This window comes from Kerstersia similis, assembly GCF_965139615.1.
Classification (GTDB): Bacteria; Pseudomonadota; Gammaproteobacteria; order Burkholderiales; family Burkholderiaceae_B; genus Kerstersia; species Kerstersia similis.
In genome coordinates this window covers 1-56891 of sequence record NZ_CBCSIQ010000006.1, presented here as the reverse complement: position 1 = coordinate 56891, position 56891 = coordinate 1, and the positions used below count along the sequence as shown (strand labels likewise).

The following is a 56891-nucleotide window of genomic DNA, read 5'->3' as shown; positions in this document are numbered from 1 at the left end:
CAGGTCGGTCACGCCACCGGAGGCGATGACAGGGATGCGCACGCTGTTGGCCAGACGTACCGTTGCTTCGATGTTCACGCCAGACAGCATGCCATCGCGGCCGATATCGGTGTAAATAATGGCTTCGCAGCCATAATCCTCGAACTTGCGTGCAAGATCGACGACGTTCTGGCCGGTTAGCTTGCTCCAGCCATCAGTGGCAACCTTGCCGTCCTTGGCGTCCAGGCCGACGATCACGCTGCCGGGGAAGGCGCTGCAGGCATCTTGCAGGAAGCCGGGATTCTTGACGGCAGCGGTACCGATGATGACGTAGCGGATACCGAAATCCAGGTAGCGTTCGATGGTATCCAGGTCGCGGATGCCGCCACCGATCTGGACAGGGATGTCGTTGCCGACGGCTTCCACGATGGCGCGGATGGATGCTTCATTGCGCGGCTTGCCGGCAACGGCGCCATTCAGATCGACCAGATGCAGGCGGCGTGCGCCGAGATCCAGCCAATGCTGTGCCTGGGCGGCGGGTTCCGTGGAGAAGACGGTGGCGTCATCGAGATCGCCTTGGCGCAAGCGCACGCATTGCCCGTCTTTGAGGTCGATGGCGGGGATCAGCAGCATGATGTCAGAGGTAATGTAGGGAAGTGTGAAGGGGGCGAGCCACGCACCCGTCTTGGTTCAAGGTTTCCAGTCTACAAAATTGCGGTAAAGACGCAAGCCTGGCGCCGCGCTTTTTTCTGGATGGAACTGTACTGCAAACAGATTTTCACGAGCCACGGCGCAGGTAAAGCGCAGACCGTAGGCGCTGCTGCCCGCAATCAGTGCGGGATCGGCAGGGACGGCGTAGTAGCTGTGCACAAAATAGAAAGCGGTCTCGTCGGCAATGCCGTTCCACAGCGGATGGGGGCGTTCCTGGCGTACCGGGTTCCAGCCCATGTGCGGCACTTTCAGTGCATCCCGGGCCTGCGGCGTTGCCGTCTGCTCGTCCAGGGGGGCGGCGAAGCCCGGACCCTGGAAGCGTTTGACCTCGCCGGGCAGCAGGCCCAGGCACGGCGTATTGCCTTCTGCGCTGTGCTCGAACAGCATTTGCTCGCCCACGCAGACACCCAGCAGCGGCTTGTTGCGCGCTGCGCGCAGGACGGCTTCGAGCAGGCCCGAATGTTCCAGCGTGCGCATGCAATCCGGCATGGCGCCCTGGCCTGGGAAAACGATACGGTCAGCCGCGTCGATGGCGGCGGCCTGGTTGCAGATACGGATATCCGCATCGGGTGCGGCGTGGCGCAAGGCGCGGGCAACGGAATGGAAGTTGCCCATGCCGTAATCAACGATGGCGATCGTATTCACGAGTCAGTTGGCCGGTTGAAGGTGGATATGTCCGGCGCCGTCAGGGGCGGCGCCGTGTCTTACAGAACACCCTTGGTCGAGGGAATGACGCCAGCGCTGCGTTCGTCGGCCTCGAGGGCCATACGCAGCGCGCGTCCACAGGCTTTGAAGACGGTTTCACACTGGTGGTGAGCGTTTTCGCCGCGCAGGTTGTCGATGTGCAGCGTAATGCCGGCATGGTTGACCAGCCCCTGGAAGAACTCACGCGCCAGATCAACATCGAAATTGCCGATGCGGGCGCGGGTATAGGGGACATGATAGAAAAGCCCGGGACGCCCGGAGAAATCGACAACGACGCGCGACAGTGCTTCATCCAGCGGAACATAGGCGTGGCCGTAGCGGCGTATGCCTTTCTTGTCGCCCACGGCTTGCGCGAAGGCCTGGCCCAGCGTGATGCCGACATCTTCCACCGTATGGTGGTCGTCGATGTGCAGGTCGCCGTCGGCCTTGATATCGAGGTCGATCAGGCCGTGGCGGACGATCTGGTCCAGCATGTGGTCGAAGAAGGGAACACCGGTATCGAGCTTGCCCTTGCCGGTGCCGTCGAGGTTGACGGCCACACGGATGCGGGTTTCATTGGTGTTGCGGGTAATTTCGGCGGTACGCATGGCACTCGTGCTGGACAGAAGCGGGAAATCAGGAAGAACTGGAGCCAGGCTCCAGGCGATAGCGGGCACTGCCGGCGTGGGCGGGCAGGCCTTCGCCGTCCGCCAGGCTGGCGGCCAGCGGCCCCAGGGTCTGGGCGCCGGCATGGGAAACCTGGATGATGCTGGAGCGCTTCTGGAAGTCATAGACTCCCAGCGGCGACGAGAAACGGGCCGTGCGCGAGGTGGGCAGCACGTGGTTGGGGCCGGCACAGTAGTCGCCCAGCGACTCGGAGCTGTAGCGTCCCAGGAACATGGCGCCCGCGTGACGGATGCGGTCTGCCCAGAACTCGGGGTTCTCGGTCGAGATTTCCAGGTGTTCGGCGGCGATATCGTTGGCGATCTCACAGGCCTGTTCCATATCCTGCACCAGCACCAGCGCGCCACGGCCGGACAGGCTCTTGCGGATGATGTCGGCGCGCGGCATGGTCGGCAGCAGGCGCTCGATAGCGGCAGCGACTTCGTCCAGGTAGGCGGCGTGTGGGCACAACAGGATGGCTTGCGCCAGTTCGTCGTGCTCGGCTTGCGAAAACAGATCCATGGCGATCCAGTCTGCAGGCGTGGTGCCGTCACAGATGATCAGGATTTCGCTGGGGCCCGCGATCATGTCGATGCCGACCGTGCCAAAGACACGGCGCTTGGCTGCGGCGACATAGGCGTTGCCCGGCCCGGTGATCTTGTCCACCGGGGAGATGCTGTCGGTGCCGTAGGCCAGGGCTGCGACGGCTTGCGCACCGCCGATGGCCCAGACGCGATCGACATCGGCGATAGCCGCTGCCGCCAGCACCAGCGGGTTGCGCAGGCCGTCAGGTGTCGGGGTGACGATGACGAGATCCGGCACGCCGGCAACCTTGGCCGGGATGGCATTCATCAGCACCGAGGAAGGATAGGCGGCCTTGCCACCGGGCACATACAGGCCGACGCGATCCAGCGGCGTGATTTTCTGGCCCAGGCGGGTGCCATCGGCTTCGGTATAGGACCAGCTTTCGCCGCGCTGCCGTTCATGATAGACGCGGATACGCTCCGCCGCGGCTTCCAGCGAGTTGCGCTGTTCGCGTGGCAGGCCGTCGCGCGCGGCCAGCAGGTCGGCGCGGGGGATTTCCAGGGCTGCGACGCTGTCGGCCTGGACGCGGTCGAAGCGGCGGGTGTATTCCAGCAGTGCGGCATCACCGCGCAGACGCACATCTTCCAGGATATCCCGGGTCGTGTTTTCGATGGCGGCATCCTGGGATGCCTCGAAAGCGAGCAGCGTACGCAGGCGGCTCCGGAAATCCGGAGAGCGGTAGTCTAGGCGATTGATCACGGTATCGGACACAGCGGTAGGCGAACATCAACCGCTAGAGTATAAGCCGCAGCGGCTGGCGCTGCGGCGCTTGAAGGCAAGTTGTGCGTTTATTTTGCTTCAAAGACAGGCTGGGGCGTGCCTTTGAAGTCCAGCCAGCGTTTGTTGGCGTAGTCGTACAGCTTGCAATGGCGGGCGCACTTGAAGTACCAGCGCCAGGAGAAGTACTGGATCACGATGCGGCCGGGCAGCATCTCTTCCAGGCGCTTCTGTGCTTCGGGCAGCCGGTACAGCGGAATGCTCATGTCCACGTGGTGCGCGGTGTGCACCATGATGTTATGCAGCAGACGGCGGCCGAAATACTTGAAGGTCAGGTGGACGGTGGTGGAAACGAAGGGCTGCGAGGCGGCCCATTCTTCCTTGTTTTCGTACCACTCGATTTCCGGGTGGGTGTGCTGGATGTAGATCACCATGCCGATCATGCCGTTCCAGAAGATGAACGGGACGACAAAGCCGGCGAACAGCGTCAGCCAGACGGATTGCTGCGTGGCGATGGCAGCCCAGACCAGCGCGCCGATCCAGAGGAAGCCGGCCACCGTTACCAGGATGCCATCCAGGATGAACACGCGGCGACGCGTCGGCATTTCCTTTTTGCTGGGGAAATACATGCGGCGCCACCAGGTTTCCACCAGGTAATAGAGCCAGGGGCACCAGCCGCTGCGGTAGAGGCGCTCCAGGATGCGCTGGCCGCGGCTCATGGCCTGGTATTCCTCTATCGTTTTGGGGCACCAGACGAAGTCGAAGCCCTTGAGGTTTGAATAGCCATGGTGCACGACGTTATGGCCGACATCCCACAGGCTGTAGGGTGTCAGCGACGGCAGGAACAGCAGGCGGCCCAACCAGCGGTTCAGGCGGCGGTGGTCGGTGAAGGATTGGTGGCAGGCGTCATGCCCCAGGATGAACAGGCGGCCGATGATGAAGCCGGTCACCATGCCCATCACGATCTTCAGGATGGGGTTTTCGAACCAGACCGTGGCGGCGATTGCCAGGCCATAGATGATGAATTCGAAGAGGGTAAGAAACAGTGCAAAGGCGGTAGAGCGCTTGGCGAAGGGCGTAGTCCAGCTACGAATGATCTTGCGGTGCGGGAGCGGTTCGTCGGGCGCCAGGGGCGTCGTGTTTGTTGCGGTCACAGGCTGCTTGCAGAAAAAAAAGAAACAGGCAGAAGACCTGGAATGCGCGATGGCGCCGCGCCGATACTGGGCGCGCCTGTCTCCTGGACGGATGCCGGCCATGTGGCACATGACTTGCGTAGCCATATGACAGGATAAGATAACAGTCGTAAATGACCGTTACATGTCACCCTTGGGGTGGCCGGCAACGGGCCCCATTGTACGCTGTCCGCCTATTTCCTGTCGAAAAGCTGAAAGCTGGTATGGTATTCCACGGTACCGCTGCGTTCCCAGCAACGGTGCCGTGGTGTGTCATTCAGGCCGGCAGGCTGGCTTGCGCGAAGGCATCCAGCAAGGGTTGCAGGCGGGCGCCACGGGTTTTGAGCGAGGCGCGGTTGACGATCAGGCGCGAGGAAATCGGCATGACATCTTCCACGGCGACCAGATTATTGGCGCGCAAGGTGCCACCGGTGGACACCAGATCGACGATGGCATCAGCCAGCCCGACCAGCGGCGCCAGTTCCATCGAACCGTAGAGTTTGATGATATCGACGTGCATGCCTTTGGCGGCGAAGTGTTCGCGCGCTGCTTGCACGTATTTGGTGGCCACGCGCAGGCGGGCGCCGGGGTGGATGGCGGCGCCGTAGTCAAAGCCCTGGCGGACGGCCACGCTGAGTTTGCAGCGGGCAATGTTCAGGTCGATGGGCTGGTACAGGCCACCGCCTTCGTCGTGGGCATTGTGCTCGTAAAGCACATCTTTGCCGGCAATGCCGAAATCGGCGGCGCCGTACTGAACGTAGGTGGGGACATCGGAGGCGCGCACGATCAGCAGGCGCAGGCCGGGGTCGCTGGTCGGCAGGATGAGCTTGCGGGACTTTTCAGGGTCTTCCGTGACTTCCACGCCCGCAGCTGCCAGCAGAGGCAGCGTTTCCTCGAAGATGCGTCCTTTGGACAACGCCAGTGTCAGGGTGTCGCTGGACGGGGTGGCTGCTGCCTGGGTCATGCTGCTTCCTTGCTGCTGATGCGTTTGATATTGGCGCCCAGCATACTCAGTTTTCGTTCCATTTTCTCGTAGCCGCGATCCAGATGGTAGATGCGATCGACGACGGTGTCGCCTTCTGCCGCCAGGCCGGCAATGACCAGGCCGGCCGAGGCGCGCAGATCCGTGGCCATGACATTGGCGCCCGACAGGCGCTCGACACCCTGCACCACGGCCGTGTGGCCGTCGATGTCGATGTTCGCGCCCAGGCGGCACAGTTCCTGCACGTGCATGTAGCGGTTTTCGAAAATGGTTTCGACGATGACAGCCGTGCCATTGGCGACGGTGTTGAGCGCCATGATCTGTGCCTGCATGTCGGTGGCGAAGCCTGGATATTCCAGGGTGCGCACGCTGACGGCGTTGGGGCGCTGGTTCATGCGGGCGCGGATCCAGTCGGGGCCGGTCTCCAGCGCCAGGCCGGCTTCGGTCAGCTTGTCCAGGGTGGCTCCCATGGCGTCGGCGGCGGTACCGCGCAGCAGGACGTCACCGCCGGTCGCGGCGACGGCGCACAGGAAACTGCCCGCCTCGATGCGATCCGGGGAGATGCTGTGAGTGGCGCCGTGCAGCTTTTCCACGCCTTCAATGACGATGCGATCCGTGCCGTGGCCACTGATGCGGGCCCCCATCTTGATCAGCAATTCCGCCAGATCGACGATTTCCGGTTCGCGGGCGGCATTTTCCAGGACGGTGCGGCCTTCAGCCAGCACGGCGGCCATCAGCAGGTTTTCCGTGCCGGTGACCGTGACCATGTCGGTACGGACCGTCGTGCCTTTCAGGCGCGCGGCGCGGGCCACCACGAAACCTTTTTCGATGCTGATGTCCGCGCCCAGCGCGGCCAGCCCTTTGATATGCTGATCCACCGGCCGCTGGCCGATGGCGCAGCCGCCAGGCAGGCTCACGCGCGCTTCGCCGAAACGCGTCAGCAGCGGTCCGAGCACCAGGATGGAGGCGCGCATGGTCTTGACCAGCTCATACGGGGCTTCCAGGCTGGTGATTTCGCCGGCGTTCAGCGTGACGGTGCTGGCGGCCGGGTCGTGCGTGGTGCGCACGCCCAACTGGTTGAGCAGTTTCAGCGTGGTGCTGATGTCATTGAGCGCGGGTACATTGTGCAGCGTGAGCGTATCGGCGGTCAGCAGGCTGGCGCAGAGGATGGGCAGCGCGGCGTTTTTGGCGCCGGAAATGGTGATTTCGCCCTGCAGCCTGGCGCCGCCGGTGATTCGGAGTTTGTCCATGTCAGTTCGCCTGGCGGGATGCGTATTCCTGGGGGGTAAGCGTACTCATCGACAGCGCGTGGATTTCGGCGTGCATGCGCGTCCCCAGCGCCGCATAGACGAGCTGGTGGCGGGCGATCAGGCGCTTGCCTGCGAAGGCTTCGCTGACGATGACGGCATCGAAGTGCGAACCATCGCCGCTGACTTCGATGTGAGTACAGGACAGTCCGTCGGCAATGTATTGCCGGACCTGTTCCGGGGTAGGCAGGGACATGATCATGACCTCAATTTGTAGCCGCGTGCCAGCAGCCACTGCGCGTAGAGCGCCAAAACGATGAAAACGCCGCCGACGACGGCCAGGCTGTGCCAGGGCGAGGCATCAGACAGCGAGAAAAATCCGTAGCGGAAGCCGTCGATCGCATAGAACACCGGGTTCCAGTGCGATACCTGCTGCCAGAACGCCGGCAGGGAGTGTATGGAGTAAAACACGCCGGACAGAAAGGTGGCCGGCAGGATCAGGAAGTTCTGGAAGGCGGCCAGCTGGTCGAATTTTTCCGACCAGAGACCGGCGATGATGCCGAGCACCCCCATGATGCCGCAGGCCAGGATGGCAAAGACCAGCACCCAGAGCGGCTGCTGAACCTGCAGGCCGGCGATGGCCGCAGCGACCAGGCCGACACACAGGCCGACCAGCAGGCCACGGGCAATGGCGGCCAGGAGATAGGCCCAGAAAATTTCCCGATGCGAAATCGGCGGCAGCAGCATGAACACCAGGTTGCCGGTGATGCGGCTCTGGATCAGCGACGAGGACGGGTTGGCAAAGGCATTCTGCAGCATGCTCATCATCATCAGCCCCGGCACCAGGAAGGTGGTGTACGGGACTTCGCCATAGACATGCACGCGGTTTTGCAATACCTGGGCAAAGACGACCAGATACAGCAGCGCGGTCAGCACCGGCGCGGCGATGGTCTGGAACCCGACTTTGACGAAGCGCATGACTTCCTTGCGCAGCAAGGTCGGAAACCCGGAGCCGGCAGGTTGCGGAAGAACGATTTTCTGGGTGGTCATATGGCAATGCGGGGAGCCAGGGGCTCTTCAAGCTGCATGATGCGCACGAAGGCGTCTTCAAGATCGGTGCCGCCGGCGCGGGCCAGCAGGGCTTCGGTCGTGTCCAGGGCCATCAGCCGGCCACGCCGCATCATGGCGATGCGGCCGCAGAGCTCCTGGGCTTCTTCCAGGTAGTGCGTGGTCAGCAGGATCGTATGGCCTTCGCGGTTCAGCCGTGAAATGAATTCCCACAGCGTACGGCGCAGATCCACATCGACGCCGGCAGTCGGTTCGTCCAGGATGATGACAGGCGGCCGGTGTACCAGGGCTTGAGCGACCAGGACGCGGCGCTTCATGCCGCCCGAGAGGGCGCGCATATTGCTGTCGGCCTTGTCGGTCAGACCCAGATTGAACAGGATTTCGTCGATCCAGTCGTCATTGTTGCGCAGTCCGAAATAGCCGGACTGGATGCGCAGGGTCTGGCGTACCGTGAAAAACGGGTCATAAACCAGCTCCTGCGGCACGACGCCCAGTGCGCGGCGTGCCTGCTGATACTGGGTGCGGACATCGTAGCCACAGATCGACGCACTGCCGCTGCTTGCATAGCTCAAGCCGGCGAGTATGGAGATCAACGTGGTTTTGCCGGCGCCGTTTGGTCCAAGCAGGCCGAAGAATTCCCCATGCTCGATGCGCAGGCTGATGTCGTTCAGCGCGGGGAAGCCGGGACGGGCCTCGCGTTTGCGGAACCAATCACGCCAGGTGCTTTCGCGTGGCGGGTAAATCTTGGAAACGTGGTCGATCAGAACGGCGGACATGGATAGGATCAGGACTCCGGCGAGGTGTTGCGTTGTTGCAGGGCCTGGATCAGGCCGTCCATGCCGCTCTTGGAAATTTCCTGGGCGAACTGGTTGCGGTAGTTTTCGATCAGCCAGATGCCTTCGACATTGAGGTCATAAATGATCCAGCCTTCGGGCGTGCGGTTCAGGCGGTAATCGACCTGCACCGGCTCGGCGCCACGATGCGGGATGATGCGCGAACGGACCACCACATCATTTTTGCTGGCGTCGCCGCGGAACGGCATCATGGTGATTTGGGTGGAGTTATCAACCTGGCTGAGCGCGCCGCTGTAGGTACGCGTCAGGGTGCCGCGGAACGCATCGGCCAGTGCATTGCGCTGCTCGGGCGTGGCGTCGCGCCAGTATTTGCCGGCCGCCAGGCGCGTGGTGCGCTGGAAGTCCACATAGGGCAGGACATAGAGATCGACGATACGGTTGACGGCGCCGATATTGCCGCGCAGCGCGTCCTGATCCTGCTTGAGGACGTCCAGCGCCTGAACGGCAACCTGTTCGACGAACTCATTGGGTGCGGCCTGGCGATTGATCTCTGCAGAGGCGGTGGCGGCAACGCCCAACAGCAGCGTGCAGGCCAGCGCGAGGCGCTGGACCAGGGCCGCTGCGCGTCGGCCCAGCATGGCGGCGGGTGCCGTATGGCGGATGGCAGTCAGTGTCATGGCGGTTACCTATTGAAGCAGGGTCAGGGGGTGGTATCGACGAGGGCTTCTTCGCCCGGGTCGTCATAATCCGGCAGTTCGTCGTCGTAGTTCGGCAGGTCGTCGTCTTCGCTGGCGCCGAAGGGGCGTTGCTTTTGACGCAGCAGCGCGTTGCGGTTCTGGAAGTAGGCGTCGCGTACAAAGGAGTACGGATCCAGCGCAGTGGCCTGCACGGTACGCGTGGCATCCAGCAGCGAAGCGCGGGTATCCAGTCCTTCCAGGCCCCAGGCGATATTGCGCATGCGGACATTATCGACTGCCGTGGCGATATCGAGCTTGGCAACGGCGCGCACGGCCATGCCGGTGCCGTCGCGCAGCGAGCTCGGCCCGAAGATGGGCAGCACGATGTACGGGCCATGGCCCAGGCCCCAGACGCCCAGCGTGGTGCCGAAGTCGTTACGGATACGATAGGCGCCGTTGGCGGTGGCCACATCGAAACAGCCGCCCACGCCGACGGTGGTATTGAACATCACACGGCCCAGCGTGTTGATGAAATCGTGGCCGCGGCCCTGGGCCAGGCTGTTTATCGCGGACCAGACATCGCCGATGTTATTGAAAATATTGCCGATACAGCTGCGTACCGGGCTGGGCGTGATGGTGGTATAGAGTGTGGCCAGCGGTTCCAGGATCACGGTATCGACCGCATCATTGAACTGATAGACGCCACGATTGAAGCCTTCAAAGGGGTCGCGCGGGTCGGGGTTGGTGACTGTTGCGCAACCGGCCAGCGCCAGGCTGGAGGCAAGCAGGGTCGGACGCAGCCAGTGGCGGCCAGTGCGTTGAGACGTGTTCATTGTTCGCTGCCTTGCTTGTCTGCAGTGTTGTACAGGAATTTGCTGATCAGGTTTTCCAGCACGACGGCGCTCTGGGTGAACATGATTTCGCCGCCATCGGGGATATCTTCCGTATCGCCGCCGGCTTCCAGGCCGATGTACTGCTCACCCAGCAGGCCGGAAGTCAGGATCTTCGCAGAGGAGTCCAGCGGAAAGCGGAACGCTTCCTGCATGTCCATGGTGACCACGGCTTCGTAGGTTTTCGGGTTCAGGTGGATGTTGTTCACGCGGCCCACGACCACGCCGGCGCTTTTGATGGGGGCGCGCGGTTTGAGGCCACCGATATTATCGAAATTGGCCGTGATTTCGTAGGTGGGCTTGAACGAGAAAGTGCTCAGGTTGCCGGCACGCAGGGCGAGAAAGGCCAGGGCAAGAATGCCCAGCAGCACAAACAGGCCGACCCAGAAATCATTTTTTTCTTGCGACATGACGGAATCCGTATCGTATCAATTGCCAAACATGAGTGCGGTCAGCAGGAAATCCAGACCCAGCACAACCAGGGAGCTGACCACGACGGTACGTGTCGTGGCCTGCGCGACGCCTTCGGGTGTGGCCTTGGCCTGCCAGCCCTGGTAGAGCGCGATCAGCGTGGTGGCAATGCCGAATACCACGCTTTTGACAAAGCCATTGCCGATATCCTGCCAGATATCGACCCCACTTTGCATCTGTGACCAGTAGGTGCCGTTATCGACGCCGATCATGGGCACGCCAACGAGCCAGCCGCCGAGAATGCCCACGGCCGAGAAGATCGTGGCCAGTACCGGCATGGAAATGAAGCCGCCCCAGAAACGCGGCACCAGGACGCGGCGTATCGGGTTGACCGCCATGACTTCCATGGCAGCCAGCTGCTCGCCTGCTTTCATCAGGCCGATTTCTGCCGTCAGTGCCGTCCCGGCACGGCCAGCGTATAACAGGGCAGTGACGACCGGGCCGAGCTCGCGGGTCAAGGACAGCGCCACCAGCAGGCCCAGCGCGTCTTCGGCGCCATAGATGCTCAGGGTATAGAAGCCTTGCAAGCCCAGCACAAAGCCGACGAACAGGCCGGAGACGGCGATGATCAGCAGCGAATAGTTACCGATGAAGTGGACCTGCTGGCCGACCAGGCGCGGGCGTTGCACGGCGATGCCGCTTTGTCCCAGCAACTGTCCGAAAAACCGGGTGAACAGCCCCAGACCGGTGATTTTCGCGCGTACCCAGGCACCGAGGCGGGCGATGGTGTGGAAGGGATTCATGCGCGTTTTCCTTGCTGCGCCAGCCAGGCCTCGAAAGCGGGCGTACTGGGGTACTGGAAGGCCACCGGGCCATCCGGCGCGCCGGTCAGGAACTGGCACACATACGGGTCTTTCGAGGCGGCGAGGGTCTCGGGGGAGCCAGATGCCTTCAGTTCCCCCTGGCCGACGAGATAGACCTGGTCGGCAATAGCGAAGGATTCCTGCACATCGTGGGTAATCAGCACCGAGGCGCAGTGCAGGCGATCCGCCAGGTCGCGGATCAGGCGTGCGGTGACGCCCAGCGAAATCGGATCCAGGCCGGCGAAAGGCTCATCGTAGAGAATCAGTTCGGGTTCCAGGACGATGGCCCGGGCCAGCGCCACCCGCCTGGCCATGCCACCGGAGATGGCGTTGACGCGCAGGTGCGCGGCTGTGCGCAGGCCGACGGCATCAAGTTTGTCGAGGACTTTCTCGGTAATGTCAGCTTCTTTCAGGCGGGTGTGTTCACGCAGCGGAAAGGCGACGTTTTCAAAGACATTCAGGTCAGTGAACAGCGCACCCTGCTGAAACAGGACGCCCATGCGCTTGCGCAGGGTTTCGCGTTCGCGCTCGTTGACTGCGCCCATATCGTGGCCAAAGACGGTAACGGTGCCGTGCTGGGCACGCAGCTGGCCGGTGGCGGCGCGCAGTAGCGTCGTTTTTCCCGAGCCGGACCCCCCCATGATGGCGACGACCTGTCCGGGCTGCACTTGCATGGAAATGCCACGCAGTACGGTGAAATCGCCATAGCCCAGCGCTGCATCATGGAAATGCAGAACAGGCGCGGCAGTCTTGGGCAAGGCGTCGGCGTGCGGCATGGGCAAAGGGAAGAAGGGCAAAGATGGCATTGTATCCCGGCTGTTGCCTGCGCGGCGGGCGTGGCGGAGGAAGGAGTTGCAAGCGTGTTGCATGGCCGGGCACGCCGGCGGGCCAGGGATGGCGCTGCATTCGCGGCAGTTCGGCCGGGCGGGCGCAATGCTTGTGACGGCTTGAAACAAATGCCGGTCGGTGGACGCGGGGCAGGCGCATCCCGTCGGCAAGCGCTTCTTGGGTATGAAAATGCCGCCGGCCCGCACATGAAACGTACGGGCCGGCGGCTGATGCTGGGCGCTGGCAGTCAGGCCCTCAGGCGCGGCGCGACCACTGCTCGGGCGTCACGGCTCAGGCATCGCTGCGCGGGTCGAATGCCATTTCCTTGGCCATCTGCTCGTACAACGCCTTGGCGGCAGGGGTATCGGCAGGCGGCAGCACGACCTGGATATCCAGGGTCAGGTCGCCTGGGGGCTTGCCCGGGATACCATGTGCCTTGACTGACAGCTGGCGGCCACTTTGCGCGCCGGCCGGAATGCGGACCTTGATGGTGCGATCCGGCATGCGCACGGGGACGATGGCGCCCAGGGCCGCTTCCCAGGGCGTGACGGGCAGCGTCATGGCAATGTCCTTGCCATCCACGCGGTAGCGTGGATGCGGCTGGAACGAGACTTCCAGCAGCAGATCTCCCGGCCCGGCCGGCCCGGGCTCGCCTTGTCCCGCCAGGCGAATGACTTGTCCGGCCTGGACGCCTTTCGGAATCTTGACCTCGAAGGTGCGTTCGCCCTGGCTGGATCGCAGCGACAGCTGGCGGGTGGCGCCCGTGAAGGTGTCCTCTATGCCGAGCACCACGCGTGCCCGCATATCCTCACCCCGGCCGGAGCGTCGGGTCTGGCGAAACCCCGAGGCACCCGCGCCGCCGCCCATGCGGCCGAAGAGCTCCGAAAAGAAGTCGGAGAACCCGGCACCATCGAAATCGCCCTGCTGATTGAAATTGAAATGACTGCCCTGGCCCCAGCCGGGAGGCGGACGGAACGTGCCGTCGCCCTGCGGGTTCTGGCCGAGCTGATCGTAGGCACTGCGTTTTTCGGGATCGGAGAGCACCGTATAGGCTTCATTGACCTCGCTCATGCGCTGCGCTGCGTCCGCTTCCTTGGAAACGTCCGGATGGTATTTGCGCGCCAGTTTGCGAAAGGCTTTCTTGATGTCTTCTGCGCTTGCGTCCCGGGATACGCCGAGTGTGGCGTAGTAGTCCCTGTATTCCATATTTCTTCCTCATGGAAAGGATGCATGATGTTATCCCTGTTATGGGGGCAAAGTCTTTGATATCAAGCCCTTGAAAGTACGAAATGCCCACCCTATATAACTGTCATGAGGCGCCGTGGTACGGGTTGTCCGGAACCATGGTTTGCTGATCGGTGCCATACCGGCCTGTTTCGCTGGTATGGCGTGAATGCAGTCTGCCAGCTGGCCCGACGGACGCTGGCACGCGGAGTCATCCCGGCCGGACAGGCCATGGCCCGCAGCTCTGACAGGAGATTGATCATGTCTTACCGTGCATTGTTTCCCCGTGATGTGTTCGCGGAACTGGATCGTCTGCAGCGCAGCATGCAGCAGGCCTTCGAGGTGTCGCCCAGTATCCGTGGCGGTGCCAAGGGCTATCCGGGCTTGAATATTGCCACCAGCCCGAAGGCGGTGGATATCCATGTGTTTGTGCCGGGTGTGGCAGCCAAGGATCTGGATGTCCAGATCGAAAAAGGGGTGTTGACGATTTCGGGCGAACGCGCGCCGCGCGAAGTGGCGGAAAAGGCCACGCTGCATGTTGACGAGCGGTTCTCGGGCCGCTTCCGTCGGGTTGTCAGTCTGCCTGACGATGTCGAAACACAGGGTGTTCAGGCCAGCTATCGCGACGGTGTGCTCAATTTGCACATTCCGCGCAAGGAAGCCGCCCAGCCCCGCCGTATTGCCATCCAGTGAGCCGGACAGAAAATAGGAGAATGCCATGAGTGAAACTAAAGTGACCCAGTCTGCCGAGACCGAATCTGCCGTGCGCAATGAAAGGCACTATCTTGTACCGCCGGTTGATGTGGTCGAGGATGCCAGCGGCATTACGCTGTATGCGGACTTGCCCGGGGTGAACAAGGATGGCCTGAACCTGCAGGTGGATGGCGATACCCTGACGATAGAAGGCAGCATTGCGCTGGCGCTGGCCGAAGGCGCGGTTGCCACGCATGTCGAGGTGAACGCGCAGCACTACCGCCGTGCTTTCACGCTATCGCGTGAATTGGATGCAGACAAGGTGCAGGCGTCGTTTGATGCCGGTGTCCTGCGTTTGCGTATTCCCAAGGCGGAGCATGCGCAGCCGCGCAAGGTGGAAATCCAGGTCGCTTGACCCGGCAGGGATGGCCCGGCCGGGTCGGGCAGAAAGAGGAAAAGCCAGGGCGGCTGTTGGCGCCCTGGCTTTTTTGTGCTTGAACCTGCCCAGGCAGGGAGCAGGTTCGGCAGCGTGCTGCGTTACTGACGAATGGCTCAGTGCTTGGTGGGGATGCCCAGGAAGGTGAAGGCGGGGGCGCTGACGAAGCTGTCGTTGACTTCGCCATGGAAGATATTGCGCTGGTTCATGCCCAGTTCCAGTTTGCGCACGCCTGCGCCCGTCGCGGAGAAATCCAGTTTGCTGACATCGACCCAGAAGACATTCGGCGTGGTGGTGGATTCGAAGTAGTAGCGCAGCCGCTTGTGGTCAACCACCGTACGCCAGCGCGTGGAGGAAATATTGGGCTGGTCCGGCGTGCTCAGGCCGAAGGGCACGGAGGCATTGCGGATCACGCTCAGGACACTGGCCAGCGCCATATCGGGGTCGTCCTGTTTTTCCACGGCATTGATATAGAACTGGGCGCGGGCGAAACGGTCGGCAGCGCGGTTGGTGCCCGGCAGCATGATGGTGCCGCCGATGGCTTCCCAGTACTTGTTCAGGGCCAGCTGTTCGTCGTAGGTCGGCGAATTGGTCATGACCTGGTAGTCACGGTTGTGATGGATGACTTGCTTGCCGTCGATATATTCGACCACGGCGCTGTCGCCGCTGCTGTCGGACAGGGACATATGCAGCGTGGTGAGGCGCGCTTCGCCGGGGATATTGGACGTGACCAGCGAAAAGGGCTGTTGCGCCAGCGCGGCGACGGCATCGGCCACGTTGGGGAAAAGATCCAGAATGTATTGAGCCCAGGCGGCGATGGTCAGCAGGGGATGGGCGGGATCGGGGCTGGGGTATTGCGATTCGGCCAACCACAGCAGGTTCACCGAGAGGCCGGCTTCATTGACGCCATCCGTCGTGGAGATATCGTAGCCGGTCGCCACGACGCTGCCGTACTTGGCAGTCCAGCTCAGGCTATCCGGGCCGCAATTGCCGCTGCGTTCAATGCCGCGAGGCAGTATCCACAGGTTGGTATGCATGTCGGACTTCCAGTCCATGGAACGGGCGGTGAAGACTTGGCCCTGATTACCGTGATAGACGATTCGTGTGCACATGGGAGGGTAAGCTCGAGAGAGGGACCTGCTGGTTGGAAGGGGCGCTGGCAGGCATCTGTGAACGCCGAACCGCGCTGCGGTGTTGTAACAGAAATAAGAGTCAATCGTGCAGGCACCGGGGGTATCGGCCGGACTTTTGGAAACGAGTGGCAGCCCTTCAGTGTAGCGGTGTGCCAGGTACGGCGGCGCAGGGGGAGCGTGAAGGAATGACAAGGCGAAAACGACGAAGGCGCCAGCGCCCTGAGGGGGCCTGGCGCCTTCGGGAAGATGGGCGCCGCCAGGGGTTTGGCGGCACGCATCCCACTACGCTTAGAAGCGGTAGCCGATGGCCACGGTGCCGACCCACGGGTCGATCTTGGCCTTGCCGATCTTCTCGCCGTTGAGCTTCACGTTCGAGCTGATGTCGATGTAGCGCACATCGGCGTTGATGAACCAGTTCTTGTCGAGTGCGACGTCCACGCCAACTTGTGCGGCCACACCCCAGGAATCGCTCAGGCGCAGCTTGTTGCCGGCGATATCGCCGCGAGCCTTGGTGTCGAAGAACGTGGTGTAGTTCAAGCCGACGCCGACATACGGCTGCACGGTGGAGTCGGGCAGGAAGTGCCATTGCAGGCTCAGCGTGGGCGGCAAGTGCTTGGTCTTGCCGATGTAGCCGTTGACCGCGCCGTCAGCATTGATATCGTGGCTGAACGGGATGGCGCCCAACAATTCGATACCGATGTTGCGGGTGGCCATGTAGGTCAGCGAGATGCTGGGGCGGGTGCTGTTGCCAACGTCCAGCTTGGCAGCGCCACCCAGGATGTCGCCGTTATTCGATTTGGGGTGCACATGGCTGACGCCGACTTTCAACAGCCAATCGCCTTCTTCATAGGCATGGGCCAGGGGCGATGCCAGCAGGCCGGCGCCCAGCAACAGGGCGGCCATAGGCTTGAGGGTGCGGATGCTCATCTGACTTCTCCAGAATTTGATCATTGCGATATAAACCACACTGCGAGCATGCCTTTTCCACCGGACAGTGGATTTGATGTGCCGCAATAAATTCGGGTTTTGTCAGAGAAGTCTGAGGTTCAGGCGTACTTGACGCGGAGAATGTTGCTTTCCTGCCTCACTCGGCGCGTCGCGGGCAGCCAGGCTGTGCTTGCCGCTGCCCGCCCATCGCCGTTAAGGTTTGGCGCAGGCGGCTTCCGGCGCAGGGGCCCCCTGCTGAAAGCATTGGCGTACCGGTGGGGTGGCTTGATTTGTCTCGTCGAAGAATTCCAGCCAGCCATGCATCTGTTGTTGTGAGTTCAGGTGCGTACGGGACTGGAGCCGGTTGTTCGAGTATTGCTCTATGACTTCCCCGTCCGGGAGATAGCGGATGATGGCGACGGCACTGCGCAATGGCGGAATCGAGGGCACCAGCGAAGGGGGCGTGTCGATCAGGGTGAAGGTCACCTGCAGGTCATCGGCCTGCCCCATATAGCCTCGGCCGTAAGTGATGCTGTAAGTGGCCTGGCCCGCAGTCTGGCCTGGCTGAGCCGTGGCACGCAATTCACCGGACGGCTGGCGTTGAAAGAGTTTCGTATGTGAGGCTTCGATGACGCTCAGGGTACGAGCGGGGTTGCCCTGGGCATCATATTGGGCGATTCCGCGCTGGCGCGATTTCACGGTCGAGACCAGGTCGGCAAAGTCCAGGCGGGTTTCACTGTCCCAGATATATTCCGTCATCCCCGTCAGTTTGCCGGTTGTGGGGCAGGGCCCGCTGAGTATGTCCAGCTGGCCGGACACGGTTTCCGTTGCCATGCCGCCTTTGCGTGCTTCCTCTTCCAGGGCTGTGATGATTGTTGGGCCCAGTACGGCAAGCCTGGCATCGGCTGGTGAAAGCTTGCATGCCGTGGCGTTCCGCGCATCGAAAATGCTCGCCGGGCGCGAGAGCAGGATCGAAAAGGTTTCGATGGCCAAAGGCAGGTTGGCCAAGGCATCGCTGACTGGCATGCCCTGGAAGGCCTCGGCAGGCGGGCTGAATTCGGCATGGGCCGGAAGCTGGATCAGCCCCAAAGGCAGCAGCAGGCCGGCAAACAGGCGCGCATAGGGCAAGGCAGCAGAGGGTGGGGCAGAATGATAGGCAGTCATGGACGCTCCTGGCGGGCCATCGAGGCAGCAGAGGCGCTATGTTACTGCGCCTCTGCTGCCTCGATGGTGGCCAGGGCCGGGGGAGGCTAACCGGGGATGGGTCAGGTGCTTAGTATGAGAATGTCCATTCCGGTTTTTCCTGGATGCGGAAGAACCAGGTGAAGGGGTTTGTGTCGATGAGAGCGCCGTCAGCCTGACTGTTTTGGCAGAATGTGGAGTCCTCGTTGAGCCTCAATGTGACGGAGAAGGTAGCGGTTTCTCCCTTCTTGATGGTTTTGCCGTTGGTGATTCCATCGAAAGCAAGCGTGGCGTTGCCGGAAGCATCCCGGGCGGTCAGGTCTGCAATCGTATAGTCTTGCTGGCCAGCACTTAACTGGTAGGTGCCAAGGACAAAGGGCTCCTGATTATGATTTTCCCTGGCGCTGCAAAGGTAGGGATACCAATGTGCGGAGAACTTGAACATGGCGAAGTGTTCTTGGGTCGGGAAGAACATTTGGCTCGATGACAGGGAGGACAAGGTCCAGTCTTTGACTAGCTCAAGTTTGCCGGCCGTACTGTTCCAGCGATGGACGAGGTGCAGGTCTTCCAGCAACAGGCTCGGATAGTCCTCGCGTGTGGCGGCGTTCACGCTGAAGTTGAAGGGCCCGGCGTTTTCCGCGCCATCCGTTACCCAGAGCGCCAGATCATAGGTGCCGGTCATGGCAGGAGCGAAACCGAGGTTTGCGCAAGAGGTCCATTCCCGTGCTGCGTTTTGCCGGGCGATGTATTCGGCTGCGGTTTCCGTTCCCCGCCAGGAGCTCATGGACCAGTTGTCACCGATATAGCACGTCTGGAACGATGTGATTGACGCGTTGTGCTTGTCGTAGCCGGCCGGCAGGCCTGTCAGGCTCCACAGATAGCCCAGCTTGTCGCCGTCGGGATCATAGGCATTGGCCACAAAGGCGAATTCGTTCCAGAAGTCCTGTGTAGTGTTGTAGAGGTTGAATTGCTCCCGGTTCTTGTGGATCAGCAAAGGTTGCTCGCGGTCGTAGGCGCGGGCCTGGTAAGGACGAACTTCGGGGGCGAAGTTCTGGGTCTTGGCGTAGATTGAAAACACTTTGGGCAGGATGCTGACGGCTCCATGGCTGTCAGTGACAGCAAGCTGAAACATGTAGCGGCCGGGCTGATCCAGGAGAATGTTGGTGCGTTCCGTGTTCAGGCTGCTCAGCGAAGCCTGACTGTGATCAGGGCGATCCAGCAATTGCCACTCATATTTCGTGATGCGATTGTTGTCAGTATCGGAGCCGTGGCCTAGTAATTCGAGCTGGGTGCCGGTCATGAAGCTGGTGCTATCGCTGCGTGCCGGCCCGGCTTCGGCTGTCGGGGCATGGTTGGCGCCGTTGAGTACGCTGAAGGTTGCGATAGCCGGTTCGGACCAGGCGCCTGCCGAGTCTTTGATACGCAGCTGGAATTTGTACTTTTCCACGCCTTCGCCATCGAATTTCCGGGGGGTGAAATAGGAGTAGCGCCCGGCCAGTTCGAGTTTTGCGGCGCCAGGTGCCGGTTCTTCGAGCAGAGTCCATTCGTACTCGAATTGCGTGTTGCCGGTTTCGTCTATATCGTAAGACGACCTGCCGTAGAGCCCTGTACGCGCGCCTTTTTCAATTTCAAAAGTATTTTCGCTGTAGTTGTGCAGGAAGACGGCGACAGGTGGCGTATTGGGCGCGTTGTCGGGCAATACGGCTGTCAGTCGGTATTCGTCGTAGTGATATTGCACGCCGTCGAACAGACTGAGGCCGACGGTATAGGTATCGACGGCGTTGGGCGTGAAACTCATGCGGCTGGTGTTGGCGCCTTCCATGGCGGGCAGCGGCGCCAGGCCCTGTTTGGTAAGGCTCCAACGATACTGCAGCGCGCCACCCCCCGTGCCGGCTGTGCTCTTGCTGGCGTCGAAAGAGATTTTTTGCCCTCTGATATACGGTGCGCTGCTCAGCGGTTCGATGACGGCAGAGGGCAGGGCCAGGGGTTCCTGCACGCTGACGACCAGCGTGGCGGGTTTCAGGCTGCTTTTGCCTTCGTAGGAGACGTTCAGCTCGAACTCGTATTTGCCCGGCACATCGGCATCGAAGCGTGGCTGAGCGAGCATGGCTTCCTCCGTGTCCAGACCCGCTATTTTGCTGGCCGGGGGAGCAGCGACCAGCCGCCAGAAATATTTCAGCTTGGCGGGGTCGCCACCTGATGGCGGCAGACTGGCGCGGCCATCGAGTTGGACCAGGCCGAGCCGCATATTGCGTTCACGTCTTTCAACCCTCGCCACGGGGTAGTCGCTGGTCACGGACAAGGACAATTGCTGGGAGGCCAGGGCATCGCCGTTGTCAACGGTGAGCCGGATCTGGTAATCGCCCGGCAAGGTAGGCGTGAGCTGGGTACGTGCCGCCTGTGGATTGTCGATGGCATCGTCTCCAGGCTGTTGCGCCAGCCGCCAGGAGTAGGCCAAAGTGCCGCTTGGTGTACTGCTGCCGCTTGCATCCAGCGTGATCTTGGTGCCGGCGGCAAGCGTGTCGCCATCCGCAAGCGGGGTGTTGCCCACGGCGGCGCGCAAGACGGCATTGGGACGGCTGGCAGTGTTGTTGCCATTGCTGCTGCCGTTGTCGGAGTCGCTACCTCCGCCGCCGCAGGCAGCCAGAAGCGAGGCAGCGCCCAGGCTGGCCAGCCATTTTTGCCATTGATGTTTCATAGTGGGTCCTCATTGCAGTGCCCTCTCGCTGCATGGCGACGAGGTCAGGGAAAATTGAGAGTGGGTTCAGAACTGCAGCGTCATGCCGAGCCTTGCCGTACGTCCCGGGGCAGGGACTGCGCCCAGGCCGATGGCATCCAGGTAGTAGCGGTCGGTCAGGTTGTCGATGTTGAAATCGACGCTGATGGCATCGTTGATACGGTACGAGGCGAACAGGTCGAAGATTTTGTATTTGTGCCACTCCACCGGCTTGGCAAAAATGGAGTTCACGTGCTGATCGTCATATTCAGGAACACGATTGCGTTCGCCCATGAACGTGCCACGCATGCCCAGTACCAGGCGGCGATCCAGCAGGCGTAGCCCGAGCCGGGCGCTGCCGTGCCAGTTCGGTGGAATCATGTTGTTGACGTAGCTCACGGCCAGTCCGAAGTCGGTGCAGCGTTGACGGCGGTAGCTGCCGCTGTGGCAGATCTCGATCAGGTTGTAGCGGGTGGCGCCGAATTCGGCGAAGAACATGCCGGCGTCATAGGAACCCGAAACTTCGAAACCATTGAAGCGAGCGCTGTCGATATTGCGCATGCGCCATTCACCGCTTTCGTCGGCATTGCTGACCGTGCGGGTCAGATAGTCGGACATGTGGTTGCGGAAGTAGGAAAACTTCAGGCGCAGCGCATCGCTGTTGGTGAATACACCGTCCTGCAGCAGGCTGATGCCGACCTCCCGGTTGCGAGCGTGTTCCGGCTTCAAATAGCTGCCGACGACCGTATTGACGGAAAAGCCGCTGCTGGATTCGAACAGGCTGGGCATGCGCAGCGCTTCGGCATAGCGTCCGTACACTTGCCAGCCGGGCGCGAATTCCCAGGACAGGCTGGCCACGGGGGCAGAACCACTGTGGCGTACCTTGCCTATCATGACTGTTTCGCAGGTGGTGGTGCTGCTGACACTGGCAGGGCCGCCATTGCCAGCGTCGGATTCGACGGTCTCGGTTTCGCAGATACTGCTGGTTTTGTGGTCCAGTGCGTGATAGCGGGTGTAGCGCAAGCCTGCATCCAAGGTCACGCTGGGCAAGGGTTGATACTTGAGCGCGATGAATGTGCTGTACTCTTTTCGCTCTGCATCCCGTGCATTGTTGAATGCGTCCGGGTCGCCGCCAGTGGGTTTGACGTCTTCGCGCTGTACAGCGACGCCATAGCGCAGTTCTGCTTCGCCCCAGAAGTCGAACAGCATGGTGTTGCTCAGGTCCGCCCCTGTGCGGCGGTAGTTTTCCGCTGCTGCCGATGAGAATGCCGAAATCATGCCGGCGTCGGGTTTGATGGCGCCGTAATTGCGGTTCAGCGTATCGGTGTCGGTATGCCAGAGATTGGCGCTGACGTTCAGCAGTGAATTGTCTGCAGGGGACCACTTGTAGCGGCTGGTGTAGGTGTTGGCCGTGACCTCACTGTTGTTGGTCTGTGCGATATGGCCCAGCCATATCAGTTGTGAGGGCATCAGCTCGCCATATTCGCTTTTGTAGCGCAGCCAGCCCAGTTCCAGTTCTTGATCCGGCGCCAGGTGGGCCTTGGCCTTGAGCAGGGATGATTGGCTTTTGTAGTTGCTGTTGACGACCAGTTCGCCGGCACGAAAACGTGAGGCACCGGTCATGACGGGATAGACCGAGGTCCATAGATCGAACAGGCCCGGCGCGGTATTCGACATGTCCACGACTGGGGCCGGACCGTGTTTGCCAGCGTAATAATTGCCCTGGCGGCGGGTTGCATAGGCGGCGACGAGTTCGACTTTGCCCAATTGCAATCCCATGGCCAGACTGCTCGCCCAGCTTTTGGGCTCCAGCGTGGCTGGCCGTTCCAGGGTGGTGTCGCCGGAGGGGCCGACCATGCTGGCAGGATCGTAGCCTGCCGAGCACTGTGCTTCACTGCCTGGCTTGCAATTGATGCGGTATTCCCGTCCCGGGTAGTAACCTGATGTGGTGCCGGGTGCGACGGGAGAGCCGCTGTTGTTGCCGATGACGCTGCCGCGCATACGCACGCCGAAGGTCTGGCCGTCTTTCACGATGTCGCTGGTGCTGAGTGTCCGTGCAATGACCAGGCCGCCAACGGCGCCCGTGCCCTGGGCGGTCATGCTGGGGCCTTTTTCGATGGTGATGCCGCCGATCAGGTCGGGGTCGATATAACTGCGCGACGCCACGCCGGAGTAGCCCCGATATACGGTGGTCTCCTGCCTGGCACCATCAACGAGCACCGGCACCCGGCCTTGTCCCTGCATGCCGCGGATATTGACGTCCAACCCGCCAGAGTTACGGTTTTCACCGATCAGTACGCCAGGAATCCCCTGGAAAATGTCGCCGACCGAGGTGCCCCGGAATTGTTCGATTTCGTCTCGGGTCAGAACATTGACAGATTGCGGCGCGAGGTAGGCGAGGTCTTTGGCGCTTTCCTGACCATAGACCTGCACGGCATCCAAGGCAGTGACCGACGCGCTGGTGTCCAGACGGGGGCGCAATTGCAGGTGATAGACATCCTTGCCCTGGCGCACTGCTTCCAGCGGCGTATCTCGTAGCAGGAACGACAGGCCTTGTTCCACGGTATAGCTGCCTCGCATGGCAGCTCCCTGCAGACCCGCCGTCTGTTCAGGATGGAAAGAAATATTGATGCCGGACTGGCCTGCAAAGGTGCTCAGGACTTCTCCCAGACTGCCTGCGGGAATGTCGTAGATCCTGCCTGGCACATGGGCGCCGGGGCGCATGCTGTCTTGCGCTTGCACGGGCCGGGCCAGCATGCCGTCGCCCAGACTCAGAAGCAGAGCAAGGCAGCACACCGAAACGGGGATGGACCGGGAGGATCCGCGCGCGGACGGCTGGCTGCCAGCCTTGAACGGCCGACGTGAGAAAGGATGCGCCATTGTTTCTGTCTCGGAAATGAAAGTGCGAATAGGTATCGCTATTCAGGCCGAAACAGCTGGTGCAGAAGTGCCAGTTGGCTAACGGGTTATTTGTATCTTTTTGTAAATTTCATCAGCGCAGATCGACCTGCACCCAGTATTGCGAGCGATATCTGATCTGGATAGGTAGGGTGCCTGCGATGATGTCGAGGATGTGGCGGGTGTCCGGTAACTGGAATGCGCCGGAGATGCGTAGCGCCCCGGCTTCGGGAGAATAGCGTACGACGCCTGGACGGTAGCGCGCCAAGTCTTCGAGAAATTCACCCAGCGGCGTATCGTTGGCATAGAGCACGCCCTCGGTCCAGCCACTGTCCTGCGGGGTGACGGTTTGTACCGGTGATATCTGGTCGCGGTCGAAGCGAACCTTCTGCCCGGCTTCAATGATGCGGGCCGGCGTATCGAGGAGATCAGCCGGCTTGACCGCGACACTGTGCTCCAGGACAGTCAGTAGGGTGGTGTCCTGCGCTCGAACCATGAAACGTGTGCCCAGCGCCTGCATGGTGCCCTGATGTGTTTCTACGATGAATGGCCTGCCGTCTGAAGGGCGGGAGTTCGTCGTGACCATGATTTCGCCTGCCAGCAGGCGCACGCGCCGCTCGGTCCGGTCGAACAGCACGTTCAGGCTGGTGCCGGTATTGAGCAGTACCGTACTGCCGTCATCCAGGTGCACAATGCGTTGCTGGCCTGTTCCGGTTGAGTAGTCGGCTTGCCAGCGTTGCCACAGGAAGGATTCCCGTGTCAGCCAGACGGCAGGCGTAGCGAGCGCAGCCAGGCCGAGTATCTTGATGGTCGTACGGCGCTTGGTGGCATGGTCGCGGGTCAGTACCGGGACGCTCAGCTCCGGCGATAACATCCCCAGCTTGTCGAACAGGAATTCTGCCTTGCGCCAGGCGTACTCATGGCTGGGATCCGCCCGGCGCCAGAGTGCGCAGGCTTCGATGTCGGCAGGGGAGGCTGGTTGTGCCTTGAGTCTAGCCATCCATTGGGCGGCTTCACGAATCACCCGGGCATCAGGCCGGGTGGCGCCGTCGGTGTTGATTGGGCGGGTTGCCATGCTGGTGTCAGCCTTCCGCCAGGAGTTGGGCCAGACAGATTTCAAAGGCGCGAACCATATGGCGCTTGACGGTACGAGTGCTGATGCCCAGTCGCGTGGCGATTTCGTCATAACCCAGGCCTTCGAGCTGAGACAGCACGAAGGTCTGTCTTACGGCCGGGGATAGGTCGTAAAGCAAGCGGTCTATTTCTTGCAGGGTTTCGATGGCTGCCAGGCGTTCCTGCTCTGAGGGCAGATATTCCGTTGGCAGGCTGGCGAGCGCCTCAAGGACGGCCTGTTCCAACGATTGGCGACGCCAGTGGTCGATGACCAGGCCGCGTGCAATGGATGCCAGGTAGGCGCGTGGCTGGCGCAGGCATGCCAGCACCGGGGGCCGCAAGAGAATGCGGATAAACGTATCCTGCGCCAGATCGGCGGCATCTTCCTGCGACGCCAAGCGTCGTCGCAGCCAGGACCGCAGCCAGCCATGGTGTTCGATATACAGGGTATTCAGGTCGTTGGGTGGCGTCGGGGAGGCGGGCATGGCAGTTCCGGCGTGGGCGCCACGGGCCTGGGTGGCGCGGATACGACGATGGTCAGACTGGGAGTGCCCAGCGCTTCTGCTGTCCTGGCGGGGCGCCAGACAACAGTAGGCTGCTATTCTAGCGCCAACAAATGATAGGGAGAATAATAGTTATTCCTGTGTTGAAAAAAACAGCCGTTGCGGCCGACGCCGGCCGCAACGGCTGCTGATCAGCGCGGCAACTGGCTGTTGCCCATCAGCCAGGCGTCCACGGAGCGGGCGCACTGGCGGCCTTCGCGGATGGCCCAGACGATCAGGGATTGCCCGCGGCGGATGTCGCCGGCGGCGAATACGCCTTCCACATTGGTGTGGTAGTCCTCGGTGTTGGCGCGTACATTGCCGCGGTTGTCGCTATCGACGCCAAAGGCATCCAGCACGGACGCTACCGGCGAGACGAAGCCCATCGCCAGCAGCACCAGGTCAGCCGGCAGTTCCATACGGGAGTCGGGCACTTCACGCATGCGCAGCTGGCCGGTGATGGGGTCGGGCGTCCATTCCGTACGCACGGCGATCAGCTTGCGCACATGGCCGTTTTCGTCGCCTTCGAACGATTGGCTCAGGATGGCCCAATCGCGCTCGCAGCCTTCCTGGTGCGAGCTGGAGGTGCGCAGCTTGGCCGGCCAGTAGGGCCAGGTCAGGGCCTTGTTTTCGTGTTCGGGCGGTTGCGGCAGCAGTTCGATCTGGGTCACGCTGGCCGCGCCCTGGCGAATGCTGGTGCCGACACAATCGGAGCCGGTGTCGCCGCCGCCGATGACGATGACATGCTTGTTGCTGGCGAGCACCTGATCCAGCTGACGGTCGCCTGCCACGGCTTTGTTCTGCTGGCGCAGGAAATCCATCGCGAACATGACGCCCTCGAGTTCGCGTCCGGGAATGGGCAGGTCACGCGGATTTTCCGCGCCGCCTGCCATGATGACGGCATCATAGTCTTCACGCAGCGAGGCAGGCGTGCGTACCGTCAGGCCTTGGGCCGCCGCCGCATCGGGCGAGCCGATGTAGGTGGACGGGCGGAAGGACACGCCTTCGGCTTCCATTTGCGCAATGCGGCGGTCGATCAGGTGCTTTTCCAGTTTGAAGTCCGGAATGCCATAGCGCATCAGCCCGCCGATGCGGTCGCTTTTCTCGAAGACAGTGACGGCATGGCCGGCGCGTGCCAGCTGTTGCGCGCAGGCCAGGCCGGCAGGGCCGGAGCCGACGACGGCGATGTGCTTGCCGGTGCGCCGTTGCGGCGTTTGCGGCGTGATCCAGCCTTCTTCCCAGCCGCGGTCGATGATGGCATGTTCGATGGACTTGATGCCGACGGCGTCATTGTTGATGTTCAGCGTACAGGCGGCTTCGCAGGGAGCGGGACAGATGCGGCCGGTCACTTCCGGGAAGTTGTTGGTTGAATGCAGCACGCTGAGCGCCTGGCGCCACTTGCCGTGATAGACCAGGTCATTCCAGTCGGGAATGATGTTGTTGACCGGGCAGCCGTTGTTGCAGAAGGGGACGCCGCAGTCCATGCAGCGTGCCGCCTGCTGGCGGGACTGTTCTTCATTGAGGAACAGGACGAATTCCTTCCAGTGACGGATGCGCTTGGTTGCCGGCTGCATCGTCTCCTGGAGGCGGGGGTATTCAAGAAAACCAGTGGTCTTTCCCATGATGATTCCTTTGTCGCCGGGGCTCAGGCCAGTTGCGGCACGGCGGGTTCGGCCTGATACATCGCCTGCAAGGCGCGGCGGTATTCGATCGGCATGACTTTGACGAATTTGCTCAAGGCGTTGTCCCAATCAGCCAGGATGTCGCGGCCGCGTTGGCTGCCGGTATGCTGGACATGGGCGCTGATGAGCTGGCGCAGCAGCTTGTCATCGGTCATGCGTTCGCCATCGCGGGTCATGCAAACCCAGGTCTCGGGGCCGCCTTGCACTTCCTGTTCAAAGCTGGGCAGCACGGGTTCGAGTTCAACCATGGCGGTATTGCAGTGTTGCCGCAATTGGTTGTCCGGATCCCAGACATAGGCCACGCCGCCAGACATACCGGCAGCGAAGTTGCGGCCGGTATGGCCCAGCACCAGGACGGTGCCACCCGTCATGTATTCGCAGCCATGGTTGCCCACGCCTTCGACCACGGTGACGGCACCCGAATTGCGTACGGCGAAGCGCTCGCCCGCGACGCCGTTGAAATAGGCTTCGCCAGCCAGGGCGCCGTACAGCACGGTATTGCCGGCGATGATGTGTTCGGTGCCTTTGCCGTTGAAGTCGTTGGGGCTGCGCACGATGATGCGGCCGCCCGACAGACCCTTGCCAACGTAGTCATTGGCTTCGCCGACCAGATCCAGGGTAATGCCATGGGCCAGGAAGGCGGCGAAGCTCTGGCCGGCAGTGCCGTTGCACTGGATGCGGATGGTGTCGTCCGGCAGGCCGTCGTGGCCATAGCGGCGGGCCACTTCGCCCGACAGCATGGCGCCGATGGTGCGGTTGCGGTTGCGTACCGGCGTCATGAAGGACACGGGCGTGCCGTGTTCCAGCGCGGCGCGGCTGCGTTCGATAAGCTGCAGGTCGAGCGCGCCTTCCAGGCCGTGATCCTGCTCTTCTTCGTGGCGGCGGGCGCCGGCCAGCGCAGGCTGGTGGAAGATGCGGGTGAAGTCCAGGCCGTGCGCTTTCCAGTGGTCCAGCGCCGAACGCATATCGAGCAGGTCGGTGCGGCCTATCATTTCCTCGAAGCGGCGTACCCCAAGCTGGGCCATGAGTTCACGCACTTCTTCTGCGATGAAAAAGAAGTAGTTCACGACATGCTCGGGGCGGCCCTGGAACTTGGCGCGCAGTACCGGATCCTGCGTGGCAACGCCGACGGGGCAGGTGTTCAGGTGGCATTTGCGCATCATGATGCAGCCTTCGACCACCAGCGGCGCCGTGGCGAAGCCGAATTCATCCGCGCCCAACAAGGCGCCTATCACCACATCCCGGCCGGTTTTCATCTGGCCGTCGGCCTGCACGCGGACACGGCCGCGCAGCTGGTTCAGCACCAGCGTTTGCTGCGCTTCCGAAAGACCGAGTTCCCACGGCGAGCCGGCGTGCTTGATGGACGACAGAGGCGAGGCGCCAGTGCCGCCGTCATGGCCGGCGATGACGATATGATCGGCCTTGGCCTTGGCGACCCCGGCGGCAATGGTGCCGACACCGCTTTCTGCCACCAGCTTGACGGAGATGGACGCGCGCGGGTTGACGTTCTTCAGGTCATGGATGAGCTGCGCCAGATCCTCGATGGAGTAGATATCATGGTGCGGCGGGGGCGAAATCAGGCCCACGCCCGGCACCGAGAAACGCAGCTGTGCGATGTATTCGGAGACCTTGTCGCCAGGCAGCTGGCCGCCTTCGCCGGGCTTGGCGCCCTGCGCCATCTTGATCTGGATCTGGTCAGCGCTGATCAGGTATTCCGCCGACACGCCGAAACGGCCCGATGCCACCTGTTTGATGCGCGAGCGCAGCGAATCGCCCGCCTGCAGCGGGACATCCGCCGCAATGCGTTCCGCGCCCAGTACCGATGCCAGCGTATCGCCTTCGCGGATGCCGCTCTCGCCGGTGCGCAGCTCGTTGCGGTAGCGCAGCGCATCCTCGCCACCTTCACCGGTATTGGATTTGCCGCCGATGCGGTTCATGGCGGCGGCCAGCACGGCATGGGCTTCGGTGGAAATCGAACCCAGCGACATGGCACCGGTTGCAAAGCGTTTGACGATTTCACTGGCCGGCTCGACTTCCGCCAGCGGGATGGCATGCGTCGGATCCACCTTGAACGAGAACAGGCCGCGCAATGTCATCTGGCGCCTGGTCTGGTCGTTGATGATCTGCGCGTATTCCTTGTAGGTACGGTAGTTGTTGGCGCGGGTGGAGTGCTGCAGGCGCGCGATGGCGTCCGGCGTCCACATATGTTCTTCGCCACGGATGCGGAAGGCATATTCGCCGCCGGCGTCCAGATTGTCGGCCAGGACGGGGTCGGCGCTGAAGGCGGCCTGGTGCTGGCGCAGGGCTTCCTCGGCGATTTCAAAGATGCCCATGCCTTCGACGGCGCTGAAGGTGCCGGTGAAGTATTTGTTGGTGACGGTGCTGCTCAGGCCAATGCATTCGAAGATCTGCGCGCCGCAATATGACATGTAGGTCGAGATGCCCATCTTGGACATGGTCTTGCTCAGGCCTTTGCCCACCGCCTTGATGTAGTTGGCGATGGCCTTTTCAGGCTGTTCCGTCGTAGCTGCCAGCGTTTGCAGCGTCAGGAACGGGTGCACGGCTTCGGCGCCATAGCCGCCCAGCAGTGCGAAGTGATGGATTTCACGTGCGCTGCCGGTTTCCACGACCAGCCCGGTGCGCGTGCGCAGGCCGGTGCGGATCAGGTGCTGATGGATGGCGGAGGTGGCCAGCAGCGCCGGGATGGCGACATGCTGGGCATCGACCTTGCGATCGCTCAGGATAAGAATGTTGTAGCCGCTTTGCACCGCATCGACGGCGCGTGCGCACAGCGCGGCCACACGCGCTTCGATGCCCTCGCGGCCCCAGGCGACCGGATAGGTGATGTCGATCTCGAAGCTGCGGAATTTATCGCGCGTCAGGTTGCCGATGTCGCGGATCACACGCATGGCATTGGGATCCAGCACCGGTTGCGAGATTTCCAGGCGCTGCGGCGGGTTGACGTTGTTGATGTCCAGCAGATTGGGCTTGGGGCCGATGAAGGACACCAGCGACATGACCATCTGTTCGCGGATGGGGTCGATGGGCGGGTTGGTGACCTGGGCGAACAGCTGGCGGAAGTAGTTGTAGAACGATTTCGGTCGTTGCGACAGCACGGCCAGCGGCGAATCATTGCCCATGGAACCGATGGCTTCTTCGCCCTTGGCCGCCATGGGGCCGACGATGAACTTGAGGTCTTCCTGGGTCCAGCCGAAGGCCTGCTGGCGATCCAGCAGCGAGGTTTCATCGCTACCGGGCAGCACCTGCGCCGCCTGCGGGCGTGGCAGGGATTCCAGCTTGACGCGCAGGCGTTCGATCCACTGGCGGTAGGGGTGGGAATTGGCGATCTGGGTCTTGATGTCGGCATCATCAATGATGCGGCCGCGTTCCAGGTCGATCAGGAACATCTTGCCCGGCTGCAGGCGCCACTTTTTGATGATACGGTTTTCCGGCACGGACAGCGTACCGGCTTCGGATGCCAGGATGACCAGGTCGTCGTCGGTGATCAGGTAGCGCGCCGGGCGCAGGCCATTGCGATCCAGCATGGCGCCGATCTGGCGGCCATCGGTGAAAACCATGGCGGCCGGGCCGTCCCAGGGTTCCATCAGCGCGGCGTGGTATTCGTAGAAAGCGCGCAGGCTTTCATCCATGTGCGCATGCTGTTCCCAGGCTTCGGGAATCATGATCATCATGGCGTGGGCCAGCGAATAGCCCGACATCACCAGCAGTTCCAGGCAGTTGTCGAAGGTGGCCGTATCGGACTGGCCTTCATAGACAATGGGGTAAAGCTTGCGCAGGTCTTCGCCCAGCACGGCGGATTGCATGGCGCCTTCGCGTGCGCGCAGCCAGTTGAAGTTGCCCTTGACCGTGTTGATTTCGCCGTTGTGGGCGATCATGCGGTAAGGGTGCGCCAGCGGCCAGGCGGGGAAGGTATTGGTCGAGAAACGCTGGTGCACCAGCGCGAGCGCGGAGACGGCACGGGTGTCGGCCAGGTCCAGGTAGTAGGTGCCGACCTGGTCGGCCAGCAGCAGCCCCTTATACACAATGGTGCGTGCCGAAGCGGAGGGGACGAAATATTCCTTGCCATGGGCCAGATGCATGTTCTGGATGGCGTGGCTGGCCGTTTTGCGGATGACGTAGAGCTTGCGTTCCAGCGCATCGGGCACCATGACGTTTTCCCCGCGGCCGACAAACAGCTGGCGGATCACGGGTTCATGGGCGCGTACGGTCGGCGAGGTCAGCAAGTCATGGTCCACGGGGACATCGCGCCAGCCGAGGACAACCTGGCCTTCGGCGCGTACCGAGCGTTCCAGCTCCTGTTCGCAGGCCAGACGCGAGGCGGTTTCCTTGGGCAGGAAAACCATGATCACGCCATATTCGCCAGGCGGCGGCAGAATGATGCCGTGGTGGGCCATGTCTGCCCGGTACAAAGCATCGGGAATCTGGATCAGAATGCCCGCGCCATCGCCCATTTGCTTGTCTGCACCGATGGCACCCCGGTGATCCAGGTTCTCCAGAATCTTCAGGCCTTGCTGAATGACGGCATGGCTCTTCCGGCCCTTGATGTGAGCCACGAAGCCGACGCCACAGGCGTCGTGTTCCATGTCGGGGTGATACAGGCCTTGGGGCGCCGGCAGGCCGATGCGGGTGGCATCGACTACGGACGCCGAGGGGGTACAGAGCTCGCGAGGGCGGTGGGTCATGGCGGCATTCCATTAAAAGGGCCGGGGGGCTTGAAATATTCCCGGTATTTACAAAATACCTCGCTATTTCCATCACATACAACAAAAATAAACGGGGACGGATTTGTATTTAAAACTCGGTTTTCCCAGGGGATAAAAATGGGGACAAAGATATTTTATCTTGGTAGGGCATGAATGCACCATAATGGTGCTTCCAAATAAGAGTGAGTATTGATGCGCCATGAAATGCACCGATTTGATGCATAGATGGATGAGAATGGTGCACCTTGCGCGGGGTTGCCTGTTTACGGGGCGTCGTGGCTTTGCAACGTGCGCTGGCCTGGAGAGTCGTGCAGCGTTTTGCCTGGCGCTGGCCTATCCGCCGCCAGGCCACCACGTCACCACGCCAGTGGGCTCATGTGCGGTGCATCCAGGGAGGGTAGGTGCCGCTGGAGGGTGGAGATTGGCCGGCGAGTGCCATGCCTGGCGGGGCGCAGCGAGATAGCGGGCAGCGGCAAGCCTGCCGCCTCCAGCGGACAAGCGTGCCAGGTATGGCGCTTGCGTGTGGTGTCAGGCGGCGGGCGTCTTGCGCGGCCGGCCGCGCTTGCCGGGTTGCACCCGGCGGCTGGCCGTGCCCGCCAGCCGTTCCAGGAAGCTGGCATCGCCCAGCGCCCATTGGCCTTGCAATGCGGCGGCAATGCGCTGTTCCTGTTCGCGGCTCAGGCCATCATGCAGTAACTGGCGATAGGCCGCCTGGCGATCAAACGGCGTATTGCCGCAGCGCCAGTAATCGGGATGATTGTGCAGCCAGGCAGGCACCGGAATCAGGTAACCGGTATGGGCGCGTGCCGAAGACCAGGGCCAGGCTTCCGCGTCCGGAGCGAGGCGGGCGGCAACCGGCCGGCTTTCCAGCCAGGCGAGGACGGGCAACACCCATTGGCCGGGCTGAACCAGCGCGCAGCGATAGCGTCCATTGAACACGGCGCCTGCCAGCTGGCGGCTGGCCAGCTTGCGGCCCAGCGCCTGCATCATGCGAGCCAGGCTGTCTGCCTTGGCCGGGGTGCTCAGGCAAATCAGCCTATCCGGCAGCAGGCACCAGCCATGCAGCGTCACACCATGCTGCTGCGAGGTTTCCGCCAGCCACTGCTGCATGGCATCGAACATGTCGGCATCCAGGTGCCCACCGTTTTCCTGTAGCGGATTGGCCAGCTCGGCCTGGGCCAGCTGGGGGGTATCGGGTGCATACAGGCGGGGAAGTCGGGCCATGGAGGCGAACGCGAAAACTCTTGTAGGGTTGGCGGGACTGTAATGGAAATTACAGGGCGCGCACGTATGATAAACCAAGGCGGCAGGAACTTTTTCATCCGCTTGGTTTCTAACTGGCACTCACTAATGGAGAGTGCTAACATCAATACGCATATTCTGAATCATGCTGTCGCAATCTGTGGCAAGACCATGCCGCCGGCGTCGGTAGCCAGCAGCACAGTAGGAGCGACCCAAATGAACACGAGTCTGACCCAATTTTCTGCATCCGCTGCGGCCTCGACTTCGCAGGCCCTGGCCCTGGCTGTCGCCAATCCTGGCGCCCTGGGGACGCTGGATGCCTACATCGGCGCGGTCAACCGTCTGCCGGTGCTGTCACCTGAACAAGAAACCGATCTGGCACGCCGCCTGCGTGACCAGGGCGATCTGGATGCCGCACGTGATCTGGTGCTGTCGCACCTGCGTCTGGTCGTGTCCGTGTCGCGTCAATATATGGGCTATGGCCTGCCCCAGGCAGATTTGATTCAGGAAGGCAATGTCGGCCTGATGAAAGCCGTCAAGCGTTTTGACCCGGAGCGTGGTGTGCGCCTGGTGTCGTTTGCCGTGCACTGGATCAAGGCGGAAATCCACGAATTCATTATCCGCAACTGGCGGCTGGTGAAGGTCGCCACGACCAAGGCACAGCGCAAGCTGTTCTTCAACCTGCGCAGCATGCGCCCGGATGGCCAGACCCTGTCGCCCGAGCAGGTGTCGGAAATTGCCAGCACGCTGAATGTGCGCGAGCAGGACGTCAGCGAAATGGAAGTGCGTCTGGCAGGCCGTGATGTGGCGCTGGAAGCCCAGGACGATGACGAAGACACGTTCGCGCCGATTGCCTACCTGTCGGATGACGGCGAAGCCGAGCCTGGTCAGGTGCTGGAGCGTCGTGCCCATGAAATGCTGCAGGGCGAAGGCCTGCGTCAAGCCTTGGACGGGTTGGATGAGCGCTCGCGCCGAATTGTGGAAGCACGCTGGTTGCAGGACGATGGCGGCGCCACGCTGCATGAGCTGGCGCAGGAGTTCGGCGTCTCGGCCGAACGTATCCGGCAAATTGAAGTGGCGGCAATGAAGAAGCTGCGCAAGGCGCTGTCTGCATAAGTGGGCAGTGCGCCGCTGCTCATGAAGCAGCGAGACCAGAATACGCAAAAACGCCGGCAAATGCCGGCGTTTTTTCTGGCGTTTCTTATTGGGGCCGCGCGGTCGTGCCAGCCGTTGCCGGCGTTGGCGTGCTGCGGGCGGGTATCAGGCTTCCCGGGCCAATTGAAGCATATCGTCCACCAGCACAATGGCGGCTTCCTGCGTGAACATGCCGTCTTCCAGCATGTCCATGATTTCCAGTGGCGGCAGGGCGCGGATTTCCATGACTTCGCCGTCCTGATTGCAAGGCTGGACATCTTCCGGCAGGACGCAGCGGCTGATCAGAATATCTTCAACCTGGAAACCTTCAGGCAGATGATGATGAATCTGTATGACGGTGCGCAGCGGGCTGCGTGCTGCCAGGTCTTCCGGCTTCAGCCCGGCTTCCTCTGCGCTTTCGCGCAAGAGTGCCAGATCCAGGCTTTCCCCGCTGCTGGCCAGGCCTCCCACCAGCGTATCCCACATGCCGGGGTCGGTGTTCTTGGTCAGGGAACGGCGCGCCAGCCATAGGCGGCCATCTGGCGTCCAGCCATTGAGATGTACCGCCAGGGTGCGTAGCCCCAGGGGGCGGGTGGCAGTGCGTTCGATGCGGCCCAGCGGGGGGCTGTCGGGCACCATGCTATAGATATCGAGTGCCTCGTTGCGCCAGCCGTGCAGGCAGCCGGCATCGCGCAGGGTCAGGGCGACGGCATCACAGACGTCTGCCAGGGCGGTGCTGTGGGGGGCCAGATCCTGGCCAATATGCCATGTGTCTCCCATGGCGTTCGCCAGTCCTTTGGGCTGCAGGGCTGCCATTGCCGCGGGCACGATCCAGCCGCAGCGCTGGCCGGCGATATGGAGCGGCTTGGCGCCTGCGGGCGGCGGTTGCGTAATGCCCGCGTGCAGGCGTTGCGCATAGGATTGAAGGCGGGCGAGGGAAGGGAGGGCGGTAGGCATGCTGCGATTGTAATGCGGCAGTCGCGGCGGAGGCACCCGTACCGGGGAGGAACGGCGCGGAATGGTGTCCGGAGGTATCAGGCAGGGGGGGGCGAGATGGCCGACGGAACCTGGGCGACACATTATGCTGACACAGGATGCCAAGTTCAGGAAGAGGGACTTTTCCGCTTGCAACAGGGTGCGACAAGACGCAATATGAGTCAGTACTTAATGTTGTGACAAAAGCGAACTGTTAATATCCCGCCCATAGTAAAACCTTGATGGGGAGCCATGCTATGACTGCTGCAACACCGTCCTCTTTTTTCCCGGGAATGGGTGATTTACCTGCAGATAATCCTATGTTATCGGGCATGGCACTGATGCGCCAGGTATGGGGTGGGTTGTCTGGCGCAGGCCAGTTGGCCCAGGGTTTGCCGCTTTCTCCTACGCTGGATGCGCAGGAACTGGCCCGCCGTATTGAGGAATTGCGTACGGTGGAAAATTGGCTCAACCTGAATTTATCGCTGCTGCGCAGCACGATTCAGGGGATGGAGGTGCAGCGGGCCACCATCAGCACGCTGCAAAGCTTCCTGGGCGGGGCCGCGCCGGCTGCTGAGACGGCTCGACCGGCTGCGCCGGAGACTGCGCCTCAGCCGGAGGCTCGGGCGGACGCAACGGAAAACGCCGCTGAAGCTGGCGAGGATCCGGCGGCACAGGCTGCGCAAGCCTGGTGGTCGCTGCTGCAGCAGCAGTTCCAGGGGTTTGCCGCTGCCGCGTCGGCAGCTGCCGCACCGGTGCAGGCAGCCGCCGAGACGGTGAAAGCGGCTGCACAGGCTGCGCCACCTGCGGCCGCACCGAAGAAACCGGCTGCCAAGCCTGCCGCTAAGCGTACGGCAGCAGCCAAGTCGGCGACTGCGCCAGCCAAGCGCGCCCGTACGTCTTCCTGATCTGCCTATTCCGCATCTGGGGTCGTGCCGGCCAGATCGGCACGGGCCCGGATGTTCCTTTTTATTTCTCGTACTCCCGTACTCCATTTCCATGCTGAATATCGTCATTCTCGCTGCCGGTCTGGGCAAGCGTATGCAGTCGAATCTTCCCAAGGTGCTTCATACCCTGGCTGGCAAGCCCATGCTGGAACATGTGCTGCAAAGCGCGTCGGCGCTGTCGCCGGATCGCGTCGTGGTGGTGGTCGGCCATGGGGCGGATCAGGTCAAGGCTGCCTTTGAGCAGCATCCGGATCTGCGTTTTGCCCTGCAGCAACCGCAGCACGGGACTGGCCATGCGGTGCAGCAAGCGGTTCCCGAATTGCTGGATGGTGCGGCGGATGACACGACCTTGGTGTTGTATGGCGATGTGCCGCTGGTGCAGCCTGAAACGCTGCAACGCTTGTTGCAGGCGCGTGGTACCGGGGTGGCGGTGCTGACGGAATTCCTGGAGGATCCCACGGGTTATGGACGCATCGTGCGCGATGCGGATGGCAAGGTGCAACGCATTGTCGAACACAAGGATGCGTCCGAGGCAGAGCGCGCCATCCGTGAAGTGAACACCGGCATTCTGGCGGCACCGACGGCGCAGCTCAAGGATTGGCTGGGCCGCTTGCGCAACGATAATGCCCAGGGCGAATTCTATCTGACCGATATCATCGGTTTTGCCGTGGCTGATGGCGTGCCGGTGAATGCTGCCCATCCGGCAGCAGGCTGGGAAACGCTGGGCGTGAACAGCCGTGTGCAGCAGGCGCAGCTGGAGCGTGTGTGGCAGGGCGAGCAGGCTCGTCGCCTGCTGGAAGCTGGCGTGACGCTGGCGGATCCTGCCCGGCTGGATGTGCGGGGCAGCCTGGTCTGCGGCCGTGACGTGTTCATTGATGTCGGTTGCGTCTTCGAAGGCGAAGTCGTGCTGGCCGATGGTGTGCGCGTCGGCCCGCATTGCGTGCTGCGCAATGTGTCCGTTGGTGCGGGTGCGCATGTGGATGCCTATACCTATATCGAAGGCGCTCAGGTTGGCGCGAATGCCCTGGTCGGCCCGTATGCACGCCTGCGTCCCGGTACGCAGCTGGCAGAGGGCAGCAAGGTTGGCAATTTCGTCGAGATCAAGAAGAGCGTCGTGGGTCCGCGCAGCAAGGTCAATCACCTTTCCTATATCGGTGATGCGGAGATCGGGGCGGGCGTTAACGTGGGTGCCGGCACCATTACCTGCAACTACGATGGCGTGAACAAGTACAAGACCATCATTGAAGATGGTGCATTCATCGGTTCCGATACGCAGTTGGTGGCGCCTGTGCGGGTGGGGCGTGGTGCGATGATCGGTGCAGGCACGACCCTGACGCGCGATGCCGAACCGGATAGCCTGACTTTGTCGCGTACGCCGCAGAAAACGGTGTCGGGCTGGCAGCGACCGACGAAGAAAAATACATAAAGTGTGCGCCGGCTGACAGGCTGTCAGCCGATAAGCGAGGGTAGTAGAGTGAGTTTTTCCCCAGCAGTTCCCGTCCTGATGTACCACCACGTTTCACCGGTGGCCGAGGGGTTATCGACAAGTCCTCGCTTGTTTGCCAGCCAGATGCATTGGTTGCATAAGCATGGCTGGCAAACGCTGACGGCAGAACAATTGCGCGCCTTCCTGGTGGAAGGCCGTCCGGTGCCCAGGCGGTCTGTGGTGCTCACCTTCGATGATGGGTATCTCGACAATTGGCAGTATGCCCATCCTGTGCTGCAAGCCTATGGTTTCACGGCCATCATGTTTGTCGTGACTGACTGGATCGGCACCGGTGCCATTCGTCCGTGTGCAGATATCGAAGCAATTCGCCGGGACCGTCTGGCGGATTTCGAATGCTGGTCGCATGCGGAGTGCAAGCGTCTGATTGCGGCGGGTGAGACGGATCGCGTCATTGTGCGGCAGAGTGAAGTGGATGCCATGCGCAGCGCCGGTACTTTCGAATTCCATGCACACACGCATACCCATACCCGCTGGGACAAGGTTGCTGCCAGTGCAGCAGAAAAGCGCGACGGGCTGGCACAGGATCTGCGGGCGCAGCGGGCTTATTTCGAGACGCACATGGGGGGCGCGACCGAGCATTTATGCTGGCCGCAGGGCTACTTTGACGAGGATTACCTCGAGGTGGCGCGCGAGGCTGGGTTTTCGGTGTTCTATACCACCAAGAGCCATGGCTACAACACCTTGGGCAGCGGAACGGATTCGATCTGGCGTGTCTCGGTGCGCAACCGGGGTGGACGTTTGTTCGGCCTGAGGCTGCGGCTGGCCATGCCAGATCTGCTGGGGCGGCTGTACAACCGCTGGAAGGGGTGATGCCGGGCGGCGCAGTGCTTGGGCAGCCCGGACGCCTGGAGTGATGGCGGCTGCCGGTACTGCCGTGGGCAATGGCTGGCGTCAGCATTGACGCAGGGCCGGGCAGTAGGCCGGCGGCTACCCCTGCCGTGAGGCGGGGTCTGCTGCCGCCTGTTGCAGCATCAGCAGCTTGGAATAGCGGAAGAAGCTGCCGGTGCCGCCGGCGACGGCAATGATCAAGCCCGCCCGGCCATCCAGGAAACCGCGCCGGATGATGTACGAACGAATGAAGGTCCAGATGCCGTGTCCCAGCGCACCCAGGGTTGTCGTGCGCTTGCCACGCGCATACATCATGGCGGCGGCATCGCTGGAATAACGGTTCACCTTGTTGAGCAGGGCTTCCAGGCTGTCATAGGGGTAGTGGATGAGATGGTGGCGCAGCACGCCGCTTGCGCTGGTATTGCATACCAGCTTTTCATGCACCTTGGCGTCCGTGAAGCGTGCGCTGCCCCGCCGGAACAGGCGCAGCACATGGTCGGGCCACCAGCCGCTGTGCCGGATTGCCTGGCCGCAGAAATAGGACAGGCGGGCGACCCGATAAGCGTCCTGCGCCGGCTGGGAGTGGATCAATGCCTGGATTTCCTGCGCCGTCTCGGGGGTAACGCGTTCGTCTGCGTCGATGGAAAAGACCCAGTCGCCGGTGGCGAGGTCCAGCGCGCGGTTTTTCTGCGGGCCGAAACCGGGCCAATCGCGGGTTTCATGCACTTGTGCGCCGTGGCGGGCCGCGATTTCCCGGGTGTCGTCCGTACTGCCTGAATCGACCACGATGATTTCATCGGCAAAGCTGACGGACTCCAGGCAGGCACCGATATGCTTGCTTTCGTTCTTGGTGATCAGAATGACAGAAAGCCGGACACGGGGGGCGGAAGCGGAAGTGGGCATCATGAGCGGCGACGATCCAGAAGGGACTGATAGAGATCCAGGTAGTTTTGCGCCATCGTCGCCACGCTGTGTTCAGTCGTGACGTAGTCATAGGCGCGCCGGCACATTTCGGTTCGCTCGGCGGGATGATCCAGGACGAAGTCCATGGCATCGGCCAGCGCCTGCGCGTCACCTGCCGGGCAGAGCATGCCCCGGCCATCGGCCAGCCCTTCCGCCTGCCCGCCGGCATCGGTGGAGACGACCGGGACATGGCGCAGGAAGGCATCCAGCACGGCAGTGCTCAGGCCTTCCTGTACCGAGGTCAGAATAAAGAGATCCAGTGCCGGATAGATGTCTTCTACATTTTTCAGAAAGCCGATATGGCGGTAGTGCTCGCCCAGGCCCAGGGTTTCGACCAACTGTTGCACGGCTGCCTGCAGCGGGCCACCGGTGCCCATGTGCAGGAACAGGAAATCCTGGCGCTTGGCCTTGAGTGCTGCCAGGGCGCGGATCAGGGTTTCCGGGTCTTTTTCCCAGGTGAGCGAGGCGGCCGTACCAATCAGGTGCCTGCCGGGGGCGGCATACTCTTCCTGGAAACCGGCCAGGCGGGCGGCAATGGCGGGGTCATCGGCAGGCGGAGGCACGACGGCGCTGTGGATGACGACGGGGTGCGCGCCCAGACGCTGTGGCTCCAGCGCCGCACTGGCGCTGACGGTCGCGATGGCGTCGGCATGCAGCCATTTGAAACGTGTCATGGTCTCGCGCCGCTCGACCGGCATGGTCGTCCTGCGGGAAAAGACCAGCGGACGCCGGTAGATCCATTTTGTCAGGACGGCCCAGGTCAAGGAGCCTGCCGTCTGGCAATGAATGATGTCGTAGCGTTTGCCGCATCGGGCCAGGAACGGGCCGATGGCACTGCTGCGGTGTACGCCATGGCAGGTGAAGCCCGCATTGCTGGCTTGCTGGAACAGCGGCGAACCGGCGCGGGCCAGCAGTTCCGCCTCATGGCCTGCGGCCCGGAATGCCTGCATGCTCAGCAGCGTCTGGCGTTCGCCGCCGCGCCAGCTTTTCTCGGTGTTGATCTGCAGAATGCGCATGTCGTTGAGGACGCGGATGTAAACCGCTGATTATATTGATTCAGGCTGCCGATGCCTGGCTTAGGAACCGGCATGAGGTGTTGCGCAAACCCTGCTTAAGAAAGTTCTTTTGTTTTTAGTCATCGTATCCGTAGGCTCGGGATATGATAACGCCCGCCGGCAGTGGGGACGGAAATAACATCGGGCCGTCCGCGGGCAACTTGGCGCAGATGTCAGGGCCCGGCCACTTGCCGCTTGAAAACAATGACCCGAGCCAGCGGATGGACTGGCTTCTGATGCTGCGTGTGCAGTCACCAAGTAGGGCCGTGAAAAAATACCGAATTCTTCATACTGATTCTGCCCGGCATATGGGCGGACAGGAAATCTATACGTACCGCCATATGTTGGCGATGCGCGAGCGTGGGCATGAGATGTCCCTGCTTTGCCAGTCGGGCACGCCTCTGGAACAACGTGTGAGGGCGGCGGGCTTTACCGTGCATACGCTGAAAATGGGTGGCATGGCGCGCTGGGTGCGCGGGGTGTTTGCCGTGAATCGGCTGGTGCGCGCCGAACGCTACGATATCGTGCATACGACCAGCCGCCGTGATACCTTGATTGCGGCGGCTGGCGCACGCCTGGCCGGCGTTCCGCTGGTGGTGAGGACGCGCCACCTGATGAATCCCATCAATTCCCTGTTGAGCTACACCTGGCTGCCGCACCGCCTGCTGACGGTCAGCGAGTTTGTGCGCGATTACATGGTGAGCCGGGGCATTCCCCGCCACCATATCGGTATCGCCTCGCCGACCGTCACTTTTCCGGAGGAGCGCTGGGGCAGCGGGGAAGATGTGGCAGTCCATCGTGAACGGACACGCCGCAGCGCACGCCTGGCGCTGGGTATGACGGAAGCCGATATCGTGGTGGGCTGTGTGGCGATTCTGCGGCCAGCCAAAGGGCATCGAGATCTGCTGGCGGCCATGGGGCCGCTGTTCAGGCGCCATGCCGGCCTGAAGCTCGTGATTGCGGGCGACGGCGAAGTGGTGGAGCGGGCGTTGCGGGCACAGGCGGCGGAGATGGGAGTGGCCGACCGTGTGATGTTTCTCGGTTATCGTGCCGATGTGGCCGATCTGATGTTCGGCTTCGATATCTTTGCCTTGGCGACACATATGGAAGCCAGCGGCACGGCTGTGCTGGAGGCGGCTGCCGCCGGATTGCCCATCGTGGCTACGGACGTCGGCGGCGTTCCGGAAATGGCGGTGCGCGATGGCAATGCGTTGCTGTGCCCCTTGGGCGATACCGCGGCATTGACGGCGGCGCTGGAAGCACTGGTGGCGGATGGCGAGCGGCGCCGGGCCATGGGTCTTGCCGGTTGGGACTGGATACGCGGCGAAGCGCGCTTCACCTTGCCTGGGCAGGCGGAATTGATAGAACGGTATTACGCGAAATGGTTGAGCGAGCGGGGATATGACATCTGCTAAGTTTGTGCCGGTGCTGATGCACCATCATGTATCGCCGTCGCCCGGCATGATTACTGTCGCGCCGGACATATTCGAGGATCAGCTGGCCTGGCTGGCGCGTGACGGCTGGACGTCGTTGAGCGCGGCGCAGTTCAGTGGTTTTCTGGCGGGGCAGGCGGTGCCGGAAAAGTCGGTGTTGATTACCTTTGATGACGGCTACCTGGATAACTGGGTGTATGCGCATCCTTTACTGCAGCGCTACGGGATGCGGGCCGTGCTGTTTCAGGTGACAGGCTGGACGCATGACGGGCCGGTGCGTCCTTGCCTGGGCAGCGGGGGCAGCTTGCCTGAGACGCCGGAACACCGGGCCTGCGAAGCCATGATCGAAGCCGGGCAGAGTGATGCAGTCATTGCGCGCTGGAGTGAACTGCAGGCCATGGTGGCAGCCGGAACCTTTGAAATCCACAGCCATACGCATACCCATACCCGCTGGGACAAGCGGGGGTTGGCACCTGATGAACGGCGTGCGCGTTTGCGCGAGGATTTGCTGCTGTCGCGTGCCGATATGGACCGCCATCTCGGGGGGGCGACCTCCCATCTGTGCTGGCCACAAGGGTATTTCGACCCGGACTATGTTGAAGTGGCGCGCGAATGCGGCTTTGATCATCTTTACACCACGCATGCCTTTGGCCGTAATCTGCCGCATGGTGACCCGCTGCATATCTATCGCTTCGCCATCAGCAACCGGCCTGCGAACTGGCTGCGCCAGCGCTTCCGCTATCATAGCCATCCGCTGATTTCTCCACTGTTCAACCGTTTCAAGGCCTGGAAAAAAGGCTTGCCGCCAGGCGCGTGATGGCGGAGCATATTGGTTTGTGAGCAGCGATCTCGTCCTCAAAGGTCTGTTTGATTATGCCTAACCGGGCTTCTTTCGCTTTTCTGTTTTCCTCCATCGTGGTGTTCCTGACCGGAGCCATTGCTCTGGTGGTGCCGTCGGGTTATTCCGTTGCGCTGTTCTTGAGTCTGGCCGGCCTGGTGGCATTGTTTGTGCCAGGATTCATGCCCAAACTGGAGCGGCGTGACGTCTGGCTGATTGCCGTATTCCTGTTTTATTTCGCGGTATGGGCGCTGGAAATATGGCGTGACGGCCAGCCAGGCTCCAGCCTGGATAAGCCCTTGCGTATCTTGCTGGCGATTCCTGCCTTGCTGTGGTTGCTGCGCTATCCGCCCAATGGCAAGGCGCTCTGGGCTGGCGTGGCGATCGGGGCGATTGTCGTGGGGCTCTGGGCAGGGTGGCAGAAACTGGTTCTGGGCCTGGAACGGGCCGAAGGTTTTACCAGCACGATCCAATTCGGCAATATTTCGATGCTGCTGGGCATGCTGTCCCTGACAGGCCTGGCGGGGTGGAGCCAATTGCAGCAGCGGCGCTGGCGTTGGGGGATATTGCTGGCGCTGGGCATGCTGGGCGGGTTTATGGGGTCCATCTTTTCCGGTTCGCGCGGCGGCTGGATAGGCGTGCCTTTCATCTTCCTGGTGTTGGTGCGCGCCTATGGCAAGGGTCTGCGGCCCAGTCAGCTGTGGGGCTTGCTGGGCGGCCTGGTGGTGCTGGGTGCCTGCCTGTATGCCGTGCCTGCCACGGGCGTCAAGGAACGGGTCGATTCGGCCTTCTCGGATCTGGAACTCTATTTCCAGGAAGATAATCCCGCGTCGTCGCTGGGCGGGCGCTTCGAGATGTGGAAAGCGGGCAGCTATGCCATACAGGAACAACCGTTGCTGGGCATGGGAAGCAAAGGCTATATCGCGTACCGCGATCAGCTGATCGCAGAAGGCAAGGTAGATCCTGTCATTGGCGAATTCACCCATTTGCACAACGAATACATAGATGTTTCCGTCAAGCGTGGCGTGCTGGGCTTGCTGTCGCTGCTGTTGCTGTACCTGGTGCCCTTGCGCATGTTCATGCGCATGCTGGGCGAAGGTCAGATCAGGCGACAGCCTTATGCGGCGGCAGGCGCCGTGCTGTGCGTGTCATATATGGATTTCGGCCTGTCGCAGGCGTTCCTCAGCCACAACAGCGGTGTCATGGTGCTGTTCTTCATGATGGTCATCATCTGGTCGCTGATCCGCGCGGCGGAAAGGGAGCCGGCCCTTACAGTGTGAGGCCAGGCTCGAATTTCGTGCGGTGCGTGCAGAAGAAGGTCCGGACATTGCGGATATTCTGCTGTTGTGAAAACAACCGGTGCGCCAGCGCATGATAGGCAGGCATATCGCTGAGCAGCAGTTGCAGAATGAAGTCCGGCCCTGGTGCGACTCGGTAACATTGTTGTACAGCAGGCTCGTGCAGAACCAGCGCTTCGAAGTCGGCCATGGCTTCGCTGGTCTGAATATCCAGTGAGATTTCCACGATGGCGATCAGGTTGCGGCCCAGTCTGGCGGGGTCCAGCAGCGCGACCTGGCGTACGATGATTCCTTCGTCCTGAAGCCGGCGTACCCGGCGCAGGCAGGTCGCTGGCGAGGCATGGACACGGGCGGCCAGTTCCTGGTTGGTCTGGCTGCTGTCCTGCTGCAAGGCGTTGAGGATACGGTAATCCAGTTCATCCAGGCGATTTGCGCTGCTTTCGTCCACGGTGTTTTCCATAAATTTCCTTTTCCATCATTTTATGATGAAAAATTTCACACCCTATGGTGTGAGAAATTTTCTTTCAAAATTAACGGAAATTAGGGATCAAATTTCTTCTGGTTTGACGCAGAATGCTGATAGCAAAGATTGGGCAGAGCAGCACGTCATGGTGACGCAGCGCAAACTGCTCAGCGGAGGAAGTTTCCTATGTGCGGTATTGTTGGCGCCGTTGCGCAACGTGACATCACCCCTGTGTTGATCGAAGGTCTGCGACGGCTGGAATATCGTGGTTATGATTCTTGCGGCATTGCCGTGCACCTGGATGGCCGCCTGCAGCGTTCGCGCACGACCAAGCGCGTATCGGAGCTGGCTGATCAGGTGCGCCAGGATCACCTGCATGGCTTCACCGGTATTGCGCACACGCGCTGGGCCACCCATGGCGCCCCGCTGACGCAGAACGCTCACCCCCATTTTTCCGCCAAGGGTCAGGAAGAGCCGCGTATTGCCTTGGTGCATAACGGCATCATCGAAAACCATGATCAGCTGCGCGCAGAACTGAGCGCAGTGGGTTATGTATTTGAAAGCCAGACGGATACGGAAGTGATTGCCCATCTGGTCAATCATCTGTACCAGGGCGACCTGTTCGAAGCCGTGCAGCAGGCGGTGCGCCGCCTGGAAGGCGCCTATGCCATCGCCGTCTTTTCCCGTGACGAGCCGCATCGCGTCGTCGGCGCCCGCCAGGGTTCGCCGCTGGTCGTCGGGCTGGGCGATGGCGAGAACTTCCTGGCATCGGACGCCTTGGCGCTGGCCGGCACGACCAATCGCATCATCTATCTGGAAGATGGCGATGTGGTTGACCTGCAACTGCAAGGCGTGTGGATTGTTGATGCCGCCGGCAAGCGTGTCGATCGTGAGGCGCAGATTGTCCATGTGCATACCGGCGAGGCCGAACTGGGCCCGTATCGCCATTTCATGCAGAAGGAAATCTTCGAACAGTCGCGTGCCGTCAGCGATACCCTGCAGGATATCGAGAGCATCACGCCGGAACAGTTCGGTGATGGCGCCTACCAGATTTTCAAGGAAATCGACTCAGTCCTGATTCTGGCCTGCGGCACCAGTTCCTATGCCGGCCTGACGGCCAAGTACTGGATCGAAGCCATGGCGGGTATTCCCGTCAGTGTCGAGATCGCCAGCGAGTACCGTTACCGCGAAAGCGTGCCCAACCCGCGTACCCTGGTGGTGACGGTGTCGCAATCCGGCGAAACGGCCGATACGCTGGCTGCGCTCAAGCATGCCCGTTCGCTGGGCATGAAGCACACGCTGACGATCTGCAACGTGTCCACCAGTGCCATGGTGCGCGAGTGCGCGCTGTCGTTCATTACGCGTGCCGGCGTGGAAATCGGCGTGGCTTCCACCAAGGCCTTCACGACCCAGCTGACGGCGCTCTTCCTGCTGACCCTGGCGCTGGCACAGGTGCGTGGCCGCCTGTCTGCAGAGCAGGAAGCCGACTATATCCGCCAGTTGCGCCACCTGCCTGCCGCCATTGGCGCCGTGCTGGCGTTGGAGCCGCAGATCATTGCCTGGTCGGAGCAATTCGCCAGCAAGGAAAATGCCCTGTTCCTGGGCCGGGGTTCGCACTACCCGATCGCGCTGGAAGGCGCGCTGAAGCTCAAGGAAATCAGCTATATCCATGCGGAAGCCTACCCCGCGGGCGAGCTCAAGCACGGCCCGCTGGCGCTGGTGACGGATGCCATGCCGGTGGTGGTGGTGGCGCCCAACGATGAGCTGCTGGAAAAGCTGAAGTCCAACATGCAGGAAGTGCGTGCACGCGGCGGTGAGCTGTATGTGTTTGCCGATGCCGATACCAACATCAGCAGCACCGAAGGTGTGCACGTGATCCGCATGCCGGAGCACTATGGCCGCCTGTCGCCCATCCTCCACACCATCCCCTTGCAGTTGCTGGCCTACCATGTCGCGTGCTCGCGTGGCACGGACGTGGACAAGCCGCGCAACCTGGCCAAGAGCGTGACGGTGGAATAAGACCGCACTGCTTGTGCTGCCGGTGTCCATGGACACCGGCAATGACGCCGTTCCTGTGATCAGGAACGGCGTTTTTTATGGCTGTCCGGAACGCTGCGGATCGCCATGACGCTAGGGATTTTCTCTGGCCGGATGGCTGGAATTTCTAGTTCGATATCAATTCAATTGATATTAGATGTCCTTTTAAAGCAATTGATGAATATCTTGGCGGAAGACACCATGTCAACACCATTCATCATAAAAAGGATATGTCATGACAAGTTCCACGGTTGCTGCGCTGCAAATAGGATCGCATCCGGATGGAAAGGCAAAAACTCTGGCTCGGATTCTGGCCTACGAGCATGAAATCAAGCAGGCGGGTGCCGATCTGGTGGTGATGCCGGAAGCCTTGCTGGGCGGCTATCCCAAAGGCGAAACCTTCAGCACCTATGTCGGCTACCGGCTTCCGGAAGGCCGTGCCGCTTTCGAGCGCTATGCCGCAAATGCCATTGATGTGCCGGGGCCGGAAACTGCGGAACTGGAAGGGCTGGCCGCCCGCACCGGGGCGTATCTGGTGGTGGGCGTGATTGAGCGCGACGGTAGCACGTTGCATTGTTCCGCCTTGTTCATTTCACCTGAGACCGGCTTGTGCGCCAAGCATCGCAAGTTGATGCCGACTGGCAGCGAACGCTTGATCTGGGGCCAGGGCGACGGTTCTACCTTGCCGGTGGTGGAGACGCCCGCAGGGAAGATCGGTGCGGCGATCTGCTGGGAAAACCATATGCCGTTGCTGCGCACGGCCATGTATGCCAAGGGGGTTGATGTCTGGTGCGCTCCGACGGTGGATGAACGCGATAACTGGCTGATTTCCATGCGCCACATCGCCCATGAGGGCCGTTGTTTCCTGGTGAGCGCCTGCCAGTACCAGCCGTCGCCGCGCGAAGCGGGTACCAGCGTGCCGCATTGGGATGAAGACCGGCCGCTGATGCAGGGTGGCAGCGTGATTCTCAGTCCCATGGGCGAAGTGATCGTCGGCCCCCTGAAAAACCAGGAAGGCCTGCTGGTGGCACAGATCGACTCGGCAGACCTGATCAAGGCCCGTTATGACTTTGATGTGGTTGGCCACTACTCCCGCCCCGACGTGTTCACCCTGATGGTGGACGAGCGGCCCAAGGCGTCGGTGGTCTTCAAAAAATAAAAACTATCTTCCCAGGAGACAAGCATGCAAGAAAACAATAATGGGGTGTATCGGAAGATTGCCTGGAAGGTACTGCCGCTGCTGTTCATCAGCTATATCGTGGCGTATCTGGATCGGGTCAACATTGGTTTTGCCGCCTTGCGGATGCAGCAGGATCTGAATTTCAGTGATGCGGTATATGGCTTGGGAGCCGGTGTCTTCTTCATCGGCTATGTGCTGTTCGAAGTGCCGAGCAATATGTTCCTGACGAAGATCGGGGCGCGCAAAACCATCATGCGCATCATGATCGCCTGGGGGATTGTGTCTTCCTGCATGATGTTCGTGCAGACCCCCTTGCAGTTCTATGTCGTGCGTTTCTTGCTCGGGGCATTCGAGGCAGGTTTCTTCCCCGGCATTATTTTGTACCTGACGTATTGGTTCCCGGTGCGCTTGCGTGGCGGCATCATTGCCGTATTCATGTCAGCGATTGCCATTGCCGGCATTATCGGCGGCCCGGTCTCCGGCTGGTTGATCAAGTACATGGATGGGGTGCATGGCCTGCATGGCTGGCAGTGGATGTTTTTGCTGGAAGGCGCGCCTGCGGTGGTGCTGGGCGTGATTGCCGCTTTTGTTTTGACGGATAGGCCTCAAGAAGCGAAATGGCTGACGCAACAGGAACGCGAGCAGATCGAGCGGGAGGTGGGCACGCCGATGCCGGATGGCAAGCATCACCTGGGGCAGGTGGCACGTGACCCCAGGGTCTATGCCTTGGCCTTTGTGTACTTCTCGGTCATGAGCGGTCTCTATATCCTCGGTTTCTGGCTGCCCGGCATGATCAAAGGATACGGAGTGAATGATCCGTTCCAGATCGGCATGCTGACCTCATTGCCTTTCATCGCCAGTGCGCTGGGCATGATCATGATTGGCCGGCGTTCCGATGTGACGGGGGAGCGCCGCTGGTATCTCTTCTCGTGCCTCTGCGCGGCGGCACTGGGGCTGGTGGCTTGCACGCTGGTGCAGGGCAATCTGATCCTAGGCCTGCTTTGCCTGAGTGTGGTTGCGGTGGGCCTGTATGCCGCCATGCCCTTGTTCTGGACGATTCCGACGCGCTATCTGTCCGGCAATGCAGCCGCTGGCGGTATTGCGCTGATCAACTCGCTGGCCCTGTTCGGCGGATTTGTCAGCCCGACTGTCCTGGGCATGATCAAGAACAGTACCGGTAGCATCAATGCCGGACTCTATCTGTTCGCTGGCGTGTTGGTTCTGGGAGCCTGCGTCCTGATCCTGGCAATGCCGCAGCGCCTACTCTCTGACAGTGTCGTACGTGATGCAAGCGCCGGGACGGCCGTCTGATCCTTTTCTTCGCCTGAGGGCAGAGGCGCGCCGCCATGGTGCGCCTCACCACGATGGCCATGTTTTGCGCCGAGCGCGGCGCATCAAATTTCGAGGGTAGCAATCATGCAAATCCAGTCATGGATAGGAAGCAAGGGGAGAACACCGCGATGAGCACTCCCGGCTTGTTGGGCGTTCTGGGCGGCATGGGGCCGCTGGCGACGATAGACTTTATGCACAAGGTGCTGGATGCCACCGAGGCACAGCGGGATCAGGATCATATTCCCGTAGTGACGGCCTGCATCCCGCAGATTCCGGATCGTACGGCGGCATTCCGCGGCGAGGGCGATTCCCCGCTGGCTGCCATGATAGAAAGCGGCAGGCGCCTGGTGGAGGCGGGCGCCTGCCTGATCGTGGTGCCTTGCAATACGGCCCATCTGTGGTTCGAACCCTTGCAGGCAGCGTTGGGGGTTCCCATGCTGCATCTTGTGGATGCTGCCCTGGATGATGCCGCCGCACTGGCGGGCAACGATGGGCGGATCGGCTTGCTTGCGACGGATGGCACGATCGCGTCCGGTCTTTATGTGAACCGGCGGCCGGCCAGCGGCCAGCCGATGCAATGGCTGTTGCCGACTGCGCGAGAAATGGTGGAGTGGGTCATGCCGGGGATTGCGGCCGTCAAGGCCGGGGAGATCGCGCAAGGGGCGGAGTTCTTGAGCCAGGCGGCGGCTGCGCTGGGCAAGCGCGGCGCACAGGCTGTCATTCTGGGTTGTACCGAGATCCCCGTGGTACTGAACGGCAGCAATGCGCCTTTGCCTGTGGTGGATGCCAGCGCTGCCTTGGCGCGCCGCTGCGTGGCCTGGTCGCAGGCGGAACGAGCCAGCGCCACTCATGCCTAGCCCTGGCCGCCATGGCTGCACAGCGACAGGCCAGGGCGGCCAGAACACCATTTTTTTCAGGAACAATGCATGACAACTCATCCTATGCGTACCGAAGCGGATTTTCTGGGCAGCAAACCATTGCCGCGTGAGGCATATTGGGGAGTGCATACGGCCCGGGCTGTGGAAAATTTCCCCATTACCGGCCAGTCTCTGGCGCAGATGCCGGCTCTGGTCAGGGCGTTGGCTGCCGTCAAGAAGGCCGCGGCGCTGGCCAACGAAAACCTGGGGGTGCTGGCGCCTTCCGTCGCAGGCGCCATTGCCGCAGCCTGCGATGAACTGCTGGCAGGCCAATGGCATGACCAGTTCGTTGTCGATGTGATCCAGGGGGGTGCCGGAACCTCGACGAACATGAATGCCAATGAGGTCATTGCCAATCGCGCGATCGTGCACTTGGGGGGCGAGCCGGGGGATTACCATCTGGTGCATCCCAACGACCATGTCAATGCTTCGCAAAGTACCAACGATGTGTATCCGACGGCGCTCAGGCTGGCGGCACATGCGGATCTTGATACCCTGCTGCTGGCATTGTCAGGGTTGCGCCAGGCTTTTGAGCGCAAGGCGAGCGAGTTCCGGGAGGTGTTGAAGATCGGCAGGACGCAATTGCAGGATGCGGTGCCGATGACGCTGGGCCAGGAGTTCGGCGCGTTCGCCGCCATGCTGGGCGAAGACGAAAAACGTCTTCGCGAGGCGCAGCAAGGGCTGTTGGAGGTCAACTTGGGGGCGACTGCCATCGGTACCGGCATCAATACGCCTGCAGGCTATGGGACGTTGGTGATCGGCTATCTGGCGCGCTGCAGCGGCCTGCCGGTGGTGGCTGCCCAGGATCTGGTTGCCGCGACGCAGGATACCGGCGCTTTCGTGCAGCTATCGGGAGCGTTGAAGCGCGTGGCTATTCGCCTGTCAAAAATCGCCAGCGATTTGCGTCTGTTGTCGTCCGGGCCGCAGGCCGGGTTGGGCGATATTCTCCTGCCCGCCAGGCAGGCTGGCTCTTCCATCATGCCCGGGAAGGTCAATCCCGTGATTCCGGAGGCCATGAACCAGGTTGCGTTCGAAGTGATCGGTCATGATCTGATGGTGACCATGGCGGCCGAGTCCGGCCAGTTGCAGCTCAATGCGTTCGAGCCGTTGATGGCCTGGGCCTTGCATCAGAGCATGACGCATCTTGCCAGGTCTTGCCAGACGCTGCAGCATCACTGTGTCGAAGGCATACAGGCCAATCATGCCGTGCTGGAGCGGCGTGTGGCGGAATCCGTCACTTTGGTGACTGCGCTGAATCCGGTCATTGGTTATGCGAACGCTGCCAGGATCGTCAAGCAGGCGCTGGCCAGCGGCGGGGACATCGGTGCGGTTGCCGAAGCGCTGGGTATTTTGCAGGCTGACGAGCTGGCGCGTTTATTGGTAGCGGAACGCCTGACCCAGCCCGCAGGGAGTCACGACAATACGTAATGGGTGTGGATGGCTTCCAGCAGCAGGTTTTTGACGGTTTGCAGGACTTCGTCATGCTTGCTGCCGATGCGCACGCCCAGTTCCAGTTCATAGGAAGGTAACGGGACTGGGCACTCAAAATGCTTGAGCGGCGCCATGCGGACAATTGCATGGGCGGCGTGCGTAGGGACGGTCGTGATCAGATCGGAATCCGCCAGCAGGAAAGGCACGGCGGCAAAATGCGATGTAGATGCACGGACCTTGCGCCGGTAGCCGGCTGCGCGCAATCCTTCATCCACGATGCCGACAAACCCGCCGGATGAAACCAGCAGGTGTGGGCGCTGCGCATAGTCTTCGGCACTGACTGGAATGGGTGTCTGCAACCCGGCCAGGCACAGGTAATTGCCGCGTCCCAGCCGATGACGTGCGATCAGGGGGGAGGATAGGCCGCCAGCCGCAATGGCCAGGTCGATTTGGTGGCGCATGAGCATATCCTGCACCACGCCCCTGTGGGTCTGCCGGAAAATGATGCGCAGGCCTGGCAGATGGCGTTTGACCAGTGATAGCAAGGTATGGCCGAGAGCCATTTCCCCGTCATCTGAAAGCCCGAGCGTGATGCTGCGGCCGTCGCTGCCTTTGCCGGGCATGGCAGGCGCCAATGCCTGCCGGCAATGGTTCAGCGCTTCTTCTATCAGCGGTGCGAGTTCATTGGCGCGCGTGGTGGGACGCAGGCCACGGCCCGTACGTTCGAACAAAGGATCGGAATAGAGGTGCCGCAGGCGGCTGAGAGCCGCGCTGACGGCAGGTTGCGTGACGCCGAGGCGGATAGCGGCCCGGCTGGCCGCTCCTTCTTCCATCAAGGCTTCGAACACTCGCAACAGGTTCAGATCAACGGTGTCGATACCGGCGTGGTTCATGTGATGGTTCTGGGTGACGAGTCAAAAGGAAGCAGGGGGTGGGAGGTTTTCGGCTCGTGTCAGGGCACGTGCGGGGCATCCCTGGCAGGCGCGGCGGGTTCGTGTGTCGTTTGTACGCGTTCAAGGAACTCGGTGCGCAGGCGGTTGACGGCTTCCAGCGAGGTGGCGAACAGGTGTTGCGCACCGATTTTTTCCGCCAGGCCGCTGCGTTCCAGCAATTCCCGGAATTGTCCGTGGGCGCCTGCAATGCAGAAAATGATGCCTTCGCTGGCCAGCTCGGCCTGGACTTCTTCCAGCATCAGGGCACCTGTGATATCCAGCGTGGGAATCGGTTGGGCATCCAGCACCACGGCGCTGACCGGCTGGGCGCTGTGACTGAGCAGCACGCGCAGGCGTTCGCGGAAGTAATCGCTGTTGAAGAACAGCAGCGGGGCGTCGAAACGGTACACCAACACGCCCATGGGGCTGCTGGCGGCCGGATAGTGCGCGACGTTGAACAGGCGGCTGCCGTTGGGAACTTCCCCCAGCACGGCATCGCGGGGCCGTGCGACCAGGCGCAGTTGTTTGACCAGTGACAGCAGCACGGCCAGGATGATGCCGGGCAGGACGCCGAGAGTCAGGACGCCCAGGGTGGCGAGCAATGACACGCGCAGTTCGAAAGGGCTGATGCGTGCCAGGTCGCGCACGGCGGAGATATCTATCATCTTCAGGGCGGCGATGATCAGTACTGCGCCGAGGGCGGCGGTAGGAATCCAGGCCAGGCCGCCGTCGAGCAGCAGGACAGCCAGCGCCGTGAAAATGGCCGTGGCCAGGTTCACCATGGATGTCTTGCCTCCCACCATATCATTGATGGCAGTGCGCGAGTCTGCGCCGCTGATGGCAAAGCCGCCGCTCAGGCCGGACGCGACATTGGCTGTACCCAGCGCAATCAGATCCTGGTTGGGATAGACGCGATAGCGATTCTTGGCGGCGAAGCTGCGGGCGGGCAGCATGGCCGAGCAGAAGCTCACCAGGGCGATGGCTACCGCTTCGCCGAACATGGCCTGGGCATCACGCAGGCCGACTTGCGGCAAAGAGAGAGTCGGCAGGCCGCCGGAAACGGCCCCGACGACCTGAATGCCAAGGCGATCCAGGCCGAATAGCCAGGTGGATAGGCTCAGTAGAACGATGATCAGCAACGGGCCGGGCAGGCGTGGCAGCCGCCAGGAAAAGGCAGCCAGCAGGCCGAGCGCCAGCGCGCCCAGCGTCAGGGTGGGCCAGTGTGTTTCGGCCAGGCGGCTGCTAAGTTCAAGGATGATCAGAAATGGATCGCGGGCATCCAGCGGGATGCCACTGAGTTTGCCCAGCTGGCCGACGATGATGGAAAGCGCCACGCCATTCATGAAACCCAGCAGAATGGGCCGCGAGAGAAAGTCGGCGATGAATCCCAGCCGCATGATGCCGCCCAGGATCGAAAGCAGCCCGACCATGATGGCCAGCAACATGGACATTTCGGTGTAGTGCTGGGTGCCGGCCACCGCCAGGGGGGCCAGCGCGGCGGCGATCATGGCGCAGGTGGCGGAATCAGGGCCGACGATCAATTGGCGCGAAGAGCCCAGCAAGGCATAGGCCACCAGCGGCAGAATGGCGGCATACAGCCCTGCCATGGGTGGCAGGCCGGCCAGGCTGGCGTAGGCGATGGCGGTGGGAATCTGGATGGCGGCAACGGAAAGGCCGGCCATGGTGTCGGCCTTCAGCCATTCACGCCGGTAGATGCGCAGCGTCGAAAACAGCGGCACGCTGGCCAGGCGTTGTTCCGTGAGCAGCGGCGCAGCGTTTTCCGAAGTGGGATGTGTCATGGGCGGATTCCTGGGGGCTGCCGGAACAGGGGCGCGCGGCAAGCGGTGATTATCGGCGGAATCCGCGGCGAAGAGTATCCCTCACGGGGCTGCCGGGATTGCCGCAGCAGCCCCGGCAGCAGGCAGGCGGCTTACTTCAATTGGATGCGCGCCAGGCCTTCGGATGAGCCCTTGGGTGCGTCCTGGCCGTTTTTGATCGTGACGAACAGGCGTTGGCCGGCGTTGTCGAGGGCAATGCTGTTCGGGTGCGTGGGCAGGGCATAGCTGCTCACGATGGCGTTGTCGGCACGGCGGACGACAGTGACGGTGCCGGCAATGCGGTTGGCGCTATAGACGTTCTGGTCATCCAGCGCGATGCCCAGTGCGCCTTTACCGACCGCCGCGTCCCCGATGACTTCGGCGGTGTCGGGGTTTAGCACGGCAACGCGTCCGCCAGGATGGCGCGACTCGAAACCGGGTGCATATTTCTTCTGCATCTCGGTAATGCGTTCCTGTCCTTGATCGGTGACGTACAGGCGGCGTGCGGCCGGGTCATAGGCCAGATTGGTCGGTTGTTCGACCTCAGTTTGCTGGATGTTGGCGATTTCCAGCGCGTTGGTGTCGATGGTGACGAGCTTGCCTTCGAAGTTGACCACATAGAGGCGTTCGCGGCCGCTGTCGAGCGCAATGCCGGTGGATACGCGGCCCAGGCCAGGAATGGCCTTGAGCAGTTTGAAGTCGCGGGTATCGACAACAAACAGGGTGCTGTCGTCGGTGCCCAGGGCAGGCAGGTACAGGCGGTGCTGGTCGGCATCAACCAGCAGTTCGCGCAGGTGGAGCGGTGCGCGTTCGCCCTTGGGAGCACGTTCGATCAGTTGCAAGGTACCGCGCAGCGTGTTGTTGCGAGTGTCTATCGCGTTGATCGAGCCATCCAGCGTGTTGCCGGTGTAAAGCGTGTCGTTGGCGTCGTCCAGCGCCAGGCCGAAGGCGCGATCCTTGACCGGGATTTCGGCAACGATGGCCAGGCTGTCAGGATCCAGGCGCAGGATCCGGCTGGCGGGGGCATCCGGGCCGAAGCCGCCGGCGGAGGCAACGAAGACCGCATTCTGGCGCGGGCTGTAAACCACTTCATACAGTGCGGGGGCGAGAGCCTTGCGCACGACCTGCTTGGCCGCAGCGGGGCTGGCCGTAGCGCTCACCGGTGTGTCTGCCGTGGCAAGCGCCGGGGCGAGGGCGCCCAGGGCCAGGCTGGCGGCTGCCAGCAGGCTGGCGGCGCGCGGGGTAAGGGCGGAGGCGAACGGCTTGATGGAATGGAACGTCATAGGTATTCCCAGGGTTGAAGAGTGGGCCGGCCAGCGGCGGGCTCGCGAGCGAAGACGCCAGGGTGGCGCGCCTGCGGCGGTGGTGGGCCCGGAGAAAAAGCTTTGCCGTGCAAGCATACCCTTTTTAGTAATGGGAATCAGATGGCTTTGTTTTTTTGGATTTCAGGTGTTTGCATGGTCAGTCATAAAATCAGAAAACTGACGGACAACAGGCAGACAACGGCCGGACCGATGGCAGGCATGCATGCCCGGTTCAGCTCAGCGCAGCACGCCAGGCTTGCAGTTTGGCGTCCCGGCTCATGCCGGCATGGGCCGGGCTGGTTGATGGCAAGCGCAGGACGTCCAGCGGGCGCAGCGCCTGCAGCGCCGGCAGGGCATGGCGGCAGAACAGGTCGTGGGCAGCCGCGCCATTGCAGCAGATGCGCGTGATGTCCGGGTAGGCCGCCAGGAAGGCGGCGAAGTCGTTGCAGGTCAGTTGCTGGCGGTCGATATTGGCGTCCAGGCTGCCGGGACGAACACAGCTTTGCAGGACATCCCAAAGCGCGATGCCATGCTGTTGCAGCATGGCGGTGCGGTGTGCGTAGCTGTCTTCCGGTACAAAGCCGAGCAGGCTGGCCATAATGGGCCAGAAGGCATTGCGAGGATGTGCGTAGTAAGCCTGGGCGCGTAGTGATTGCTGGCCGGGCATGGAGCCCAGGATCAGTATGCGTGCGCCGGGCGCGGCAATCGGCGGGAAGCCGACGGCGTGGGCGGAAGGGTCAGAGCTGCTGGAAGCCTTCATAGCGTTTATCGCTGGCGAGGGTTTCATGCTGGACATCGGCGACCATGGCCGCAGGCGGGCCGCGCCGCATCCAGGCCAGCATGCGGTCGATCTGGTCAGGTTCGCCTTGCAGCAAGGCCTGGACGCTGCCGTCCGCCATGTTCTGCACCCAGCCGCGCAGTTTCAAATGATGGGCTTCGCGTACGGTGGCATGGCGGTACGAGACCCCCTGGACTTTGCCGGTGATGGTGACGAGGACGGTTTCCATGGCGCGTGACGAGGTAGCAGGATCAAAGAGAGCAAGCGGCATTGTAGTGGCAGCGGGCCGGCGCGTTGTGAGTCAGGTGGGCGAGCGGCGGACGGGGGCTGGCGTTGCGGCTGGGGTGCGGTTAAGGTGTGCTGCGCAGCACACCTTGAGCGCTTGAGGCCGCAGCGCCAGGCAACAGGGCGGCTTGGTTTTCCATCCACTCCGGCACGCCGTGCCGGTCATGAAGGTTGTTTCCGATGAAAGGCTTTTCACGTGATGTCCTGAGGCCTGGGGTACGCCGGCGCGAAGTCCTGGGCTGGGCGCTCTATGACTTTGCCAATTCCGGCTACACGACGGTAGTGCTGACTGCCGTGTACGCCGCCTATTTCGTCAGCGGTATCGCAAACAGTGCAGCGTGGGCGACGTTGGCCTGGACGTCGGCGCTCAGTGTGTCGGCCTTCCTGGTGATGATGACTGCGCCGCGCCTGGGCGCGCTGGCCGACCGCCATGGCGCCAAGAAGCGCTTGCTGGCGGTGAGTACCGTGGCATGCGTCGTATTCACGGCGGCCCTGGCCTGGACGCCCGGCGTGGGCGGCGTGGCGGGGGTGGTGCTGGCCATGCTGCTGGTGGCGGGCTCGAACATGGCGTATTGCTATGGCGAGTCTCTGGTGGCGGCATTTCTGCCGGAACTGGCCCGGCCCGAGGCCATGGGGCGGGTCAGCGGCTGGGGG

Annotated in this window: 50 protein-coding genes (1 of these 50 running past the window's edge); 15 read left to right on the top strand and 35 right to left on the bottom strand. The window is 61.9% G+C overall.

All coding sequences use genetic code 11. From position 1 onward, the window contains the following. The 16 genes from hisA to ACNA1V_RS05575 all read right to left on the bottom strand — a co-directional run. Positions 1-612, bottom strand: the 5' portion of a protein-coding gene (gene hisA, locus ACNA1V_RS05650; protein WP_415832608.1) for a 1-(5-phosphoribosyl)-5-[(5-phosphoribosylamino)methylideneamino]imidazole-4-carboxamide isomerase. It extends 129 nt beyond the left edge of the window; only the first 612 of its 741 coding nucleotides appear in the window; it begins with the start codon at positions 610-612; its stop codon lies beyond the left edge, outside the window. 57 nt (positions 613-669) lie between these two features. Next, complete coding sequence (gene hisH / locus ACNA1V_RS05645) at positions 670-1335, bottom strand: imidazole glycerol phosphate synthase subunit HisH (protein WP_415832606.1); 666 nt, start codon at positions 1333-1335, stop codon at positions 670-672. A 59-nt stretch (positions 1336-1394) separates the two neighbouring features. After that, entirely contained in the window at positions 1395-1982 is a 588-nt protein-coding gene (hisB, locus tag ACNA1V_RS05640; RefSeq protein WP_415832605.1) for an imidazoleglycerol-phosphate dehydratase HisB, read from the bottom strand. 28 nt (positions 1983-2010) lie between these two features. Continuing rightward, entirely contained in the window at positions 2011-3333 is a 1323-nt protein-coding gene (hisD, locus tag ACNA1V_RS05635) for a histidinol dehydrogenase (RefSeq protein ID WP_415832604.1), read from the bottom strand. A 77-nt stretch (positions 3334-3410) separates the two neighbouring features. Continuing rightward, the gene (locus ACNA1V_RS05630) at positions 3411-4493 is read right to left on the bottom strand and encodes a fatty acid desaturase (RefSeq protein ID WP_415832603.1); all 1083 of its coding nucleotides are present in this window, start codon (positions 4491-4493) and stop codon (positions 3411-3413) included. Between the two features lie 295 nt (positions 4494-4788). Continuing rightward, the gene (gene hisG, locus ACNA1V_RS05625; protein WP_415832602.1) at positions 4789-5475 is read right to left on the bottom strand and encodes an ATP phosphoribosyltransferase; all 687 of its coding nucleotides are present in this window, start codon (positions 5473-5475) and stop codon (positions 4789-4791) included. Further along, a complete protein-coding gene (murA, locus tag ACNA1V_RS05620; RefSeq protein WP_415832601.1) occupies positions 5472-6743 on the bottom strand; it encodes a UDP-N-acetylglucosamine 1-carboxyvinyltransferase in 1272 nt (423 codons plus the stop codon). Before murA ends, hisG begins: the two co-directional genes overlap by 4 nt. 1 nt (position 6744) lies before the next feature. Continuing rightward, on the bottom strand, positions 6745-6996 hold the full coding sequence (locus ACNA1V_RS05615; RefSeq protein ID WP_462937398.1) for a BolA family protein: 252 nt from the start codon (positions 6994-6996) through the stop codon (positions 6745-6747). A 2-nt stretch (positions 6997-6998) separates the two neighbouring features. Then, complete coding sequence (locus ACNA1V_RS05610; protein ID WP_415832599.1) at positions 6999-7790, bottom strand: ABC transporter permease; 792 nt, start codon at positions 7788-7790, stop codon at positions 6999-7001. After that, a complete protein-coding gene (locus ACNA1V_RS05605; protein ID WP_415832598.1) occupies positions 7787-8584 on the bottom strand; it encodes an ABC transporter ATP-binding protein in 798 nt (265 codons plus the stop codon). The genes ACNA1V_RS05610 and ACNA1V_RS05605 overlap by 4 nt, the downstream gene beginning before the upstream one ends. An 8-nt stretch (positions 8585-8592) precedes the next feature. Continuing rightward, the gene (locus ACNA1V_RS05600) at positions 8593-9279 is read right to left on the bottom strand and encodes an MlaC/ttg2D family ABC transporter substrate-binding protein (RefSeq protein WP_415832597.1); all 687 of its coding nucleotides are present in this window, start codon (positions 9277-9279) and stop codon (positions 8593-8595) included. 23 nt (positions 9280-9302) lie between these two features. Then, the gene (locus ACNA1V_RS05595) at positions 9303-10112 is read right to left on the bottom strand and encodes an MlaA family lipoprotein (RefSeq protein WP_415832596.1); all 810 of its coding nucleotides are present in this window, start codon (positions 10110-10112) and stop codon (positions 9303-9305) included. After that, positions 10109-10579 (bottom strand): outer membrane lipid asymmetry maintenance protein MlaD, encoded by a 471-nt coding sequence (gene mlaD / locus ACNA1V_RS05590; RefSeq protein ID WP_415832595.1) that lies wholly within the window; start codon positions 10577-10579, stop codon positions 10109-10111. Before mlaD ends, ACNA1V_RS05595 begins: the two co-directional genes overlap by 4 nt. Positions 10580-10597: 18 nt before the next feature. Further along, entirely contained in the window at positions 10598-11383 is a 786-nt protein-coding gene (mlaE, locus tag ACNA1V_RS05585; RefSeq protein WP_415832594.1) for a lipid asymmetry maintenance ABC transporter permease subunit MlaE, read from the bottom strand. Further along, positions 11380-12219, bottom strand: a complete 840-nt coding sequence (locus ACNA1V_RS05580; protein ID WP_415832709.1) for an ABC transporter ATP-binding protein — start codon at positions 12217-12219, stop codon at positions 11380-11382. The genes mlaE and ACNA1V_RS05580 overlap by 4 nt, the downstream gene beginning before the upstream one ends. 343 nt (positions 12220-12562) lie before the next feature. Next, a complete protein-coding gene (locus ACNA1V_RS05575) occupies positions 12563-13477 on the bottom strand; it encodes a DnaJ C-terminal domain-containing protein (RefSeq protein ID WP_415832593.1) in 915 nt (304 codons plus the stop codon). Positions 13478-13756: 279 nt separating this feature from the next. Here ACNA1V_RS05575 and ACNA1V_RS05570 point away from each other — a divergent pair, with 279 nt between their 5' ends. Beyond that, a complete protein-coding gene (locus ACNA1V_RS05570; RefSeq protein ID WP_415832592.1) occupies positions 13757-14188 on the top strand; it encodes an Hsp20/alpha crystallin family protein in 432 nt (143 codons plus the stop codon). A gap of 25 nt (positions 14189-14213) precedes the next feature. After that, positions 14214-14603 (top strand): Hsp20/alpha crystallin family protein, encoded by a 390-nt coding sequence (locus ACNA1V_RS05565; protein WP_415832591.1) that lies wholly within the window; start codon positions 14214-14216, stop codon positions 14601-14603. 137 nt (positions 14604-14740) lie between these two features. On the opposite strand, the gene ACNA1V_RS05560 is transcribed toward ACNA1V_RS05565, so the two are convergent. From ACNA1V_RS05560 to ACNA1V_RS05515, 10 genes are all read right to left on the bottom strand, one after another. Beyond that, positions 14741-15736 carry a linear amide C-N hydrolase gene (locus tag ACNA1V_RS05560; protein WP_415832590.1) on the bottom strand — a complete coding sequence of 332 codons (996 nt, stop codon included), beginning with the start codon at positions 15734-15736 and terminating at the stop codon, positions 14741-14743. Between the two features lie 309 nt (positions 15737-16045). Then, positions 16046-16684 (bottom strand): OmpW/AlkL family protein, encoded by a 639-nt coding sequence (locus ACNA1V_RS05555; RefSeq protein ID WP_415832589.1) that lies wholly within the window; start codon positions 16682-16684, stop codon positions 16046-16048. 213 nt (positions 16685-16897) lie between these two features. Further along, positions 16898-17848, bottom strand: coding sequence for a hypothetical protein (locus ACNA1V_RS05550; protein WP_415832588.1), 951 nt, complete (start codon positions 17846-17848; stop codon positions 16898-16900). A 109-nt stretch (positions 17849-17957) separates the two neighbouring features. Further along, a complete protein-coding gene (locus ACNA1V_RS05545) occupies positions 17958-20564 on the bottom strand; it encodes a PKD domain-containing protein (RefSeq protein WP_415832587.1) in 2607 nt (868 codons plus the stop codon). Between the two features lie 66 nt (positions 20565-20630). Continuing rightward, positions 20631-23339 carry a TonB-dependent receptor gene (locus ACNA1V_RS05540; RefSeq protein WP_415832586.1) on the bottom strand — a complete coding sequence of 903 codons (2709 nt, stop codon included), beginning with the start codon at positions 23337-23339 and terminating at the stop codon, positions 20631-20633. A 235-nt stretch (positions 23340-23574) separates the two neighbouring features. Then, entirely contained in the window at positions 23575-24555 is a 981-nt protein-coding gene (locus tag ACNA1V_RS05535; protein ID WP_415832585.1) for a FecR domain-containing protein, read from the bottom strand. Between the two features lie 7 nt (positions 24556-24562). Continuing rightward, positions 24563-25078, bottom strand: coding sequence for a sigma-70 family RNA polymerase sigma factor (locus tag ACNA1V_RS05530; protein ID WP_415832584.1), 516 nt, complete (start codon positions 25076-25078; stop codon positions 24563-24565). Between the two features lie 209 nt (positions 25079-25287). Next, a complete protein-coding gene (locus tag ACNA1V_RS05525; RefSeq protein ID WP_415832583.1) occupies positions 25288-26757 on the bottom strand; it encodes a glutamate synthase subunit beta in 1470 nt (489 codons plus the stop codon). 23 nt (positions 26758-26780) lie between these two features. Next, complete coding sequence (locus tag ACNA1V_RS05520) at positions 26781-31520, bottom strand: glutamate synthase-related protein (protein WP_415832582.1); 4740 nt, start codon at positions 31518-31520, stop codon at positions 26781-26783. A gap of 549 nt (positions 31521-32069) precedes the next feature. Continuing rightward, the gene (locus ACNA1V_RS05515) at positions 32070-32765 is read right to left on the bottom strand and encodes a transposase (RefSeq protein ID WP_415832581.1); all 696 of its coding nucleotides are present in this window, start codon (positions 32763-32765) and stop codon (positions 32070-32072) included. A 234-nt stretch (positions 32766-32999) separates the two neighbouring features. On the opposite strand from ACNA1V_RS05515, the gene rpoH reads away from it, so the two are divergent. Continuing rightward, positions 33000-33899, top strand: a complete 900-nt coding sequence (gene rpoH / locus ACNA1V_RS05510) for an RNA polymerase sigma factor RpoH (protein ID WP_415832580.1) — start codon at positions 33000-33002, stop codon at positions 33897-33899. A gap of 144 nt (positions 33900-34043) precedes the next feature. Here the strand turns inward: rpoH and ACNA1V_RS05505 are convergent, their stop codons facing one another. Continuing rightward, complete coding sequence (locus tag ACNA1V_RS05505) at positions 34044-34874, bottom strand: NUDIX hydrolase (protein ID WP_415832579.1); 831 nt, start codon at positions 34872-34874, stop codon at positions 34044-34046. 350 nt (positions 34875-35224) lie between these two features. On the opposite strand from ACNA1V_RS05505, the gene ACNA1V_RS05500 reads away from it, so the two are divergent. The 3 genes from ACNA1V_RS05500 (at position 35225) to ACNA1V_RS05490 (ending at position 38156) form a co-directional block, all read left to right on the top strand. After that, the gene (locus ACNA1V_RS05500; protein WP_415832578.1) at positions 35225-35800 is read left to right on the top strand and encodes a PhaM family polyhydroxyalkanoate granule multifunctional regulatory protein; all 576 of its coding nucleotides are present in this window, start codon (positions 35225-35227) and stop codon (positions 35798-35800) included. Between the two features lie 91 nt (positions 35801-35891). Next, positions 35892-37265, top strand: a complete 1374-nt coding sequence (gene glmU, locus ACNA1V_RS05495; RefSeq protein ID WP_415832577.1) for a bifunctional UDP-N-acetylglucosamine diphosphorylase/glucosamine-1-phosphate N-acetyltransferase GlmU — start codon at positions 35892-35894, stop codon at positions 37263-37265. A gap of 48 nt (positions 37266-37313) precedes the next feature. After that, positions 37314-38156: a polysaccharide deacetylase family protein gene (locus tag ACNA1V_RS05490; protein WP_415832576.1), complete on the top strand. Its 843-nt coding sequence runs from the start codon at positions 37314-37316 to the stop codon at positions 38154-38156. Positions 38157-38273: 117 nt separating this feature from the next. Here the strand turns inward: ACNA1V_RS05490 and ACNA1V_RS05485 are convergent, their stop codons facing one another. Both ACNA1V_RS05485 and ACNA1V_RS05480 read right to left on the bottom strand, forming a co-directional pair. Further along, positions 38274-39080, bottom strand: coding sequence for a glycosyltransferase family 2 protein (locus tag ACNA1V_RS05485; RefSeq protein ID WP_415832575.1), 807 nt, complete (start codon positions 39078-39080; stop codon positions 38274-38276). Beyond that, on the bottom strand, positions 39077-40153 hold the full coding sequence (locus ACNA1V_RS05480) for a glycosyltransferase family 4 protein (protein ID WP_415832574.1): 1077 nt from the start codon (positions 40151-40153) through the stop codon (positions 39077-39079). The genes ACNA1V_RS05485 and ACNA1V_RS05480 overlap by 4 nt, the downstream gene beginning before the upstream one ends. Positions 40154-40413: 260 nt before the next feature. Here ACNA1V_RS05480 and ACNA1V_RS05475 point away from each other — a divergent pair, with 260 nt between their 5' ends. The 3 genes from ACNA1V_RS05475 to ACNA1V_RS05465 are packed head-to-tail and all read left to right on the top strand — an operon-like array spanning position 40414 to position 43743. Beyond that, positions 40414-41607 carry a glycosyltransferase family 4 protein gene (locus ACNA1V_RS05475; protein WP_415832573.1) on the top strand — a complete coding sequence of 398 codons (1194 nt, stop codon included), beginning with the start codon at positions 40414-40416 and terminating at the stop codon, positions 41605-41607. Continuing rightward, on the top strand, positions 41594-42442 hold the full coding sequence (locus ACNA1V_RS05470) for a polysaccharide deacetylase family protein (RefSeq protein WP_415832572.1): 849 nt from the start codon (positions 41594-41596) through the stop codon (positions 42440-42442). Before ACNA1V_RS05475 ends, ACNA1V_RS05470 begins: the two co-directional genes overlap by 14 nt. A 56-nt stretch (positions 42443-42498) precedes the next feature. Continuing rightward, the gene (locus ACNA1V_RS05465) at positions 42499-43743 is read left to right on the top strand and encodes an O-antigen ligase family protein (protein WP_415832571.1); all 1245 of its coding nucleotides are present in this window, start codon (positions 42499-42501) and stop codon (positions 43741-43743) included. On the opposite strand, the gene ACNA1V_RS05460 is transcribed toward ACNA1V_RS05465, so the two are convergent. Beyond that, positions 43733-44221 (bottom strand): Lrp/AsnC family transcriptional regulator, encoded by a 489-nt coding sequence (locus ACNA1V_RS05460; RefSeq protein ID WP_415832570.1) that lies wholly within the window; start codon positions 44219-44221, stop codon positions 43733-43735. The two genes, ACNA1V_RS05465 and ACNA1V_RS05460, sit on opposite strands and share 11 nt — an antisense overlap. 189 nt (positions 44222-44410) lie before the next feature. Between ACNA1V_RS05460 and glmS the strand changes: the two genes are divergently transcribed. The 5 genes from glmS to ACNA1V_RS05435 all read left to right on the top strand — a co-directional run bounded on the left by glmS (position 44411) and on the right by ACNA1V_RS05435 (position 51118). After that, the gene (gene glmS, locus ACNA1V_RS05455; protein ID WP_415832569.1) at positions 44411-46243 is read left to right on the top strand and encodes a glutamine--fructose-6-phosphate transaminase (isomerizing); all 1833 of its coding nucleotides are present in this window, start codon (positions 44411-44413) and stop codon (positions 46241-46243) included. A gap of 253 nt (positions 46244-46496) precedes the next feature. Continuing rightward, positions 46497-47420 carry a carbon-nitrogen hydrolase family protein gene (locus tag ACNA1V_RS05450; RefSeq protein ID WP_415832568.1) on the top strand — a complete coding sequence of 308 codons (924 nt, stop codon included), beginning with the start codon at positions 46497-46499 and terminating at the stop codon, positions 47418-47420. Between the two features lie 24 nt (positions 47421-47444). Next, on the top strand, positions 47445-48752 hold the full coding sequence (locus tag ACNA1V_RS05445; protein ID WP_415832567.1) for an MFS transporter: 1308 nt from the start codon (positions 47445-47447) through the stop codon (positions 48750-48752). A gap of 149 nt (positions 48753-48901) precedes the next feature. Further along, on the top strand, positions 48902-49630 hold the full coding sequence (cuyB, locus tag ACNA1V_RS05440) for a cysteate racemase (RefSeq protein ID WP_415832566.1): 729 nt from the start codon (positions 48902-48904) through the stop codon (positions 49628-49630). Positions 49631-49714: 84 nt separating this feature from the next. Next, on the top strand, positions 49715-51118 hold the full coding sequence (locus tag ACNA1V_RS05435; protein WP_415832708.1) for an aspartate ammonia-lyase: 1404 nt from the start codon (positions 49715-49717) through the stop codon (positions 51116-51118). Here the strand turns inward: ACNA1V_RS05435 and ACNA1V_RS05430 are convergent. From ACNA1V_RS05430 to ACNA1V_RS05410, 5 genes are all read right to left on the bottom strand, one after another. Further along, positions 51103-52014, bottom strand: a complete 912-nt coding sequence (locus ACNA1V_RS05430) for a LysR family transcriptional regulator (protein WP_415832565.1) — start codon at positions 52012-52014, stop codon at positions 51103-51105. The two genes, ACNA1V_RS05435 and ACNA1V_RS05430, sit on opposite strands and share 16 nt — an antisense overlap. 59 nt (positions 52015-52073) lie before the next feature. Further along, positions 52074-53852 (bottom strand): SulP family inorganic anion transporter, encoded by a 1779-nt coding sequence (locus ACNA1V_RS05425; RefSeq protein ID WP_415832564.1) that lies wholly within the window; start codon positions 53850-53852, stop codon positions 52074-52076. A gap of 131 nt (positions 53853-53983) precedes the next feature. Further along, the gene (locus ACNA1V_RS05420) at positions 53984-55153 is read right to left on the bottom strand and encodes a YncE family protein (RefSeq protein ID WP_415832563.1); all 1170 of its coding nucleotides are present in this window, start codon (positions 55151-55153) and stop codon (positions 53984-53986) included. A 253-nt stretch (positions 55154-55406) separates the two neighbouring features. Beyond that, positions 55407-55934: a DNA-deoxyinosine glycosylase gene (locus ACNA1V_RS05415; protein WP_415832562.1), complete on the bottom strand. Its 528-nt coding sequence runs from the start codon at positions 55932-55934 to the stop codon at positions 55407-55409. Next, a complete protein-coding gene (locus ACNA1V_RS05410) occupies positions 55912-56223 on the bottom strand; it encodes an acylphosphatase (RefSeq protein WP_415832561.1) in 312 nt (103 codons plus the stop codon). Before ACNA1V_RS05410 ends, ACNA1V_RS05415 begins: the two co-directional genes overlap by 23 nt. 194 nt (positions 56224-56417) lie before the next feature. On the opposite strand from ACNA1V_RS05410, the gene ACNA1V_RS05405 reads away from it, so the two are divergent. Continuing rightward, positions 56418-56891 (top strand): MFS transporter (locus tag ACNA1V_RS05405; RefSeq protein WP_415832560.1); only part of this gene is annotated, 474 nt, incomplete at its 3' end.

What these genes read in the sequence shown, in the direction of transcription:
- hisB (WP_415832605.1), bottom strand. Translation starts at nt 1,982, where the DNA reads ATGCGTACCGCCGAAATTACCCGCAACACCAATGAAACCCGCATCCGT.
- hisG (WP_415832602.1), bottom strand. Translation starts at nt 5,475, where the DNA reads ATGACCCAGGCAGCAGCCACCCCGTCCAGCGACACCCTGACACTGGCG.
- murA (WP_415832601.1), bottom strand. Translation starts at nt 6,743, where the DNA reads ATGGACAAACTCCGAATCACCGGCGGCGCCAGGCTGCAGGGCGAAATC.
- ACNA1V_RS05615 (WP_462937398.1), bottom strand. Translation starts at nt 6,996, where the DNA reads ATGTCCCTGCCTACCCCGGAACAGGTCCGGCAATACATTGCCGACGGA.
- ACNA1V_RS05610 (WP_415832599.1), bottom strand. Translation starts at nt 7,790, where the DNA reads ATGACCACCCAGAAAATCGTTCTTCCGCAACCTGCCGGCTCCGGGTTT.
- ACNA1V_RS05605 (WP_415832598.1), bottom strand. Translation starts at nt 8,584, where the DNA reads ATGTCCGCCGTTCTGATCGACCACGTTTCCAAGATTTACCCGCCACGC.
- ACNA1V_RS05600 (WP_415832597.1), bottom strand. Translation starts at nt 9,279, where the DNA reads ATGACACTGACTGCCATCCGCCATACGGCACCCGCCGCCATGCTGGGC.
- ACNA1V_RS05595 (WP_415832596.1), bottom strand. Translation starts at nt 10,112, where the DNA reads ATGAACACGTCTCAACGCACTGGCCGCCACTGGCTGCGTCCGACCCTG.
- mlaD (WP_415832595.1), bottom strand. Translation starts at nt 10,579, where the DNA reads ATGTCGCAAGAAAAAAATGATTTCTGGGTCGGCCTGTTTGTGCTGCTG.
- mlaE (WP_415832594.1), bottom strand. Translation starts at nt 11,383, where the DNA reads ATGAATCCCTTCCACACCATCGCCCGCCTCGGTGCCTGGGTACGCGCG.
- ACNA1V_RS05580 (WP_415832709.1), bottom strand. Translation starts at nt 12,219, where the DNA reads ATGCCGCACGCCGACGCCTTGCCCAAGACTGCCGCGCCTGTTCTGCAT.
- ACNA1V_RS05575 (WP_415832593.1), bottom strand. Translation starts at nt 13,477, where the DNA reads ATGGAATACAGGGACTACTACGCCACACTCGGCGTATCCCGGGACGCA.
- ACNA1V_RS05570 (WP_415832592.1), top strand. Translation starts at nt 13,757, where the DNA reads ATGTCTTACCGTGCATTGTTTCCCCGTGATGTGTTCGCGGAACTGGAT.
- ACNA1V_RS05565 (WP_415832591.1), top strand. Translation starts at nt 14,214, where the DNA reads ATGAGTGAAACTAAAGTGACCCAGTCTGCCGAGACCGAATCTGCCGTG.
- ACNA1V_RS05560 (WP_415832590.1), bottom strand. Translation starts at nt 15,736, where the DNA reads ATGTGCACACGAATCGTCTATCACGGTAATCAGGGCCAAGTCTTCACC.
- ACNA1V_RS05555 (WP_415832589.1), bottom strand. Translation starts at nt 16,684, where the DNA reads ATGAGCATCCGCACCCTCAAGCCTATGGCCGCCCTGTTGCTGGGCGCC.
- ACNA1V_RS05550 (WP_415832588.1), bottom strand. Translation starts at nt 17,848, where the DNA reads ATGACTGCCTATCATTCTGCCCCACCCTCTGCTGCCTTGCCCTATGCG.
- ACNA1V_RS05545 (WP_415832587.1), bottom strand. Translation starts at nt 20,564, where the DNA reads ATGAAACATCAATGGCAAAAATGGCTGGCCAGCCTGGGCGCTGCCTCG.
- ACNA1V_RS05540 (WP_415832586.1), bottom strand. Translation starts at nt 23,339, where the DNA reads ATGCTGGCCCGGCCCGTGCAAGCGCAAGACAGCATGCGCCCCGGCGCC.
- ACNA1V_RS05535 (WP_415832585.1), bottom strand. Translation starts at nt 24,555, where the DNA reads ATGGCAACCCGCCCAATCAACACCGACGGCGCCACCCGGCCTGATGCC.
- ACNA1V_RS05530 (WP_415832584.1), bottom strand. Translation starts at nt 25,078, where the DNA reads ATGCCCGCCTCCCCGACGCCACCCAACGACCTGAATACCCTGTATATC.
- ACNA1V_RS05525 (WP_415832583.1), bottom strand. Translation starts at nt 26,757, where the DNA reads ATGGGAAAGACCACTGGTTTTCTTGAATACCCCCGCCTCCAGGAGACG.
- ACNA1V_RS05520 (WP_415832582.1), bottom strand. Translation starts at nt 31,520, where the DNA reads ATGACCCACCGCCCTCGCGAGCTCTGTACCCCCTCGGCGTCCGTAGTC.
- ACNA1V_RS05515 (WP_415832581.1), bottom strand. Translation starts at nt 32,765, where the DNA reads ATGGCCCGACTTCCCCGCCTGTATGCACCCGATACCCCCCAGCTGGCC.
- rpoH (WP_415832580.1), top strand. Translation starts at nt 33,000, where the DNA reads ATGAACACGAGTCTGACCCAATTTTCTGCATCCGCTGCGGCCTCGACT.
- ACNA1V_RS05505 (WP_415832579.1), bottom strand. Translation starts at nt 34,874, where the DNA reads ATGCCTACCGCCCTCCCTTCCCTCGCCCGCCTTCAATCCTATGCGCAA.
- ACNA1V_RS05500 (WP_415832578.1), top strand. Translation starts at nt 35,225, where the DNA reads ATGGCACTGATGCGCCAGGTATGGGGTGGGTTGTCTGGCGCAGGCCAG.
- glmU (WP_415832577.1), top strand. Translation starts at nt 35,892, where the DNA reads ATGCTGAATATCGTCATTCTCGCTGCCGGTCTGGGCAAGCGTATGCAG.
- ACNA1V_RS05485 (WP_415832575.1), bottom strand. Translation starts at nt 39,080, where the DNA reads ATGATGCCCACTTCCGCTTCCGCCCCCCGTGTCCGGCTTTCTGTCATT.
- ACNA1V_RS05480 (WP_415832574.1), bottom strand. Translation starts at nt 40,153, where the DNA reads ATGCGCATTCTGCAGATCAACACCGAGAAAAGCTGGCGCGGCGGCGAA.
- ACNA1V_RS05475 (WP_415832573.1), top strand. Translation starts at nt 40,414, where the DNA reads ATGGACTGGCTTCTGATGCTGCGTGTGCAGTCACCAAGTAGGGCCGTG.
- ACNA1V_RS05470 (WP_415832572.1), top strand. Translation starts at nt 41,594, where the DNA reads ATGACATCTGCTAAGTTTGTGCCGGTGCTGATGCACCATCATGTATCG.
- ACNA1V_RS05465 (WP_415832571.1), top strand. Translation starts at nt 42,499, where the DNA reads ATGCCTAACCGGGCTTCTTTCGCTTTTCTGTTTTCCTCCATCGTGGTG.
- ACNA1V_RS05460 (WP_415832570.1), bottom strand. Translation starts at nt 44,221, where the DNA reads ATGGAAAACACCGTGGACGAAAGCAGCGCAAATCGCCTGGATGAACTG.
- glmS (WP_415832569.1), top strand. Translation starts at nt 44,411, where the DNA reads ATGTGCGGTATTGTTGGCGCCGTTGCGCAACGTGACATCACCCCTGTG.
- ACNA1V_RS05450 (WP_415832568.1), top strand. Translation starts at nt 46,497, where the DNA reads ATGACAAGTTCCACGGTTGCTGCGCTGCAAATAGGATCGCATCCGGAT.
- ACNA1V_RS05445 (WP_415832567.1), top strand. Translation starts at nt 47,445, where the DNA reads ATGCAAGAAAACAATAATGGGGTGTATCGGAAGATTGCCTGGAAGGTA.
- cuyB (WP_415832566.1), top strand. Translation starts at nt 48,902, where the DNA reads ATGAGCACTCCCGGCTTGTTGGGCGTTCTGGGCGGCATGGGGCCGCTG.
- ACNA1V_RS05435 (WP_415832708.1), top strand. Translation starts at nt 49,715, where the DNA reads ATGCGTACCGAAGCGGATTTTCTGGGCAGCAAACCATTGCCGCGTGAG.
- ACNA1V_RS05430 (WP_415832565.1), bottom strand. Translation starts at nt 52,014, where the DNA reads ATGAACCACGCCGGTATCGACACCGTTGATCTGAACCTGTTGCGAGTG.
- ACNA1V_RS05425 (WP_415832564.1), bottom strand. Translation starts at nt 53,852, where the DNA reads ATGACACATCCCACTTCGGAAAACGCTGCGCCGCTGCTCACGGAACAA.
- ACNA1V_RS05420 (WP_415832563.1), bottom strand. Translation starts at nt 55,153, where the DNA reads ATGACGTTCCATTCCATCAAGCCGTTCGCCTCCGCCCTTACCCCGCGC.
- ACNA1V_RS05415 (WP_415832562.1), bottom strand. Translation starts at nt 55,934, where the DNA reads ATGAAGGCTTCCAGCAGCTCTGACCCTTCCGCCCACGCCGTCGGCTTC.
- ACNA1V_RS05410 (WP_415832561.1), bottom strand. Translation starts at nt 56,223, where the DNA reads ATGCCGCTTGCTCTCTTTGATCCTGCTACCTCGTCACGCGCCATGGAA.